General features: G+C 37.0%; 50 protein-coding genes and 1 riboswitch (2 of these 51 cut by a window edge). Of the genes, 34 read left to right on the plus strand and 16 right to left on the minus strand.

Annotated features, from left to right (window positions below; translation table 11 throughout):
* The 8 genes from topA to H6G25_RS01640 form a co-directional block, all read left to right on the plus strand.
* Positions 1-170, plus strand: the final stretch of a protein-coding gene (topA, locus tag H6G25_RS01605; protein ID WP_190391000.1) for a type I DNA topoisomerase. The gene continues 2443 nt to the left of window position 1, outside the view; 170 of the gene's 2613 nt are visible here — the last part of the coding sequence; its start codon lies beyond the left edge, outside the window; the stop codon is at positions 168-170.
* 261 nt (positions 171-431) lie between these two features.
* A complete protein-coding gene (locus H6G25_RS01610) occupies positions 432-572 on the plus strand; it encodes a hypothetical protein (RefSeq protein WP_028089486.1) in 141 nt (46 codons plus the stop codon).
* A 19-nt stretch (positions 573-591) separates the two neighbouring features.
* Complete coding sequence (aroQ, locus tag H6G25_RS01615; RefSeq protein ID WP_028083161.1) at positions 592-1041, plus strand: type II 3-dehydroquinate dehydratase; 450 nt, start codon at positions 592-594, stop codon at positions 1039-1041.
* A gap of 122 nt (positions 1042-1163) precedes the next feature.
* On the plus strand, positions 1164-2096 hold the full coding sequence (locus H6G25_RS01620; RefSeq protein ID WP_190391001.1) for an ADP-ribosylglycohydrolase family protein: 933 nt from the start codon (positions 1164-1166) through the stop codon (positions 2094-2096).
* A 300-nt stretch (positions 2097-2396) separates the two neighbouring features.
* Positions 2397-4952: an HDIG domain-containing metalloprotein gene (locus tag H6G25_RS01625; RefSeq protein ID WP_190391002.1), complete on the plus strand. Its 2556-nt coding sequence runs from the start codon at positions 2397-2399 to the stop codon at positions 4950-4952.
* A 69-nt stretch (positions 4953-5021) separates the two neighbouring features.
* Complete coding sequence (locus H6G25_RS01630; protein WP_028083158.1) at positions 5022-5627, plus strand: VWA domain-containing protein; 606 nt, start codon at positions 5022-5024, stop codon at positions 5625-5627.
* Positions 5628-5662: 35 nt separating this feature from the next.
* Positions 5663-6268: a VWA domain-containing protein gene (locus H6G25_RS01635; RefSeq protein ID WP_028089482.1), complete on the plus strand. Its 606-nt coding sequence runs from the start codon at positions 5663-5665 to the stop codon at positions 6266-6268.
* A 119-nt stretch (positions 6269-6387) separates the two neighbouring features.
* Complete coding sequence (locus H6G25_RS01640) at positions 6388-6816, plus strand: hypothetical protein (RefSeq protein WP_190391088.1); 429 nt, start codon at positions 6388-6390, stop codon at positions 6814-6816.
* Positions 6817-6844: 28 nt separating this feature from the next.
* Here H6G25_RS01640 and H6G25_RS01645 read toward each other — a convergent pair whose 3' ends face one another.
* From H6G25_RS01645 to H6G25_RS01660, 4 genes are all read right to left on the minus strand, one after another.
* A complete protein-coding gene (locus H6G25_RS01645) occupies positions 6845-8062 on the minus strand; it encodes a glycoside hydrolase family 10 protein (protein ID WP_190391003.1) in 1218 nt (405 codons plus the stop codon).
* 146 nt (positions 8063-8208) lie between these two features.
* The gene (gene acsF, locus H6G25_RS01650) at positions 8209-9285 is read right to left on the minus strand and encodes a magnesium-protoporphyrin IX monomethyl ester (oxidative) cyclase (RefSeq protein ID WP_190391004.1); all 1077 of its coding nucleotides are present in this window, start codon (positions 9283-9285) and stop codon (positions 8209-8211) included.
* Between the two features lie 386 nt (positions 9286-9671).
* Positions 9672-10139, minus strand: coding sequence for an MAE_28990/MAE_18760 family HEPN-like nuclease (locus tag H6G25_RS01655; RefSeq protein ID WP_190391005.1), 468 nt, complete (start codon positions 10137-10139; stop codon positions 9672-9674).
* Positions 10136-11224 carry a DUF262 domain-containing protein gene (locus tag H6G25_RS01660; protein ID WP_199319623.1) on the minus strand — a complete coding sequence of 363 codons (1089 nt, stop codon included), beginning with the start codon at positions 11222-11224 and terminating at the stop codon, positions 10136-10138. The genes H6G25_RS01655 and H6G25_RS01660 overlap by 4 nt, the downstream gene beginning before the upstream one ends.
* A gap of 106 nt (positions 11225-11330) precedes the next feature.
* A riboswitch (TPP riboswitch) is annotated at positions 11331-11427 on the plus strand.
* Between the two features lie 6 nt (positions 11428-11433).
* Here H6G25_RS01660 and thiC point away from each other — a divergent pair.
* Positions 11434-12807, plus strand: a complete 1374-nt coding sequence (gene thiC, locus H6G25_RS01665; protein ID WP_028089250.1) for a phosphomethylpyrimidine synthase — start codon at positions 11434-11436, stop codon at positions 12805-12807.
* A 108-nt stretch (positions 12808-12915) separates the two neighbouring features.
* The gene (locus tag H6G25_RS01670; RefSeq protein ID WP_190391006.1) at positions 12916-13566 is read left to right on the plus strand and encodes a hypothetical protein; all 651 of its coding nucleotides are present in this window, start codon (positions 12916-12918) and stop codon (positions 13564-13566) included.
* A gap of 59 nt (positions 13567-13625) precedes the next feature.
* Here the strand turns inward: H6G25_RS01670 and H6G25_RS01675 are convergent, their stop codons facing one another.
* Positions 13626-13976, minus strand: a complete 351-nt coding sequence (locus H6G25_RS01675; RefSeq protein WP_190391007.1) for a type II toxin-antitoxin system PemK/MazF family toxin — start codon at positions 13974-13976, stop codon at positions 13626-13628.
* On the minus strand, positions 13966-14196 hold the full coding sequence (locus tag H6G25_RS01680; protein WP_190391008.1) for a hypothetical protein: 231 nt from the start codon (positions 14194-14196) through the stop codon (positions 13966-13968). Before H6G25_RS01680 ends, H6G25_RS01675 begins: the two co-directional genes overlap by 11 nt.
* A 126-nt stretch (positions 14197-14322) precedes the next feature.
* Here H6G25_RS01680 and H6G25_RS01685 point away from each other — a divergent pair, with 126 nt between their 5' ends.
* Both H6G25_RS01685 and H6G25_RS01690 read left to right on the plus strand, forming a co-directional pair.
* Complete coding sequence (locus H6G25_RS01685; RefSeq protein ID WP_190391009.1) at positions 14323-15216, plus strand: hypothetical protein; 894 nt, start codon at positions 14323-14325, stop codon at positions 15214-15216.
* 39 nt (positions 15217-15255) lie between these two features.
* Complete coding sequence (locus tag H6G25_RS01690) at positions 15256-16083, plus strand: hypothetical protein (RefSeq protein ID WP_190391010.1); 828 nt, start codon at positions 15256-15258, stop codon at positions 16081-16083.
* A 71-nt stretch (positions 16084-16154) separates the two neighbouring features.
* Here the strand turns inward: H6G25_RS01690 and H6G25_RS01695 are convergent, their stop codons facing one another.
* Positions 16155-18158 carry a pentapeptide repeat-containing protein gene (locus H6G25_RS01695; protein ID WP_190391011.1) on the minus strand — a complete coding sequence of 668 codons (2004 nt, stop codon included), beginning with the start codon at positions 18156-18158 and terminating at the stop codon, positions 16155-16157.
* 291 nt (positions 18159-18449) lie between these two features.
* On the opposite strand from H6G25_RS01695, the gene H6G25_RS01700 reads away from it, so the two are divergent.
* Positions 18450-18710 (plus strand): hypothetical protein, encoded by a 261-nt coding sequence (locus tag H6G25_RS01700; RefSeq protein WP_190391012.1) that lies wholly within the window; start codon positions 18450-18452, stop codon positions 18708-18710.
* Between the two features lie 11 nt (positions 18711-18721).
* Positions 18722-19168: a type II toxin-antitoxin system VapC family toxin gene (locus H6G25_RS01705; RefSeq protein ID WP_190391013.1), complete on the plus strand. Its 447-nt coding sequence runs from the start codon at positions 18722-18724 to the stop codon at positions 19166-19168.
* Between the two features lie 15 nt (positions 19169-19183).
* Here the strand turns inward: H6G25_RS01705 and H6G25_RS01710 are convergent, their stop codons facing one another.
* A complete protein-coding gene (locus H6G25_RS01710; RefSeq protein ID WP_173401714.1) occupies positions 19184-19408 on the minus strand; it encodes a DUF433 domain-containing protein in 225 nt (74 codons plus the stop codon).
* 57 nt (positions 19409-19465) lie between these two features.
* On the opposite strand from H6G25_RS01710, the gene H6G25_RS01715 reads away from it, so the two are divergent.
* The gene (locus tag H6G25_RS01715) at positions 19466-20383 is read left to right on the plus strand and encodes a hypothetical protein (protein ID WP_190391014.1); all 918 of its coding nucleotides are present in this window, start codon (positions 19466-19468) and stop codon (positions 20381-20383) included.
* Positions 20384-20549: 166 nt separating this feature from the next.
* Here the strand turns inward: H6G25_RS01715 and H6G25_RS01720 are convergent, their stop codons facing one another.
* Positions 20550-21797: an OFA family MFS transporter gene (locus H6G25_RS01720; RefSeq protein ID WP_190391015.1), complete on the minus strand. Its 1248-nt coding sequence runs from the start codon at positions 21795-21797 to the stop codon at positions 20550-20552.
* Between the two features lie 293 nt (positions 21798-22090).
* Here H6G25_RS01720 and H6G25_RS01725 point away from each other — a divergent pair, with 293 nt between their 5' ends.
* Together H6G25_RS01725 and H6G25_RS20975 are read left to right on the plus strand one after the other, a co-directional pair.
* Positions 22091-23008, plus strand: coding sequence for a DNA methyltransferase (locus H6G25_RS01725; protein WP_271805387.1), 918 nt, complete (start codon positions 22091-22093; stop codon positions 23006-23008).
* A 344-nt stretch (positions 23009-23352) separates the two neighbouring features.
* Positions 23353-23496 (plus strand): hypothetical protein, encoded by a 144-nt coding sequence (locus tag H6G25_RS20975; RefSeq protein WP_242034855.1) that lies wholly within the window; start codon positions 23353-23355, stop codon positions 23494-23496.
* A gap of 888 nt (positions 23497-24384) precedes the next feature.
* On the opposite strand, the gene H6G25_RS01735 is transcribed toward H6G25_RS20975, so the two are convergent.
* The gene (locus H6G25_RS01735; RefSeq protein ID WP_190391017.1) at positions 24385-25218 is read right to left on the minus strand and encodes an FAD-binding domain-containing protein; all 834 of its coding nucleotides are present in this window, start codon (positions 25216-25218) and stop codon (positions 24385-24387) included.
* A gap of 119 nt (positions 25219-25337) precedes the next feature.
* Here H6G25_RS01735 and sipA point away from each other — a divergent pair, with 119 nt between their 5' ends.
* The 14 genes from sipA (at position 25338) to H6G25_RS01800 (ending at position 45443) form a co-directional block, all read left to right on the plus strand.
* On the plus strand, positions 25338-25586 hold the full coding sequence (sipA, locus tag H6G25_RS01740; RefSeq protein WP_028090443.1) for a regulatory protein SipA: 249 nt from the start codon (positions 25338-25340) through the stop codon (positions 25584-25586).
* Between the two features lie 50 nt (positions 25587-25636).
* Complete coding sequence (locus H6G25_RS01745) at positions 25637-26194, plus strand: peroxiredoxin (RefSeq protein ID WP_190391018.1); 558 nt, start codon at positions 25637-25639, stop codon at positions 26192-26194.
* Between the two features lie 172 nt (positions 26195-26366).
* On the plus strand, positions 26367-27236 hold the full coding sequence (locus H6G25_RS01750) for a polyphosphate kinase 2 family protein (protein WP_190391019.1): 870 nt from the start codon (positions 26367-26369) through the stop codon (positions 27234-27236).
* Between the two features lie 236 nt (positions 27237-27472).
* The gene (locus H6G25_RS01755; protein ID WP_190391020.1) at positions 27473-28060 is read left to right on the plus strand and encodes a chemotaxis protein CheB; all 588 of its coding nucleotides are present in this window, start codon (positions 27473-27475) and stop codon (positions 28058-28060) included.
* Between the two features lie 59 nt (positions 28061-28119).
* The gene (locus H6G25_RS01760; protein ID WP_190391021.1) at positions 28120-30018 is read left to right on the plus strand and encodes a CheR family methyltransferase; all 1899 of its coding nucleotides are present in this window, start codon (positions 28120-28122) and stop codon (positions 30016-30018) included.
* A gap of 226 nt (positions 30019-30244) precedes the next feature.
* Complete coding sequence (locus H6G25_RS01765) at positions 30245-31618, plus strand: cobyrinate a,c-diamide synthase (RefSeq protein ID WP_190391022.1); 1374 nt, start codon at positions 30245-30247, stop codon at positions 31616-31618.
* Between the two features lie 146 nt (positions 31619-31764).
* Complete coding sequence (locus tag H6G25_RS01770) at positions 31765-34761, plus strand: UPF0182 family protein (RefSeq protein ID WP_242034856.1); 2997 nt, start codon at positions 31765-31767, stop codon at positions 34759-34761.
* Positions 34762-34829: 68 nt separating this feature from the next.
* Complete coding sequence (locus H6G25_RS01775; protein ID WP_190391023.1) at positions 34830-35150, plus strand: muconolactone Delta-isomerase family protein; 321 nt, start codon at positions 34830-34832, stop codon at positions 35148-35150.
* A gap of 530 nt (positions 35151-35680) precedes the next feature.
* Positions 35681-36055 (plus strand): hypothetical protein, encoded by a 375-nt coding sequence (locus H6G25_RS01780; RefSeq protein ID WP_028090436.1) that lies wholly within the window; start codon positions 35681-35683, stop codon positions 36053-36055.
* A 453-nt stretch (positions 36056-36508) separates the two neighbouring features.
* Entirely contained in the window at positions 36509-43606 is a 7098-nt protein-coding gene (locus H6G25_RS20980) for a LamG domain-containing protein (RefSeq protein WP_190391024.1), read from the plus strand.
* Positions 43607-43789: 183 nt separating this feature from the next.
* Positions 43790-44443 carry a uracil phosphoribosyltransferase gene (upp, locus tag H6G25_RS01790; RefSeq protein ID WP_190391025.1) on the plus strand — a complete coding sequence of 218 codons (654 nt, stop codon included), beginning with the start codon at positions 43790-43792 and terminating at the stop codon, positions 44441-44443.
* Positions 44444-44518: 75 nt separating this feature from the next.
* Positions 44519-44842, plus strand: coding sequence for a hypothetical protein (locus tag H6G25_RS01795; RefSeq protein WP_168360351.1), 324 nt, complete (start codon positions 44519-44521; stop codon positions 44840-44842).
* Between the two features lie 59 nt (positions 44843-44901).
* Complete coding sequence (locus tag H6G25_RS21460) at positions 44902-45036, plus strand: hypothetical protein (protein ID WP_277881625.1); 135 nt, start codon at positions 44902-44904, stop codon at positions 45034-45036.
* 128 nt (positions 45037-45164) lie between these two features.
* Entirely contained in the window at positions 45165-45443 is a 279-nt protein-coding gene (locus H6G25_RS01800) for a YggT family protein (RefSeq protein ID WP_190391026.1), read from the plus strand.
* Between the two features lie 89 nt (positions 45444-45532).
* Here H6G25_RS01800 and H6G25_RS01805 read toward each other — a convergent pair whose 3' ends face one another.
* Both H6G25_RS01805 and argJ read right to left on the minus strand, forming a co-directional pair.
* Entirely contained in the window at positions 45533-45964 is a 432-nt protein-coding gene (locus H6G25_RS01805; protein ID WP_190391027.1) for a hypothetical protein, read from the minus strand.
* A 324-nt stretch (positions 45965-46288) separates the two neighbouring features.
* Positions 46289-47530 carry a bifunctional ornithine acetyltransferase/N-acetylglutamate synthase gene (gene argJ / locus H6G25_RS01810; protein ID WP_190391028.1) on the minus strand — a complete coding sequence of 414 codons (1242 nt, stop codon included), beginning with the start codon at positions 47528-47530 and terminating at the stop codon, positions 46289-46291.
* 381 nt (positions 47531-47911) lie between these two features.
* On the opposite strand from argJ, the gene proB reads away from it, so the two are divergent.
* Together proB and H6G25_RS01820 are read left to right on the plus strand one after the other, a co-directional pair.
* Entirely contained in the window at positions 47912-49021 is a 1110-nt protein-coding gene (proB, locus tag H6G25_RS01815; RefSeq protein ID WP_190391029.1) for a glutamate 5-kinase, read from the plus strand.
* A gap of 188 nt (positions 49022-49209) precedes the next feature.
* Positions 49210-50397, plus strand: a complete 1188-nt coding sequence (locus tag H6G25_RS01820; protein WP_190391030.1) for an FtsW/RodA/SpoVE family cell cycle protein — start codon at positions 49210-49212, stop codon at positions 50395-50397.
* Positions 50398-50677: 280 nt separating this feature from the next.
* Here the strand turns inward: H6G25_RS01820 and H6G25_RS01825 are convergent, their stop codons facing one another.
* Together H6G25_RS01825 and H6G25_RS01830 are read right to left on the minus strand one after the other, a co-directional pair.
* A complete protein-coding gene (locus H6G25_RS01825; protein ID WP_190391031.1) occupies positions 50678-52225 on the minus strand; it encodes a glycine betaine ABC transporter substrate-binding protein in 1548 nt (515 codons plus the stop codon).
* Positions 52226-52251: 26 nt separating this feature from the next.
* Positions 52252-53037, minus strand: coding sequence for an ATP-binding cassette domain-containing protein (locus tag H6G25_RS01830; protein ID WP_190391032.1), 786 nt, complete (start codon positions 53035-53037; stop codon positions 52252-52254).
* A gap of 687 nt (positions 53038-53724) precedes the next feature.
* Here H6G25_RS01830 and galE point away from each other — a divergent pair.
* Entirely contained in the window at positions 53725-54723 is a 999-nt protein-coding gene (galE, locus tag H6G25_RS01835; RefSeq protein ID WP_190391033.1) for a UDP-glucose 4-epimerase GalE, read from the plus strand.
* Positions 54724-55030: 307 nt separating this feature from the next.
* Here galE and H6G25_RS01840 read toward each other — a convergent pair whose 3' ends face one another.
* The gene (locus tag H6G25_RS01840) at positions 55031-55915 is read right to left on the minus strand and encodes a ParA family protein (protein WP_190391034.1); all 885 of its coding nucleotides are present in this window, start codon (positions 55913-55915) and stop codon (positions 55031-55033) included.
* A 335-nt stretch (positions 55916-56250) separates the two neighbouring features.
* Positions 56251-57671, minus strand: the 3' portion of a protein-coding gene (locus tag H6G25_RS01845) for a DNA translocase FtsK (protein ID WP_190391035.1). Its footprint extends 1126 nt past the window's final position; 1421 of the gene's 2547 nt are visible here — the last part of the coding sequence; its start codon lies off the right edge, out of view; its stop codon occupies positions 56251-56253.

The following is a 57671-nucleotide window of genomic DNA, read 5'->3' on the forward strand; positions in this document are numbered from 1 at the left end:
CTTATATTAAACATGGGAAAACTAATGCTAGTATTCCTGAAGGTGAATCAGTAGAAAATATAACGTTGTCTACGGCTGTTGAATTACTTTCAGCTAAAGCATCTACAAAATCTCCACGCAAAACCACTAAGTCAACTCCTAGAAGCAAAAAGAAAGACGCAGCAAGTTAGATTTAGCAGCAGTTAGGCGGAATAAATTCTTGATCATGACTAATGATCAATAACTATTCCTGATCACCAATTACCCCATTACTAATTAAGGATGTGATAATCTAATAAGTAAGGCAAAACACAAAATTGAAATCTCGTGGTAGTAAATACCATACTTATGGGAATTTGTCAACCATAAGCAAGGCTAAAGTGCGATCATACGCCGGTTTCTGCCACCCTGTTAAATAAAATTGAGGTAGTATCTCAGGAGCGGTCAGTTTAATGGATTATATAGAAAAGGTACTGGAAAAGCTGAAAGAATTAGCTCGGAAGTTAATTGATAGCCTGCTAGGTCCAGAGGCTGAACCGGAACCGGAACTAGTTCCGATTCCTGTCCATGAACGTTCTATGCGCCGTCGCTAAAGTCCTGAAGGTGTGAGAGTTGAATTTACCAGCTTTAAGTATTCTTGTACTGCACGGGCCAAACCTAAATTTGCTAGGACTTAGAGAACCCGGAATTTATGGTTCTTTGACTCTAGCAGAAATTAATCGTTTGTTAAATTCCAAAGCTATGGAGTTACAAGCACAAATATTACCCGTGCAGTCAAATCATGAAGGAGTTTTAGTAGATGCTATTCACGGGGCATTAGGATATCATCAGGGAATTGTCATTAACGCCGGAGCTTACACTCATACTAGTGTAGCTTTACGAGATGCGATCGCTGCTGTTAATTTACCTACTGTCGAAGTACATCTGAGTAATATTTATGGTCGGGAAGATTTCCGTCATCATTCTTATATCGCACCAGTGGTAATTGGTCAAATTAGTGGTTTTGGCGCTCAAAGCTATTTGTTAGGCTTACAAGCACTGGTGTCTTATTTAAGGAAGTAAGAGGTCATGGGGAATAGGTAATGGGGAATAGGTAATGGGGAATAGGTAATGGGGAATAGGTAATAGGTAATAGGAAACAACTGACCACTGACAACTGACCACTGACTAGCCTGATCAAAATTATGCGTTATTCTTTGGTAAATCGGGTTAAGGGTGCTTTTATGGGAGCTTTTTTAGGGGAGGGTTTAGCTAACCCGAACTGTTGTAACTTGGGTAAAATCGCCGTTTTGGGTACGGAAAGTTTAATCAGTTTGGGGAGGTTAGATGTAGATGATTGGTTAAAGCGTCAAGAACAAGCAGAAATTGAATTAGAAACAAATATTCACTCCTGGGGACAAATAATCTTCGCTATATTACCAGTGGTGATGTTTTTTCATGAAAATCTTATGAAAATGCGAGAAAATATCCTAGAAGTACAAAGAATATTCATATTGAACCAACAACATAGCCAACTGATCACAGATGCTAGTTTAATCATAGGATATGCGATCGCTAAATCCCTAAATGAAAAAATTGACCCTCTCAACCTGATTTCGGAAATAGTTAATTTTTTAGATCAAACATCAAGTTCCTTACCACAACAATTAATAAAAGTCAATGAATTGTTAAAAAAAGGAGTGGGACTAGAAACAGCAAGAAAGGAACTGAACAGTTCAGAAACATTAATTAACAATATTGGTTTAGCTTTTTACTGTTTTCTGAGTACCTTAGAAGATTTTTCCTTGACCGTATTCCGCGCTACGAAAAATCATGATTTTGCTCATGAGTATATTACGGGTGCAATGGCGGGAGCATTATCAGGGGCATATAACAGTATAGTTGGTATACCAGTAAATTGGCAAATTTCCCCCTCATTCACTAACTCCTCACCATGGGGACTTGATAATTTTTCCCAAATGTTAGAATTAGCCGATAGAATGATGGCGGTGTGGTCTGGAGTATATGACTTTGGTGGTGATTTTGGCGAATTTACAAACAAAGGATATACTATCTTTGCTGCTCCTAAGATTATACGTAGGCGTGGAAATGATATAGGATTACTATTTGATTTTTGAACAAAATTATGATTTAACCCCATTCAGGCCTTGGTTGAGAGACAATCTCAACTTATGTATTTGTTAGTATTAGTTAGCAAAAAAGTATCGGTTAAATGTAAACTGCTATCCCTCCCTAAGTTAAGCTGTTACGCAGCTAAACTGTATAATCAGAATATGGCTAGATATTGTGGTGCGGGCATACAACAGCCAAGCTCAGTACAAGTCCTGTCCGCTATAATTATACAAATTAAATGCAGTACAGCTGATGATCTAGCTTGGGAAAGGAGGATATATCTGGGGTATTTTGCGGAAGGAAAGATGAAAACGCAGCGATTTTTGCAGTCTTTGAGACAGCAATTAAGGCAATGGCAGGGACAGTATAAAGCGCTATTTCGTAAGGGAAAGTACCACCAGAAACTGCATAAGCATTTTTTCAAGAATATACTTCTGTATTTATCAGCAAATAATCATCAAGGAAAACAGGGAAAACACAGACAGACACAAAGATTAACTGCTAAATTAGTTACTAGAGAGAGTGGCATTGATACAGTTATTTTCAGGTGGGTACATCAAAAACGCTCCTCAATAATTTTGGTATTAGCAATATTCTTACTCACAAGTGTGATAGGAAGTGATTTTTATAACCAACCAAGAATGAAAGTTGGTAGTATTGCCTTACAAACATTTATTGCTCCCTATACGGATAATATTGAAGATAAAGAAGAAACCGAACTGCAACGGAAAGCAGCTATAGATAATTCTGTGCCAGTTTTAATGATTGATAATCAGATCAATCAGCAAATTCATGCACGGTTGGAAAAGATATTAAGCATAAGTAATGAAATTCGGTCAGTAGTTGGTATTTTCCCTTTTTTAAATAGTTCAATTTTATCGCCTTATGTTCAAAGTTATCTGAGGTCTTTTCCTGAATTAGAATGGCAAAAGTTAATAGGAATTTTGGATAGTAACAGACAACAAAACACAAAAAAACAAAACTCCAAGCCGCAATTATCATTGTCCAATGGCGTGGGTGATGAGGCTGCTTTCTTGCAAGCATTATCAGAACTAGAAGCTTATCAATTTATGACAACAGAAAGTAATTTTTCTGCCCTGATTACCCAAATATCGGAAGTTAGAAAAAGATATAATCAAGGGATTGAGAAAGCATTACAAATAGAAACTGGTGAGGAAGTAAAACAAGTTTATACAGCACCTGTGCTTTTAGCCTTATCTGATAATGATTGGGCAAAAACACAGGCGGGAATTCGTAAAAGTGCTGAACGAATTATTGCCCAAGGTATAGCCGCTGGCTTGCCCAAAAGTATTTTACATAATGCAGTTAGTTTACAGGTACAATTATCTGTGCCTAGTGAGGCTGAATCCTTGGCAAAAAAAGTATTATTGGCGGTACTGCAACCAAATCTTAAACAAGATATAGAGCAAACTAAACAACAAGCTCAAATCCTAGCCAGAGAAATACCATCTGTAATGTTTCCTGTAAAAAAAGGCGACATAATTGTTAGTAAAGGAGAGAAAATTACACAATTAAAATTTGAGATATTAGCACATTATCGTTTGATTGGTCATCAAGTGAATTGGCTGGGTTTAACAGTTTTAGTAGCGGTTGTCACCGTAGCTATTTGGGTTTTTGTCTGGTTAGAAAGAAAAAGTCATAACTATTTGCGACAACGGGATCATTTGTTAGTTTTATTACTTACTCTCACTGTCCCCGGAGTATTGGCTCTCGGTTTACCCTATACTAGCTGGAGCGCCATTGGTTTATTGTTAGGCAGTTTCTATGGACCAACTATAGGTGTAATGGTAGCAGGCTTACTGTCGTTAATATTACCAATTACAGTAGATACAAATATTCTAGTGCTGCTGGCGGGGGCTGTGGGCGGAATGTTAAGTGCTTATGTAGCTCATAGATTGCGATCGCGCGAAGAACTAGCATTATTAGGTGTTGTCACGGCATTAACTCAAGGAGGTATATATTTATTATTAAAAATCTTTACTGGTGGGGTATTTGGTTCAGGTTGGTATATCTTCCAAGAAGCAGGTTTATTTGCTTTATCAGGTTGGGCTTGGAGTATTGTGGCTTTGGGTTTAAGTCCCTATTTGGAAACACTCTTTGATGTAATTACCCCTATCCGTTTGGCAGAATTGGCTAACCCCAACCGTCCCTTATTAAAGCGTCTGGCTACGGAAGCCCCAGGGACTTTCCAGCATACTTTATTAGTGGCCACCCTGGCGGAAGCTGCTGCTAAACAATTGGGCTGTAATGTCGAATTGGTCAGAGCCGGGACATTATACCATGATATTGGGAAAATGCACGACCCCTTGGGATTTATTGAAAATCAAATTGATAGTCCCAATAAACATGAAACAGAAATAAAAGATCCTTGGAAAAGTGCAGAAATTATTAAAAAGCACGTCACAGAAGGGTTAGTAATGGCCAAGAAACACAGTTTACCAACCGCCATTCAGGCTTTTATTCCCGAACATCAAGGAACAATGGCCATTGCCTATTTTTATCACCAAGCCCAACAAATAGCCCAGGAAAATCCCCAGATTGTAGTCAATAAAGCCGATTTTTGTTACGATGGACCCATACCCCAATCACGGGAAACAGGCATCGTCATGTTAGCAGATTCTTGTGAAGCTGCATTACGTAGTCTGAAAAATGCCACTCCAGATAAAGCACTCAATATGCTAAATAATATTTTACGGGCAAAATGGCAAGATGAACAATTAATCGCTTCGGGATTAACTAGGGAAGAAATGCCAAAAATTGCCCAAATATTTGTGGATGTTTGGCAACAATTTCATCATAAACGCATTGCTTATCCTAAGTCAAAAGCTGCTGATTCGTAATTAAGATGAAACTGTCCGGGCTTGAAGTATCTGTTAAACTAAAGATCAGAAAATAACAAAAGGAAGATTATGATGAGCGATCGTGATTATACCTTGATTATTGACAAAAGTGGTAGTATGTCCACACCAGACCAAGTGGGCGGTAGAACTAGATGGGAAATAGCCCAAGAATCTACCATTGCTTTAGCTAGAAAGTGTGAACAGTTTGATCCTGATGGGATTACAGTTTACGTTTTTTCCGGCAAATTTAAACGTTATGATGACGTGACAACAGCCAAAGTCTCCCAGATATTTCAGGAAAATGATCCTGCCGGTACAACTAACTTAGCTGGTGTATTGCAAGATGCCCTGAATAACTATTTTCAACGCAAAGCAGCAGGTAACACTAAACCCAATGGAGAAACAATTTTAGTGATTACTGACGGTGAACCAGATGATCGCAAAGCTGTATTTGAGGTTATTATACAAGCTACCCGACAAATGGAAAAAGATGAAGAATTAGGAATTTCCATGATTCAAGTCGGCTCAGATGCTCAAGCCACCAAATTTCTCAAAGCCCTAGATGATCAATTACAAGGTGTGGGAGCTAAATTTGATATTTGTGATACAATAACCTTGGATGATTTAGAAGACATGAGTTTAACTGATGTTTTAATGAATGCTATCACAGATTAATTAACGAAAATTACTAATATCTGGAGAGTTCAGTCATGCTAGAAAACCGTGATTATACCTTGATTATTGATAAAAGCGGTAGCATGGCTACCCCAGATCAAAAAGGTGGAAGAAGTAGATGGGTCGCAGCCCAAGAATCAACTTTAGCATTAGCAAGTAAATGTGAACAACTAGATCCCGATGGTATTACCATTTACTTATTTTCTGGGAAATTTAAACGTTATGAAAATGTGACATCTGCCAAAGTTTCACAAATTTTCAAAGAAAATGATCCTTCGGGAACAACAGATTTAGCTGGGGTTCTCAAACACGCTACTGATGATTATTTGCAACGCAAAGCAGCCGGTCAAACTAAACTCAATGGGGAAACAATTTTAGTAGTTACTGACGGTGAACCAGATGATCGTAAAGCTGTAATGAAGGTAATTATTGAAGCTTCTCGTCGTTTGGATAAAGATGAAGAATTGGCTATTTCCTTTATTCAAGTTGGTAATGATCCTCAAGCTACTCGCTTTTTGAAAATCTTGGATGATGAACTGCAAAGTGCAGGTGCTAAATTTGATATTTGCGACACTGTCACCATGGATGATATGGAAGATATGAGTTTATCAGAAGTTTTACTAAATGCTATCACTGATTAACAATAGATTCTCCAGGAATGACAAATATGGATTCCATTGATAAGCTATTAGCTGAAGTCAAAACTGAACATACAGAACCCAAAAACACGCCGCCACAGGCTAATTTAAACCCTGTGAAAGTGGTTTTATCTACTAATAAATCAGATGTATTAATAGATAAATTATTATCAGACGTACAAGCTGATTTTTCGGAAGCTAAAACTGAATATACACAATCTAACTCTAGAAATAACTTACCGCAAATTCAATTAAATTCACCTCCTCCTAAGTCAGATGGATTTATAGATAACTTATTATCAGACGTACAAGCTGATTTTCTGGAAAAAGACGCAGCCGAAGCACTGCGAAAACAAGAAGAATTAATACAGGAGAAAATTCGTCAAGAAAAACTTAAAGCCAAACAAAGAGAAGCTTTAGAAAAACCCGCCCAAGAATGGTTAGCTAAATTAGATCCTTTATCATCAGAAGGATTATGGTTTGAAAGATTTGCTCAAGGTTATCCTGCTAAATTAGCAGCAGCAATTGATTATTTACAAACTAATTCCTGAGTAAGTAAGCCCAATAAAACCGAATTAATCATTCTACTTCTGATAGCTGGTCTGGTGTAGCCATACGCAATGCAGGATATGGAAATAAATTTTTAAATCCAGCCAAGCGTTCTCCTAATGATTCTGGTGCAATATTCCAAAGACTCTCATAATAGAAAAAAGTCACGCCAAGACCACGCCGTTGAACAGCGCGAACTTGAGATTGAATCTGTTGAATTGAAACGGGCTTAGTTCTTAAACCTGCCATAATTCCGATTCCAGTAGGAATTATTTGTTTAACTTCTTCTATTTCTGGACGGGAAAGCTTGGAGGTAAAACTATCTAAATTCTCCCGATAAACTTGCATGACTAACTCATCTACTATGTTTAATCTTGCCCAATTCAACCAATCTTGCAGTTGAAATTTGTAAGCATAATCATAGTAATTAGGAGAGATAGAGAAAATCATTTTCGGTTTTATTTGCTTAACTGTATTGTTAAGTCTCACCATAAATTCTGTAATCTTATTTGCTCGCCAATTTACCCATTCTGGATCTTTATAATCTTTTGGTGGAGTTTTTTTAGTTTCTTTAGTATACAAGTCAACTGTATATTTATCATAGCCAAATTCATGGGGTAAACTGGTATGATCATCAAATTGAATACCATCAATATCATATTTATTAGTAAGCTCTACCAGTAAATCAATAATAAACTGTTGTACCTCTGGGTGAAATGGATTTAACCATGAAACCTCACCAGCTGCGGTAACAGATGTTGTACCACCATCTTGTTTTTGTGTTAACCATCCTGGTTTATTTAATGCCAATTCAGAAGTATTAGGAGTCATAAATCCAAATTCAAACCAAGGGATTACCAGTAAATTTTGACGGTGAGATCTATCAATTAAATCCGCGAGAATATCATGTCCATCTAATCCTTTAAATACAAAAGGTTGAATTTCTAAATCCTTGGCTACTTTACTAGGATACATCACATATCCAGCATTCCAAACCACAGGATAGACAGTATTAAAATTGAGTTCTCGTAGCTGGGTTACAGCTTCTTGAACCTTAGTCCGGTCTTTGAGAATGTTTAAATCATTATTTGTGATCCACACACCACGAATTTCTTGACTTGGTACTTGGGCGTTAACAGATGTCAAAGTATTTACCCAAAAAACTGTGATTAAGGAAATTAAAAGCCAAGACCGAAATAACGGTTTAAGTAATTTATGGGCAAAAAAATTGTGGTAATTGACTTTCATTTTAATTTGAGAATATTCCAATATGGTAACGATTTTATTGGGTTTGAGACCTATTTTCGGAAAATTGGCATGGGTATTGATAATCAAAAATCAAAAAAGTGGCTCTGTTAAAAACAAAACCACATTTAAAGAAAATTAAGCTCAAATTAACGAGCTTGACCGTGAGCAGAAGCCGCATCAATGGGCTTCATCAGATATAATTGTAATAACTGCCAACCATGGGACAAATAAATTGGAAGCTTTTGGAAGAATTGCAGGAATTTAGGAGTATTAGAGTTAGAAATTGCTGCCAATTTTTCATTATTCTGGACGCAAACATCTAAACGTTCATAAAAAGCTGGGTTATCAACATCCAACATCACAGGGAAGACCCTACCGGCGGTTTCATTGGTCTTCTTAATTACATGAATATCATACTCTCGCGCATCTAAGCCCAAAGAAGCATAAAAATCCTTGCGTTGGATATCATTGAGATACATAGTTGCAAATACCGACAAAAGGAAAAAGCGACTCCATAGTTTCGCTCTCCAGTCATTCAACATTTGCGGCTGCGCTCTCATGATCGCATCAAAGAAATCCCCATGACGGTTTTCATCTTGACACCAGTTTTCAAAGAAACGGAAAATTGGATAGATCCGATCTTCAGGATGGGATTCTAAATGACGATAAATGGTGATATAACGCCAATAACCGATCTTTTCAGAAAGATAGGTAGCATAGAAGATGAATTTGGGCTTAAAGAACGTATAACTGCGGCTCTTAGTCAAAAACCCTAAATCTAGAGAAAGATTAAAGTCCGACATAGCTTTGTTCAAAAACCCAGCGTGACGGGCTTCATCCCGTGACATTAGGTTAAAGCACTCAGCCAAAAGAGGGCTTTTATCCTTTAAGCGACGGCCGAGTTCCTTATATAACAGGAATCCAGAAAACTCCGCTGTACAAGAACGTTCCAGAAACTCAATGAACAATTGACGAGTTTCACCGTCAATGTGATCCCATGATTGTTCAAACTGAGCATCTCTAACAAAGTGATGACGGTTGTAGTCAACGCGAAATTCTGCCAAAATAGCTTGTAATTCGTCTTCATTGACAGAAATATCCATCCGCGCCATTTCATCGAAATCAGTCGTGTAAAACCTTGGTGTTAAAAGGGTTTCCTTCGCAGGGGATTTAACTCCGGGACGGATTTCGTCAAAGCTTGGTTTTTTGAGAGAGTCTACCATGTTTTGATTTGCTCTTTTATCTTTCTTTTCTTGATTACACCAGAAAGCTGATTCTTATGCTCTCACAAGGTGCAGACGACAACAATTATGATTTTGTATGAGATTCAGTGTAGCAATATCTAGCCCAAAAATGGGTGGATAAATGATTAAGAGTTGCAAAAATCCACAAAAAACGGTTTATAAGTTTTCAGGACTTACGCAACTGGCACATTGGTAAGGTGCATGACTACCGCAAAAGTCAGGTAAATAAATGGATTGTTGATATCTGATGCACCCTACAATACATTTGTGGTGTGACACTTGCGTAAGTCCTAAATATAATAATTGCCTCCGTGGAGTGTTAATCCTGATGAAGCTTGAGGTGAGTATAAAAAATTATAATTATACTAAGGGTTACACTGATTTTCAATCATGTTAATGACCTTAATAGCTTTTTCATAGTATTCTTTTATTCTTGTATAGGTTATACCCGAATCTTCACCATGGGCGATATTATTTCTATTAGCAACAATACTATTAATTGCATCTTTTAATTCACCTTCCGTAGCTTTTTCCAGATTAGATTGCCATTCTCGACTAAATGATCCCGTTAACTGAAGTATTTTTTCCATTTTAGGGTTTTGTAAATCCTTCAATTTACTTTCTACAAAGTTAGTAACTTTAGTATTAGAAACCTTTTTTGCATATTCACTATATATTGCTCGCACAGAATTTTCTAAAAATCCTGAAACTAATATACATAAATATTTTGCCCAATGAGCTTGTAATTCAATATCCTCTTTTGGTAGTTGATCAATTTTGGCAAATACTTTGTCAAGTTTTTGTTTAGCCCGTATCACCTCATTATTCTTCATTTTATTTCAGTAAAAGCCTCAGTCGCCAATTTAATTCTTTCTTTGACAATTCCTACTTCAGAAGTACGAGCCGTATTCGTTGTTACTGCTTGAAAATCATGATCATTAAGCAGTGCTTCATACTTTAATGATAGTGAATCAATGTCTTTAATCTCACCATTTTCTAAACGACGGGCAATACCTATCATTACTGCATCAAATACAGCAGCATTTAAGTTTCTTTTTGGTTTAAATGCCTTACCGCCAATGCAATCATAGATAGTTTTAATAGTGGTTTCAAATTTCTGTTTAATTTCTTGACCAGAATAAATTTTAAGATGGCGATTTTTACCCATAAATTCATTAAGAAATTCTGTCATTGGTTTCTTGTATTCATCAGATTTAAAATAAAGTGCAAGAAACCGGAGAATCATTTCTTCATCGCGCATATTTTTATCAGTTCTGCCATATATACCTCGCCATGCGGGATGATTATTCATATCTTTTAATAAATCATTAAATTCACCATGATAAATAGAAGAACGAATCTCTTGAGCTTTTAAGACAGTACCGCCTGTATTCAGTCTTTTAAAAATATGATAAATACTGCTATCATCCTCAGATGGTTCATCTTGAGTGACAATTGTGGCGTGTATAATTGAGTCATCTAATCGCCGACGATCTTCCTCTTCCAAAGAATCATAAGTGCATCCTTCAAATTGCTTTTGTACATCTTTAAGAGCAAATTTTTTTTCACTTGGTTGAAAAATGCCATGATAAAAATATTGAAGTGTCCTTAATCTTTGCTGTCCATCAATTACTAATAGTTTTCCCGTTTCTTTCTCTTTTGAAAAAAAGATTCCTGGAACAGGTAATCCAATTAAAAGAGATTCTATAAAACGTGAAGCTTGATCTAATTTCCAGACATAATGACGTTGTAATGAGGGAATATATATACTTCCATTTTCCAGTCGTTTCACCAGACTATCAACAGGGTAATCTGCTCCATAACTAGTTATAGAGTATTTAAATGGAATATTTTCTTCCTCGTCCTCTTTAAAATTTTCGATAATATCTGTATCACTACTTATTTCAGTCATATTCATGTTTTAGCGTACCTTGTGATATTTCACTACAAAGCCATTATAACGGACAAACATCCTCACGATTTATCATCACCCTCCCCCAAAGATCACGAAAATGCTACAATCTACATCATGCTAGGGGTGCTTGGGAAACTAAGCTGAGATCAAACCCTTAACACCTGAGTCTGGATAATACCAGCGGAGGGAAGCTGTTTATTGAGGAATTGGATATGCGTACAGAATGGGTAGCTAAGAGACGTGGACAAGACAACGTATCGCAAATGCACTACGCTCGTCAGGGTGTAATCACTGAAGAAATGCAATACGTAGCCAAGCGGGAAAATCTGCCGGCTGAACTTATCCGCGCTGAAGTAGCACGGGGGCGGATGATTATCCCTGCAAATATTAATCACACAAATTTAGAACCGATGGCTATTGGTATCGCTTCTAAGTGTAAAGTTAACGCTAATATCGGTGCTTCTCCCAATTCTTCTAATTTGCAGGAAGAGGTTGATAAACTTAATTTGGCGGTAAAATATGGCGCTGATACGGTGATGGATTTGTCTACAGGTGGTGGTAATTTAGACGAAATTCGTACCGCAATTATCCAGGCTTCTCCTGTTCCCATTGGGACTGTTCCAGTTTACCAAGCTTTAGAGAGTGTTCACGGAACAATTGAAAATCTCACTGCTGATGACTTTCTCCACATTATCGAAAAACACGCCCAGCAAGGGGTAGACTATCAAACTATCCACGCGGGGATTTTAATTGAACATTTACCTTTAGTGAGAAACCGAATTACTGGTATTGTTTCTCGCGGTGGTGGAATTTTGGCGCGGTGGATGTTGCATCACCATAAACAAAACCCGCTGTATACCCATTTTAACGACATCATTGAGATTTTTAAGAAATATGATGTTTCTTTCAGTTTAGGCGACTCCCTGCGCCCAGGATGTACCCATGATGCGTCCGATGAAGCCCAGTTGGCAGAACTGAAAACTCTGGGAAATCTCACCCGTAAAGCTTGGGAACATGATGTGCAAGTGATGGTAGAAGGTCCGGGTCACGTACCTATGGATCAAATTGAATTCAATGTCCGCAAACAAATGGAAGAGTGTTCGGAAGCACCTTTCTATGTTCTTGGTCCTTTGGTTACAGATATTGCTCCTGGTTATGACCATATTACCTCAGCTATTGGGGCAGCTATGGCGGGCTGGTATGGGACGGCGATGTTGTGTTATGTGACACCTAAAGAACATTTAGGTTTACCTGATGCTGAAGATGTACGGAATGGCTTAATTGCGTATAAAATTGCGGCTCATGCGGCGGATATTGCGAGACATCGGCCAGGTGCTAGAGATAGGGATGATGAACTTTCTAAAGCTCGCTATAATTTCGACTGGAATCGTCAATTTGAGTTGTCTTTAGACCCGGAAAGAGCGAAGGAATATCACGATGAAACTTTACCAGCAGATATCTATAAAACTGCTGAGTTTTGTTCCATGTGTGGACCTAAATTCTGTCCAATGCAGACTAAGGTTGATGCTGATGCTTTGACTGAGTTGGAGAAGTTTTTGGCAAAAGAACCTGTAGCACAAGGTTAATTAGTGAACAACGAGATCCCCGACTTCTCTAAGAAGTCGGGGATCTAAAACCTTAGTTTGGGGAATCAAAATAAATCTAAAAGCCTTATCAAAATGGAGAAGAGATTAATGAAAATTCATCAATTGATATTCCAAGGATGTGCGCTAGTTATTCTGACTGCATTACCTTCTTTTGCAGAAACAAATAATAAGGTCATTTTAGTTCCGGGTGAAAATATTTTCCCTCTTAAATGTGAGACCATTAAGGGTAGTATTGATGCAAATGATAAGCTTGCTCCGCCGGAAAGTCTGAATGATTCTGCATCAAGATATGATTCATATAGCGTCAAAACTGATCCTGGAAATATTGTCTTTTTTGAACTTAGTAATACTAACCAGAACGATTCTAATTTTAATCCAAGACTTGAAACAATAGTGTTCAATAATGCGTCGAATTATTATAAATCAGGAGTTATATTAGGTCTACATCCAAATAAAATACAGAAAGAAGCATGGTATTTTAGTCGGAAAGATACTAAAACCACAAATCGTAATTTGTATATTTATTCTGCAACCCCTGGGAATTATAATTTAAGAATTGTATACGCTAGACCAAGCTCCAAGATTTCTGAATCACAGATAGAGAAGGCTGTTGAAGATTCCTCAATTCTAGGTCAGGGCAAATTGTTTTTAACGACATTAAAAACAAGAATGGGTCAAACACTAAATGATGATGAAAAAATACATCCCGTTGATATGAACGCCTTATGTAAAAATTAATATTTATAGCATTCTTCCTTTGTATCTTTGCTCCTTTGCGTCTTTGCGCGAAACACAATTCATAAAATTTCTAATGTATGTCTGAGTGCTGCATCTACTAAGGACATTTCTGACCAAAAACCAATAACTTTATCAATTTCTGTATCTAAAACAGTTGCTAGATTATCTGTCATAATCACAGAATCAGTAATTAATCCCGTTTGTTTTCCTTCTGGTGTTGCTATATTCACAAATACTCTGCTAGGGTGTCCAGCACGGGAAACATTACTAGTAATCATAGCTATAATAGTTTGCGATAAACCAGTACCAATATTGTGAGATTGAACAACTAAAGCAGGACGACGTTTAGCAGTTTTTAAGTTTGAGTCTGGGAACAAAACTAGCACTACTGAACCACGATTATAAGGCATCGTAAACTTCCATCTCTGGTTGATCCCAATCTTGTGAAAAACATTGTAATCTAGCTCTTAAATTTGCGGCTTGTTCTTCATTAATTCCGCGAGATGACAAATCTACGGAAGCATTGGTATCGAGAAAAGTTACAATTACTCGCGCTGTATTTATGCCTGTTGGAGTTTCGGTTAGCTCAATTTTCCCGTCTTTGTAAATGCCTTCGATTGACTGTAACATTAGTTTAATTTTTGGGGTAAACTACTTTTAAAAGTATGCTTTTGGTAGTAACATAATTATTATATAATATTTTTGATGTTTAGTGTGATTTTTGTACAAAACAAATGTGATTTTTAATAAAATAAAATGACTCGACAATCCCATGATCAATTCGCTAAAGAATATCTAGAGGAATTATTAACACCTCTAGGAACAATTAAAAAAAGTGAAAAGGTTAAACGTGAAATTCAAGAAATTGATGTTTGGTTTGAACCATTTTCTGATCAAAATCAGGAAAATCTCCCTTTAGGTTTATTAGGGAAGATGGCAAAAACTCAATGTTTATTTGAGCCTTTTCGCAATCCACCATCGGAAATAGAAATTCGCAGTTGTTTACTTAAATTATATGCTGTTCATGGCGATGTAGTTAGGAAAGCAAAACGCGAAAGCAGAAATATTGCTGAATCAGAATTACCGATTTTATGGATTTTAACACCAACTTTTTCATCTCGGATGATTGCGGGTTTAGGTGCAACTGAAATTGCAGAAGATTGGGTTAAAGGTGTTTATTTTCTGCCGAATATTCTGAAAACAGCAATAGTTGTAATTCATCAATTACCAGTAAATGAGGATACGTTATGGTTGAGAGTTTTGGGAAAAGGAGGAACACAGAAAAGAGCAGTTGAGGAGTTAACTGAATTACCAGAAAATAACCCTTTTCGAGAGAATTTGTTAGAAATTTTAGCGGACTGGCGCAAGAATTTAGAATTGAGAGATAATTTAAGTAGAGAAGAGGAGGAAGTAATTATGAACTTATCACCGGCTTATTTACAACAAATAGAAGATTGGAAGCAAGAGGAACGATTTTCTTTGATAACTTCTCTTATGGAAGGGCGTTTTGGTAGTTTGGATGCTGAGTTATCTGGTTTGGTGGAAAAGATTGCTAAATTTCCTATTTCTGAACGTACTCAGTTACTTCTTGCTTTGGGTAATTTATCCCGTGAAGAATTGTTACAAAGATTAAGAAATGAGGAAGGTTAGGGTAATATATTTTTTGGCAGTTTGAGGATATTGTTTGATATGTCGGAAACAAGTAAAGAAGCAAAAGGTGGAGAGGAGCAAAAGAGAGGTATTCCTCTATATGCTGACTGGAGTGAACCAGAAATTAATGACCCTGCATTAATACAAGATACTACAGTTTGGCGCGGCTCGAATGAACTCTCTTTTAAGTTACTCAGATGTCTTGAAGCAATACGGGATATTTCAAAAATTATGGAAGGTCTTGCTAAACTTGAAGATCCTATTTCAGATAAACGATTAGTAAAGCAACTTGCATCTCCACTCTATACTTTGGGTTCTGGCATTCTAGATATGTTTAACGAATTAGAAAGTAATGCTAAAAGCTATGCACTGATAGCATCACCTCAGCATAAAGAAATTATCAATAGAAAAAAACAATTTATAATAGATGTACCTACAGACAAAACAAGTGCTTTACGTCTTGTTAGAGACAAAATTGATTCACACATAGATAAAATTGCTGTAATCAGACCAGAAGATTTTTGGATTTATGTAGATATGCCATCTTTCTTACAGTGGCTGAAAAGTTGCTTAGAACAAATCTTGTATCTTCTTTCACTGAATGGTTACGGCTGGACAAGAGATAGTGGACATCCTGATGTATGGAGTTTAATGAGTGTTGATGGCAAAGTATTGGATTTTTATATGGAAAATGGTGAACCTTCTCACATTATAGGTGTAACATCGGTAAAGTCACCAAAGCATGGTGTACTCAGTGAAATTAAAGCGTTTGTAGCTCTATACAACGAAGTAGCAAGTAAATGTCAAGGTATAAAGTTGATAGAAATTTCAGAATCAGATGAGTCAGAATCTGAGCAGGAAACATAATATACAAGTATTGCAAAATGTAGACTAAATTTTATAGCTAATTTTTTCTACATAAGATAATTCTTATCAGATTAATCTTTAAAATATCTGGCTTTAATTTCTGGATGTTCTGCTAAAAAGCGTTCTATTTCTAAATATGACCATTTTTCTACTTCAATACCGTTTCTATCTCTTAAAGCATCTAATTTATCATGTAAAGTTGCGTCAATTATTCCGCTAGTCATAATACAAAAACCTTTAGCTTCTTGTGCTACTAGCATATCACTTATATCAGTGACTTGTGAACTTCCAAGAGATCGTTTATCACTTTTTAATTTACATTGAGCTATCCATTTAATACGTTTATTGTTAATATCTGTACCTTTATAAAATACAATATCTCGACCACCATCACGAGATCGAGAGTTACCAATTTTATCTATATCAGTTAGTTCTAAATTATGTTGTTTTATCAGAATATCATAACAAAGCTCTTCAAATTTTTCATCATCTAATTGATTCCAAGAACATGATATATCAGAAAATATTGCTCCATCTCTTTTAGTATTATTTAGTTTTGCTCCAGATATATTTGCACGTCGTAAATCCGCATTACTTAAATCTGCTCCTTGAAGATTCGCTTCTATTAATGTAGCTTCTTGTAGGTTTACTCCAGTTAGATTTGCACCAGTTAAATTTGCACGACGCAAATCAGCTGAATGTAAATTTGAATTGCTAAAATCAGCATTAGTTAAATTAAATCGAACCAACTTTGCATCTTTGAGAAAACTATTACTTAAATCAATACATTTTAAATTAAGATGAGGGATATCAAATAAGCTAATTTGATTTTCGTGATCTTCACTTATTTGATCTAATCTTTCTTTATTAAGAATTTTCCAAACTATAATCCACTTATGATCTATTTTTGTTCTTTTATCAATTATAGTTCCAGTTAAGTTTGCCAAATTCAAATCAGCACGACTCAAATCAGCACGACTCAAATCAGCACCACTCAAATCAGCATCACTCAAATTAGCATCTCTCAAATCAGCACCACTCAAATCAGCATCACTCAAATTAGCACCACTCAAATCAGAACTTCTCAAATCAGCACCACTCAAAGTGCTGGGTAAATAAGCGTTTTTCAGAATAGCAAAACTTAAATTAACATAGCTCAAATCAGTATCACTCAAATCAGCATTGGTTAAATTAGCTTTATTTAGACAAGATTCCTCTAATTGAGCATTGTTTAAACAAGCATTACTTAAATCACAATTGTTGAGATTGGATCTTTCAAGATTACAATCACGTAGTTTAGCCCAACTTAAATTAGCACCACTCAGATTAGAATTTCTTAAATCTGTACCATTACGGTAGTGAATCGAGAATTTTATACCACAGTTAGTATAACTAAGATTTGCATCCTCAAGATTAGTGTGACTTAAATTAGCACTTCTTAAATCAGCACGACTTAAATTAGCACCACTTAAATCAGCAGTTCTTAAATCAGCATCACTTAAATCTGCACCATTAAGATTGAGGTTACTGAAGTCAATACCACATAACTTAGTTCCAATTAATTTCGCATGACTGAGATTTACATTACTTAAAATTGCAACTGTCAAACTATCAACATCATAACAATGATAACCATAATACAATATCGAATCAATAACATTTTCTATATACATCCAGTCTTCATCAGCACGTCTGGCATCGTAAAAACATAAATTAGAATAACTCAAATTTGCATAACTCAAATCACTATCAGTAAAGTCAACACCTGCTAAATCAGTATTACTTAAATCTGCACCTTTTAAATTCAAGCCTTTTAAAGTTGTTTCACGTAGACAAGCATATTGCAAATTACTATAGCTTAAATTAGAATTAGTTAATTTAGTGTTAGTTAAATTAGCATTAGTTAAGTCAGCACGAACTAAGTTAGCATCAGTTAAGTTAGCATTAGTTAAATCAGCGTCAGTTAAATCAGCACCACTTAAATTAGCACCACTTAAATCTATATTTTCCAAATCTAAACCCTGAAAATCTCTTTCTCCTTCTTCATAAAGTTCTAAAAGTTCCTCAGCATCCATAGTATTTTATCCTTTTATGAGGTATAGTTTTTTCCAATTACCTTGATATTCTAACAAATTTATAACGTTAAAAGAGGTTTATGGTGATTTTTATACATAGGTTTTATATTTTAAGTCAGCTTGAATTAAGATGAGGGATCTGATAAATCAGTGTTTGTGCAATTTTGGGGAGTGCGATCGCTTGTGGTGCGATTTTTGGGAGAGCGATAGCGAAGCGCTCCGTAGGAATCGCTGTAAAATAAAGAGATAAAATAGAATCATCCCCATTCTTCCTATCAAAACGAGGTACAGATGACTTATTTAGAACTACATCAAAAGATTGAACAACAGATATCCCAACTACCACCAGAACAGCTTTCCTTAGTTAGTGATTTTCTCGACTCTATCCAGGAAAAAAACACTGTAAATCAACGCCCATTACGTCGTATTTCCCCCATCAAGCGAGGTAAAAAAGCAGGTGATTTACTACATTATGCTGGAACTTGGCATGGTGATGATCTTGAAGATTGTCTGCGTTTAGTTGAAGAAACCCGTTCCCAAACGCAGTTTTAATTTCTGTTACTATGTCTTATTTGCTCGATACTAATCACTGTAGCTACATTATTAATGGTAATCCTCAAGTTACCAATACCTTAAAATCTTACTCATCTGTTATCATTGGCGTTAGCATTATCACTTATGCAGAACTACTATATATGACAGAAAAATCAGCACTAAAATCTCAAAATTTAGGTGCAGTTCGAGTTTTTTTGTCTGACGTTGATTTGTATTTTATTGATGAAGAAACTGCCATTATTTACAGTCGTCTAAAATCATCAGTTTTTAATTATTTTGCTCCCAAAGACAAAAGCAAACGTCGTAATTTCAGCATTGAAAACTTGGGCTTTAGTGACCATGATCTTTGGATAGCAGCGACAGCTATTCAACACAATCTCACTCTCGTTTCTGCTGATAGCGATTTTCAACGTATTCATCAAGTACAGCCTTTTTCCCTGGAATCATGGGTATAGATTCACTCCAAATTTTCATGCTGTCAACCGCACAAAATCAGTCCGTCGTGCAGCAAACACAAGACAAGCTTGAATATCTTCCGGTTCTAAATCAGGAAAGTCTTCTAAAATTTCGCTAATGCTGACATTTTCTGCTAACATTTCTAAAATGTCGCTAACTCTAATTCTCATGCCGCGAATGCAAGGACGACCCCCACATTGACCAGGTATTTGTGTAATACGAGTTAATAATTCGTTCATTGAGTTAATTAGTGATTTTCATAAAGAATATTGTACCATTATTTTTGATATAATGAAATGACTCGACAATCCCATGATCAATTCGCTAAAGAATATCTAGAGGAATTATTAACACCTTTAGGAACAATTAAAAAAAGCGAAAAGGTTAAAAGTGAAATTCAAGAAATTGATGTTTGGTTTGAACCCTTTTCTGATCAAAATCAGGAAAATCTACCTTTAGGTTTATTAGGGAAGATGGCTAAAACTCAATGTTTATTTGAGCCTTTTCGCAATCCACCATCGGAAATAGAAATTCGCAGTTGTTTACTTAAATTATATGCCGTTCATGGTGATGTAGTTAGGAAAGCAAAACGCGAAAACAGAAATATTGCTGAATCAGAATTACCGATTTTATGGATTTTAACACCAACTTTTTCAAATCGGATGATTGCAGGTTTAGGTGCAAATGAAATTGTAGAAGATTGGGTTAAAGGTGTTTATTTTCTGCCGAATATTCTGAAAACAGCAATAGTTGTGATTCATCAATTACCAGAAAATGAGGATACATTATGGTTGAGAGTTTTGGGGAAAGGAGGAACACAAAAAAGAGCAGTAGAGGAGTTAACTGAGTTACCTGAAAATAACCCTTTTCGAGAGAATTTGTTAGAAATTTTAGCGGACTGGCGCAAGAATTTAGAATTGAGAGATAATTTAAGTAGAGAAGAGGAGGAAGTAATTATGAACTTATCACCGGCTTATTTACAACAAATAGAAGATTGGAAGCAAGAAGGAAAGCAAGAAGGAAAAGAGGAAGAACGATTTTCTTTAATAACTTCTCTGCTAGAAGGGCGGTTTGGTAGTTTAGATGCTGAGTTATCTGGTGTGGTGGAAAAGATTGCTAATATTCCTATTTCTGAACGTACTCAGTTACTTCTTGCTTTGGGTAATTTATCCCGTGAGGAGTTGTTGCAAAGATTGAGTAGTGAGGAAGTTTGAGGGGATTTATGAAACAACAAGACCCCCGATTTCTTGAAGAAGTCGGGGATCTAAAATCTAATTATGGGTTATTTGTAATAAACTGATATAGGGAGTTGAAGTGGCTACTTTCCCAATATAAATTGTGGAAAACACAAGCCAAGAGGGGATATCGAAAACGAACAAATTATGTTACTAAATCGGCATTGGTAGAGGTGCGTTTCAGCGTGAATACAGCCAAGATAATTCCCACAATTGCTAATCCCGCAGTTGGGTAAAAGAAATTAGTGTAACTACCGAAAATGTCCCTAATTTTGCCAGCTAATAAAGTTCCACCCAAAGCCCCCATACCGTAAGCAGTGAAGACAATACCGTAATTTTTGGCGTAGTCTTGGGGTTGAAATATGATTAAAGTGGAAGTAGGAGCGATCGCTAACCAACCCCCCAAAGCCAAGTAAAATAGCGAAAAAGCGACTATATAAGTGAGTACACTTCCCTTTTCAGCACTCAGCATCATAATCGAGGCAATCAAAATGAAAACAAAGGAAACAATTGCCGCTAATTTTGGCGTAAATTTGTCCGTGAACCACCCAAAAAATAACCGCCCTGCACCATTAAAGACAGCGAACAGGGAGACTGTATTTGCGGCTGTTGCTGCATCCAATTTAATAATTTCCTGTGCTAGAGGACTAGAAATACCAATAGCTGCCAGTCCGGCAAAAGAACCAATGGTATAACAAAACCACAAGCCATAAAAACTGGAAGTCTGAAGAATTGATCCTGAAGTTTTAGTATGAGAATTTGCTTGAATAGCTACAGGTGGAGTCCATCCTTCCGGTTGCCAACCTTGGGGAGGAGTTGTGAGAATAGTAGAAATAGCGGTAATAATAGCTGCAAAAGCAATACCTAAAATTACAAAAGTTTGCCGAACTCCAAAAGCATCTATGAGAAACTTTGCCAAAGGTGCAGTAATTAAAGGTGACAAACCAAACCCAATCACAGTAGCACCAACAGCCAAACCTTTTTTATCGGGAAACCACTTAGCTACCACAGCCAACGGTACACCGTAAGTGATACCCACACCCATACCAGCAATTACACCATAGGTAATAGTTAGTGTGGGAATATTGCCACCCAAACTAGAGAGAATATAACCTAATGCCGTAATTAATCCACCAACACCTGTAATCAGACGAGTATCAAAACGATTGATATAAAAGCCAGTGATTGGCATTAAAATTGCGAAGACAACCAACAGCACAGTAAATGGCAACAGGCTATCAGTTGCACCCACATTGAGAAGTTTTTCTAAAGGTTTTCTAAAAATACTCCAAGAATAAACTGTACCCAAGCACAGCAGGATAGTTATACTTAGAGGTATGAGTAGCCATCGCCCTTTCTCAGCAGGCATACCAAATAATTGTACTTTTTCCATTTGTTGTTATGTGAATAAGGGAAATAATTTTTTCCAGTATCTCACTTTTTAGCTAAATTAACACCAACTCAGTTACTTCTGTCTTTGGGTAATTTATCCCGTGAAGAGTTGTTACAAAAATTGAGTAGTGAGGAAAGTTAGTATAATATATTTTTTGGCAGTTTGACGGAATTTCCCAAACTGCTGATGCGTTGAGTAATTTTTAACACTGTTTATTAAACTTGTGAGGATAGATGAGATTGAGCAGTTATAATAATGCATTAAACGTAATACAACAGTCTCTAAATCTTGGAGTGGTAGAAGCACAAAGTAGTGAACAAAAATTACTACCATTACCATTAACAAAAGGATTCCAACTACAATATACCCATCCTCACGGACAAATTTATCAAGGTAATTCCCTAGATTGGCTGGCATCTCTTGATTCAGAAAGCGTTGATCTAGTGTTTGCTGACCCACCTTATAATATTAAAAAAGCTGAATGGGATAATTTTGAGAACCAAGAAAAATATATCGCCTGGTCAATTCAATGGATTAGCCAAGCTTCGCGTATTCTCAAATCTAATGGATCTCTTTACGTTTGTGGTTTTTCTGAAATATTAGCTGATTTAAAATATTCAGTATCCAAATATTTCAAAAATTGTCGTTGGTTAATTTGGCACTATAAAAACAAGGCTAATTTAGGTAGTGATTGGGGACGATCGCATGAAAGTATTATTCATTTTCGTAAATCAGATCAAGTGAAAATTAATATTGACGATGTGCGAATTCCTTATGGCGCACATACATTAAAGTATCCTTCCCATCCCCAAGCAGAAACAAGTGCTTATGGAAAAGGTAAAACAAAAAAAAATAATAACTGGACACCTAACCCAAAAGGTGCAAAACCTAAAGACGTAATAGAAATTCCTACTACTTGTAACGGTATGGGTGAAACAACACCTCATCCAACTCAAAAGCCAGAAGAATTATTAAGAAAATTTATCCTTGCATCATCACAGGAAGGAGATTTGATTATTGATCCATTTTCAGGATCTGGAACAACTATTGTAGTTGCAGAACAACTTAACCGTCGTTGGATGGGATGTGATCTAAATATTGAGTATAATAATTGGGCAATTCAAAGATTAGAAAATGTCCATCCCATGACAAAGGAAGAATGGATAGCCTTTGATCGCAAAAATTCAGAACGCAGGGAGTCTATTCGATGAGGTTAGAAGATTTAGTAAATCATGCAGTGGACAAAGAAAATTTTCAGACTATTCAAAACTACATTTCCTTATTTTTACCAGGACACTTTAAAGCCTACACTATTAAACTAAATTCACTGGACGGTGTATATTACTGCGATATTCGCCCAAATATGATGAGGGATACACTTTTAAAAACAGCTTGAAGAAAATGAGCGATCGCTTTACTGAAAGTATTGCTATGAGATAAAATATAATCAAGTATTATTAAAATAACCTCCATGTCCCTATAAAAACTGAAAGAGCAAGCCTTTCAACTACCAAAGAGCGATCGCTTAGAACCCGTCCGTGCAATCATTGAATAATTGCAAAATCAAACCAGTCAACAATCAGAACGGACTAGCATTATTAAACAAATGAAAGGTTTATTAAAAACCAATCAACCAGCACCAACCGATGAACAGGTAAAAGCAATGTTAGAAGAACATCGAGTGGAGAAGTATCTTTAATGAAAATTATCATTGATACTACAGCAAATTGTCATCAAACCTGGAAAAAGAACCCCACACCCAACCCCCTCCAATATCAAAAGTTTATCCTTTTCTTTCCCCCGCAGCGGGGGGATTGAGGGGGGTTCGATGAGGGGGCTAGGATATACCTTATATGATTGGAAATCGCTGTAAATTTTTCTGGCGTTGCTGAATTGAGGAGAAAAATTCCCAAATTTAACCTTTAAAACTCTTACCTTTGCGTCTTTGCGCCTTTGCGTGAGACTAAAATTCATACCCTTAATCAGCAACGCCCATTTTCTCATCCAAACAAGGTATAAACATCTAAAAACCCGATCAAGCTTGACCGGGTTATAGTGAATTTGCAGGTTTCAAATGATTAAAGTAAAGTAAGTGAATCTAAGTTACTAAAGGTGGACTCGTGGGAACACAAACACAGCATCTCTACGTCTTTCCGCTCTGGGATTTGGCCTCGCCACTTACAATTGGCTACTTGCCACTTGATCATCAATAATGCTGTAATTTGCTGGGCTGATGACAGGGGACACTAGATCATTCGCCCTTTTTGGTTGGTTTCTTATTTGTTTGGTGTCCTATGGATTTAATATATCATTTGATTTTGCTGGTGGAATCTGTTCTTTACATTTATTAACATTATTAACAAATAAGTAGATTAGCGTTAAAAATTGTCGTTATGAAAAGGGAACAGGGAACAGGGAACAGGGAACAGCGAATAGGGAATAGGGAATAGGGAACAGGGAACAGGGAACAGGGAACAGGGAACAGCGAATAGGGAATAGGGAATAGGGAACTTTACTTTTCGTTACTTATGTCGGTTTTTTTCCGTTTATCTACTTAGGTAAAAATCAACAGAGGTAAGGAAAGTGCTTATTTGCGTTTAGTTCCTTTTTGCCAGGTTTGACTATGATGTTGTTTACTAAATTCCGCTTTGGGAAAAAGTCGCTGTTCTATTTGTTCATAACTTCCTTCAAAGTCACATTTACCTAAATAAGGACACTGATGACAATAAACTCCCTTTGTGTAACGTTCTAAATTCTCGCGGTTGAAAAAATAGGGTTTGTGACTAAATGTACTTGCTACCCATTGCCATGACATATTGTTACTTGCTGGATCACCGTCGAGTAAATGTTGCAAAAACCACTTTGCGCCGGCTTGCCATTCCACCCGTCGCCAATGAATAATATAAGCTGCTAACCACATTCTGATATGATTATGGAGATAGCCAGTGGTTCGCAATTCCTGACTAAAGCTGTCAATGCAAACTAACCCTGTAGTTCCAGTGGTGATATCTTCTGGTAATTTAGCTGTATAATCTGCGGGTAGATAACCGGTTTTATATTCTTCCTGATTTTGCCAAATCCCGTTTTCTAGTTTAACATATAATCTTTGCCAGTAGTCACGCCAAGCTAATTCCTGAATCAATTTATTAGCATCATTTGGGTTTTTAACTCGTTTGAGTACATATTCTCGAATTTCTCCCAAACTTAAAACACCATGACGAATATAAGCTGACAATTTAGTAACATTACCATCTAAAAAATTGCGTGTTTTTCCATAAGCTACCGGATCAATTTTTCTGAGTGCTTTCTCCGCTGCTTTCCTTCCCCCTGGAATATGGCTAACATGATCATCTGCTGCTTGGGGAAACTGTTCCCGCAGGTATGTAACTAATTCACTTCTGTTTTTAAAATCACGTAACATAATTTTCTAGATATGTTTTCTTGAGTGTTGTATAATTGAAGTATGATTTAGTCTCACGCCAAAGCGCAAAGACCCAATGCTAACCGCTTGTAAAATTATGGAATACAAATTATTACAAAATGTCCCCACAATTCCCAATTGGTAGTAAAGTTCGTGTGGTATCCTTACCACCATACCTGAAAACTGCTGAACCTATGCCTATGTTACGTCCTGCTGATGTCATTCACATTGGGGAAGAAGGTATAGTTATTGACTGTCGCCCCGGTGGTTATTGGGGTGTACGCTTTACTAGAGGGGCTTTTCTCATAGATAGCCAATACATTGAAAGTATCGAAAAACCACCGGAATCTGATTCAGATGCAAAATAGGAGACGAGAAGAATGTAAACTTATATTAAGTTATTTTTCTGGTTTAAACCATGATTTCCCGTCGCACTTTTCTGAGCATTTTATTTGCTACTTGTTTAGCTGTGATTAGTTGGTTGAATTTTACACCCAACGCTCAAGCTTTAGGCGGTAAATTACCGACAATTAATCAACTAGCGCCAGAATTTACTTTACCAACTAATACAGGCAATGGTAAAATTTCTTTGGCTGATTTTCGCGGTCAGTGGGTAGTTCTCTATTTCTACCCTAAAGATTTTACTTCTGGTTGTACTATTGAAGCTCGACGTTTTCAGCAAGACCTATCTAAATACATTGAGAAAAATACTCAAGTTATTGGTATCAGTGCTGACGATGTTGATTCTCATGCGGAATTTTGTGATTCCGAAGGGTTAAAATTTCCTTTGTTAGCTGATACTACGGGAACAGTTAGTAAGGCTTATGGTTCTTGGATGAGTTTTTTCTCTATGCGCCATAGTTTTATTATTGATCCTCAAGGTATTTTACGCGCAACTTTTGTCAAGGTCAATCCTAGTATTCACAGTACGGAAGTTTTAGCGGAGTTAACCAAATTACAATCTTCTGTTTCTTAGAAGTCAGGAAATAAAATATTATTTTTTTGACTCCCTCTCTCTGCGGTTTTAGGGTTTTTTCTCTAACCGCAGAGGCGCGGAGGACGCGGAGGAGGAAGGTTATATTTAGAATGTCTGGTTTTTGTCTCTAGAATTAAGTTTAAAGGTTTTATAGGAGTGCTAATTTTTTTCAATGAATCATGATCCTTATATTGTTAAACCAGGTTCTCAAATTTCTTTGGTCAAGGATTATAACCCAGGTTATAAGTGTGAATTTCATCAAAAAGGTGATGCTGTCAGAAAATTAAAGGCTGGTATTTTCCAGTTAGCTAAGTATCAAGATATTCTCTATGCTCAAAATACTTATTCTTTGTTGATTATTTTTCAGGCTATGGATGCTGCTGGTAAAGATAGTACCATTAAACACGTTATGTCTGGTATCAATCCCCAAGGATGTCAGGTATTTAGTTTTAAAGCACCCAGTGAAGAAGAGTTAGATCATGATTATTTATGGCGCTCAATGAGGGCTTTACCGGAAAGGGGAAGAATTGGTATTTTTAATCGTTCCTATTATGAGGAATTACTCATAGTGCGTGTACATCCAGAAATTCTTAAAAAACAACAATTACCCTTTTTTCCTAAAGGTGATCAAATATGGAAACAGCGTTTTGAGGAAATTAATAATTTTGAAAAATATTTGGTTAATAATGGTGTGATTGTTCTCAAGTTTTTTCTCAATGTCTCTAAGTCCGTCCAAAGAAAACGGTTTTTGGAACGCATTGAATCACCAGAAAAAAATTGGAAATTTTCCGCTAGTGATTTACAAGAACGCCGTTTCTGGGATGATTATATGAATGCTTATGAAGAAGTCTTTAACCACACTAGCACGGAATTTGCTCCTTGGTATATTGTCCCGGCCGATCGCAAGTGGTTTACACGATTAATAGTAGCAGATATTATTTGCCAAAAGTTACAAGAATTAAATTTACAATACCCAAAAATCAGTGAAGAATATAAACGAAAATTATCGGAAGCAAAAAAGGCTTTAGAAGCAGAAAGTTAGGCTCTTCGATTTACCCATTACCAATTACCCATTACCAATTACCCATTACCAATTACCCATTACCAATTACCCATTACCAATTACCCATTACCAATTACCCATTACCAATTACCAATTACCCATTACTAAGTTCAATTCACACAACGCCAAAAATTTTATCTATCAATAGATAGATAAAATGAATGAGAAATTTTGATACTTTACAATAGGGGTTAAATCATCTATTCAAAATAAATATGTCAAATCTTCCTAATTTTGAGATTGTAGCTTTTGCGGCTTCTGCTGGGGGGTTGACGGCGCTAATTGAGGTCTTGACTGGTTTACCAGCAGATTTTAAAGCAGCTATTGTTGTCGTTCAACACTTAGATCCTCGTCACCCTTCCCTCATGGCGGAAATTCTCAGTCGTCGCACTGTGTTAAAGGTAATACAGGCTAATGAAGGAGATAAACTGACTCCTGGAACTGTTTATATTGCTCCTCCTAATAATCATTTGTTGATTAATGGTGACGGTAAAGTTTCTTTATCTCAGTCGGAAATGGTGCATTTTCTCCGTCCTTCCGCTGATTTATTGTTTGAGTCTGTGGCCGCAAGTTATCAAGCAAGGGCTATTGCAGTTGTATTAACTGGGACTGGTACGGATGGAGCGATGGGCGTGGAAGCAATTAAAAAAATGGGTGGTACGGTGATTGTTCAAGATGCGAAAACTGCTGAATTTCCGGGAATGCCTACTGCTGCTATTAAAACCGGTAATGTAGATTTTATCCTACCTTTGGCAGAAATTTCCCTGGCTTTACGAACTTTAATCATGTCTGACGCTAGTTGATAAATTCAGGTTATTATCAATAACTTACCATCCAAAATAGCTACATCTCTATTGATTCTATGAACCTTCCACATAAAGACGTTGATTTTGAAAATCTTCTCCAATATTTAAGAACTAACCGAGGCTTTGATTTCACAGGTTATAAGCGTTCAACTTTAATGCGTCGTGTTAGTAAACAGATGCAGTATTTAAACATAGAAAATTTTGCTAATTATCAAGATTATTTAGAAGTTCATCCCGATGAATTTAAAACTTTGTTTAATACTATTTTAATTAATGTAACTGCTTTTTTTCGTGACCCTTTAGCTTGGGAATATTTAGCTAAGGAAATTATTCCCAATATTCTTAAAAATAAACAAAAAAATGAACAAGTTAGAATCTGGAGTGCTGGTTGTGCTTCTGGAGAAGAAGCTTATACTTTAGCCATAATCTTAGCAGAAATATTAGGAATTGACGATTTTCGTTATCGCGTAAAAATCTACGCTACAGATATAGATGAGGAAGCTTTAAACCAAGCACGTCAAGCTAGTTATTCGGCCAAAAATATTCACGCTGTCCCATTAGAACTGCGGGATAAATACTTTGATTTAAGCAATGAAAAATATATTTTTCAGCAAGATCTACGTCGTGCTGTGATTTTTGGTCGTCATGATTTACTTCAGGATGCACCAATTTCTCGTTTAGATTTATTGGTTTGTCGTAATACTTTAATGTATTTCAACTCAGAAACCCAAGGACGCATTATCAATCGTTTTCATTTTGCTCTTAATGATCATGGTTATCTGTTTTTAGGAAAAGCAGAAATGTTAATCACTCATACTAATTTATTTACACCTATAAATTTAAAAGATCGTATTTTTGCGAAAGTATCTTTGGGAAATATCCGCAATCGTCAATTAGTAATGGCTAATTTACAAAATCAAGAATCAGCTAATGTGTCTCAAGAAATTCGAGTTAGAGAATTAGCTTTTGATACAGCATCTAACGCTCAGATTGTGATTAATAATCAGGGAATTTTAATCATAATTAATGAACAAGCTCGAAATTTATTTAATTTAACACTTAAAGATATCAATCGCCCTTTTCAAGATTTAGAATTATCTTATAGACCTCTAGAATTGCGATCGCTCATTGAGCAAGTATATAGTGAACGTCATCCAATTACATTAACTAATATTGAGCGTTATCAGCCTAATTCAGAAACTCAGTATTTAGATGTGCGGATTATTCCTTTGCAAGATACTGATCAAACCATTATCGGTGTGACAGTTACCTTTAATGATGTTAGCCGTTACATAAAACTGCAATCAGCATTGCAACGCTCTCGACAAGAATTGGAAACCACTAACGAAGAATTGCAATCCACAAATGAAGAATTGGAGACTACCAATGAAGAATTGCAATCCACAAATGAAGAATTGGAGACTACCAATGAAGAATTGCAATCTACCAATCAAGAAATGGAGACTATAAACGAAGAATTGCAATCAACTAATGAACAACTGCGAGCAATTAACCATGAACTGAGTAATCGTACTTATGAACTAGATCAAACTAATACCTTTATGTCTTCTATTTTGAGTTCTCTGCAAATAGGAATGGTTGTAATAGATACTAATTTTAATATTTTAATTTGGAATCATGCGGTTGAAGATATGTGGGGTTTACGTCAAGAGGAAGTAATGAACAAATCTTGGTTTAGTTTAGATATTGGTTTACCTGTAGAACAACTACAAATCCCAATTCGTGATATACTCTCTAGTAAAAAGAAATTTCAGGAAATACTAATTAATGGTACTAATCGTCGCGGTAAACAAATTCGATGTTATATTGCTTTTAGTCCTTTGATCGGCGATAATGTAGAAGGTATTATCATGATGATGACAGATACTGAAAAAATTAATAGTATGATTTCTCCTGCGGACATTGAACAAAGACAACAAAAAGAAAAAGAATAAAAATGTTTTCTCATTTTTCCTTTCTCGTTCCCAGTCTCCAGACGGAGAATGTCTTGTTAGAGGTTCTACCTCTTGTATTTTAAAATCAGAATATCTAAATCTGCATTCTCACACGGAGCATAAAAAAGAGAATATTCATATTGAATAAATTAATTTTTATCAGTTGTCTGAATTTGATTTAGAATTTGATTTTAAACTTTGAAATTGAACTTTAAATTTGTCATCTATGTCTATAATTATTGCTGGAGAAAGAAGCGGAGTCGGAAAAACAACAGTTACACTTACCCTTTTAGCATCTTTACGTCGTCGTGGTCTGAATATACAATCTTTTAAAGTAGGACCCGATTATATTGATCCTATGTTTCATAAATATGTTACTGGTCTTCCTTGTCGAAATTTAGATCCTGTATTAACTTCAGAAAGTTATGTTCAACAATGCTTTAATCATCATTCTTGCCAAAGTGAGTATAATTTAATTGAAGGAGTAATGGGTTTATTTGATGGTATTGGAAATTTATCAGACTTTGCTAGTACCGCACATATTGCTAGATTATTAGACATACCGATAATATTAGTAATTGATTGTAGTCGTTTATCCGGTTCTGTAGCTGCAATTGCTCATGGTTATTCTTCCTTAGATCCAAGAATTAAAATTGCTGGTTTAATCTTAAATAGAGTAGGAAGTGAACGACATTTATCATTATTAAAAGCATCTCTTGAATCTCTAAAATTACCAATTTTGGGTGTATTAAGAAGACAAGACAATATTACCATTCCTGACCGTCATCTGGGCTTAATTCCCACCGCAGAATTACCAGAATTAGATCAAATAATTGATAGTTTAGCTGATTTAGGAGATATTTATTTTGATTGGGAGCAACTTTTACCGCTTTTAAAATCACCTTTAATAAAAGAAGATATAAAGAAGAATGTAATTGATATTCCTAAATCTAAAATACTCTGTAAAATTGCTGTAGCACGAGATCAAGCCTTTAATTTTTACTATCAAGATAACTTAGATTTATTAGAAAAATTAGGTGCAGAATTAGTATTTTGGAGTCCATTAAATGATGATCAATTACCAAAAGATATCCAAGGAATGTATTTTGGTGGAGGTTTTCCCGAAGTATTTGCATCACAATTAGCTGCAAATGTTAACCTAATTCAAGAAGTGAAAAATGCGATTTTAGGAGGAATACCGACAATTGCAGAATGTGGAGGATTAATGTATTTATGTGAGCAGATTATTGATTTTGATGGTAAAACTTGGCCAATGGTAGGAATATTACCAACTTTAGCGCAAATGGATAAAAAATTAACTTTGGGATATCGTCGCGCAGTAGTTTTAGAAAACACCTTTTTAATTGATATGAACACAAGTATTTTTGGTCATGAATTTCATCGTTCTCATTTAATAACTAATAACTCAAAACCATTGTTTAATACCTATCGTTATGACTGTGATGAAAATACAGGTTTTGAAGGTTGGAGTTTACCTAATGTCCATGCTTCTTATATTCATCAACATTGGGGAGAAAGTCAAGAGATTCCTAAAAGATTTATTCAACAATGTTTAAAAAATAAACATTTTCCCATTTAAGTGAGGTACAAGCAGTAATAATTGTAGCTTGCTTCCCGAAGGGTACGCAGATAAACGCAGATAAACGCAGATAATTTTGTACTTCATGAGACTGGGAAACGCTATAGTAGAATAAAAATTAGTTTAGTAATCACATTTAATAACCAATGATTAATACTAAGATAATGTTTGGGTTTGGGAAATGGTGGGTTAAAGTTTTTATATTCTGCTTGGGGTTGTGCTTATTTTTGAAAATAGCTGCTGATTTAGGTGCGGAATTTTTTTGGTTTCAGGAAGTTGGTTATATAGAAGTATTTTCTCTAAAATTGTTAACTCAAGGTAGTTTATGGCTGTTTATTGTCAGTTTAAGTGTTGTTTATTTATGGGGAAATCTAATTTTAGCTGAAAAATTACAATCTAGTCCAAATCATAATTATATTCCAGAGACAGAAATCAAAATTAGTCGAGAATTAACCACTTTTCTCAGTCCCCATTATAACAAAAATGAGCAAAATTTGCCATTAACTAATAATAGCCATCAAATCAAATTGCGGTGGTTGTTACCGCTGACATTAGGATTAAGTTTGTTAGTTTGTTTAATATTAGCATATTATGGAGAAATTGCTCTAGCTTATGGAACTGAAAAAATCAGTGAATCAAATTTATCAAATTTATCAGCACCAATTGTATTTAAAATAGAGATGATTTGGGAGTTGGGAAAAAAGATCATTTCTCAAAATTGGTATTTAGGAATAGTTGGGGGATTATCTATTGCTTTATTAATTTATAGCAAATTTCTGTTACGAGCGATCGCAGTGATTTTAAGTTTGAGTTTTGGGGAGATAATTACTGAAAATTGGGCAAAATTTCTGTTATTTTTTCACCCTGTTTCCTTCAACCGTTCTGAACCATTATTCAATCAAGATATAAGTTTTTATATTTTTTCTCTTCCGATTTGGGAAATCTTAGAACTTTGGTTAATGGGATTATCTTTATATGGATTGATTAGCGTTATTCTCACTTATTTATTGTCAGCAAATAGCCTCAGCCAAGGTATTTTTAGAGGATTTTCTGCACCACAAAAACGCCATTTATTAGGCTTATCTGGCTGTTTAATGTTAGTAGCTGGTTTAAATTATTGGCTGAATCGTTATCAACTGCTTTATTCTGATAATGGAGTCAGCTATGGTGCTAGTTATACCGATATTAAAGCCCAATTACCAGCAGATACAATATTATATTTTTTATCAATAGCTATAGCTTTTTATTTATTATACTTAACTGGATTTTCGAGAAAAAAATCTTCACATCATCCCTGGATAAACTATAGTATATATATTTATCTAACCTTGATAATTACAGGTAACTTCATTTTACCTATGGCCGTGCAAAATTTCATTGTTGAACCGAATGAATTACAAAGAGAAAAACCTTATATAGAGCGAAATATCGCGCTGACTCGTCAAGCTTTTAATTTAGATATCGTTGATTCTCAAATATTTAACCCCATAGGAAAACTGACAATAAACGATATTAAAGCCAATGATTTAACAATTAGAAATATTCGTCTTTGGGACCAAGAACCATTATTAAAAACTAACCGTCAACTACAACAAATTCGACCTTATTATCAATTTCCTGATGCTGATATTGATAGATATTTAATCAAAAGTAACCCCAAAAAAGACAATCTAGAAAAACAACAGGTATTAATTGCGGCCAGAGAATTGAATTATGAAAATGTCCCTCCCCAAGCGCAAACATGGGTAAATAAAAATATGATTTATACCCATGGTTATGGTTTTACCATGAGTCCTGTAAATACCGTTGCTGCGGGTGGACTACCAGAGTATTTTGTCAAAGATATTAGTCAGGAAGGGAGCGCGTTAAATACTTCTAGCATAGATATTCGTCAAAGTATTCCCATTGATAAACCCAGAATTTATTATGGAGAAATTACTAATACTCACGTCATGACTGGGACAAAAGTTAAAGAATTAGATTATCCCAGCGGTAGTGATAATGTTTATAATACCTACGATGGATTAGGAGGAATAAATATCAATTCTCTATGGAAAAAATGGCTATTTTCTATATATTTAAAAGATTGGAGAATGATATTTACACAAGACTTTTTACCAGAAACTAAAGTATTATTCCGACGAAATATTAATCAAAGAATTCACACCATTGCTCCTTTTTTAAAGTTCGATAGTGATCCTTATTTAGTTGCGACTGATGCTTATACAGACAATAAAAATCAACAGTTTCCTGGAAGAGAAAACTATCTTTATTGGATAGTTGATGCTTACACAATCAGCGATCATTATCCCTATTCTGACACAGGTAAAGAGGGGATCAACTATATTCGTAATTCCGTCAAAGTCGTAATTGATGCTTACAATGGTACAGTGAGATTTTACATTGCTGATTCCTTAGATCCAATCATTACCGCTTGGTCAAAAATATTTCCTCAAATGTTCCAAAATATTCACAATTTACCTGTTAATCTCCATAATCATTTGCGTTATCCAGTAGATTATTTTAAAATTCAATCAGAACGCTTAATGATCTATCACATGACAGATATTCAAGTGTTTTATAATAGAGAAGATCAATGGCAAATTCCCAATGAAATCTATGGAAGTGAAACCCGTCCAGTTGAACCTTATTATTTAATTACCAGTCTCCCCAATCTTCCCTTTGAAGAATTTATTTTATTACTTCCTTACACACCTAAACAACGGACAAATTTAATTGCTTGGTTAGCAGCACGTTCCGACGGTGAAAATTACGGTAAACTATTATTATATAACTTTCCCAAAGAACGCTTAATTTATGGACAGGAACAAATTGAAGCGAGAATTAATCAAGATCCGGTTATTTCCCAACAAATTTCCCTCTGGAATCAACAAGGTTCTAGGGTAATTCAAGGTAATCTTTTAGTAATTCCCATTGAACAATCTTTATTATATGTTGAACCAATTTATTTAGAAGCTACACAGAATAGTTTACCCACTTTAGTCAGAGTCATTGTAGCCTATGAAAACCGCATCGTTATGGCACAAACTTTAGAACAAGCACTATCAGGAATCTTTCAACCAGAACTACCACCTCCACCCCCTATTATTCGTCCCGTTCAAGAAGAAATTACCCCAGGTTAAACTCAGAATTACATCCATTTTAGTTTAAACTATTAAAGTCCCCACAAAAAAGGGTTGAAACGGTAAATATGCTCTACCATTTGGATTTTCAGGTTGAATACCCCGATAACATGAGCCAACAAGAATTGTTTGCTATATGGAGTGAAGCAGCAGAAACAGCACTCCAAGCTAAACAAGCTGGAGTAATAGTTGATTTATGGAAATGTGTTGGTACTCGTCGTGTAATTGCCATTGTTGATGTTCCTAGTCCAGATACATTAGATCAAATTCTTCTAGATTTACCTATCATCAAAAAAAATGGACAAAAAGTGCAAGTAGAAGTCGCTCCTTTGAGGAAATATGAAGACTTTGCTGCTGATATTAAAGCTAGATTAGATCACAGGGAATAGGTAAATATTGCTGACCTTAGACATGATCTAAAAATTAAATATGCGTTTTCTAGTAGAGATGTTCCATGAAATGTCTCTACTATTCTCTACTATTCTCTACTATTTTTACTGGAGATGTCTAATAATTGTATCCAGGGGTTAATTAATCTGGAAATCTATACAATTCTATCAAAAAAAATCCGGTTTGAAACTCGACAGTGTTAACAACTACAACTCCGGGTATATATTGAAATTATAAAAATCAAAACTATTGACAGAGATAACTAAACTTTTCTTTTGCTAAACCTATAATTGAAGGTTAAGTTTCACTCATGTCTAGATAAATCACATCACTGACTCACTCGGTTAGAATCAGAACTCAGTTGATCATTAATTATTAATTATTGACAAATATGTTGGAAATCAGAGGTTTCACAATCAAAAATTAGTCACAATTAAAACACAATTGAAACAGACTTGATCTTGGGGAGGTTACAAAACTGGTTCTGTGATTTTTGTCAAAGCCATTATAGTTCAATGGGGGAAATAAGATGTATATAAAGCAGGTATTGGAAAATAAACTTGCTCCAAATGCAGTTGAACAAGAAAAAATACAAGTTCAAGTACAATATCACAATATCCAAATACCAGATTTAGCACTATCTTTAGCTCCTCTGGGATTTATTTTTATTTGGGCTATTTTTCTCCTAATTTTTCATAAATTACGTAACAATACTGATGATAAGATATACCTAAATGGTAAAATTTTACAAAAACTTCCCTGTAAAAAATGTCAATTTTTTGCCAATAACCACTATTTAAAATGTGCTGTCAAACCTGATACTGTTCTCACGGAAAAAGCCATGAATTGTGCTGAATACGCACCTAAAAAGGTCAGCTTCCCTCCTAAAAACTTATTTCACTAATATTTCACTAAAATTACCAGAATTACCCTCCTTTTCCTGCTCAAGAGTCAGGGGAGGGTGGGGTATTTTTGTATCTGAAGAACTTGAAATTTACTGTGAAAGTTATTTTGATTAATTGCTAAAAAATTAACTCATATTTAAGGAATAAAAATATAAACAATACACATAAATAACAATTCACGAGGATCTTTACATAGGGATTATAGCGGAAAAAAACGAGGAAAAGCTTGCTATTGCTTACTTTTCCCGTCTGCCGATCCTTTATAGAGAGAACACCTGATCACAATATAGCCTTAATTAAGAATATTTGTCAAGTAGTAATAAAAATATTTCTCAATAAATCTTTTTTGAGAAATTTATGTAAACTTATGTAAACTTATTGACCACTTGATCTTGACACCAGTAGATAGTTGATTATAAGATTACTGTCGTAATTCGTTTTTTAGATACAATATGCTACTACTAGCGGATCAAAAACCTCAACACATTAATACCATTGCCCATGAAGGTAAAGTAGTCGTCCTCACTACTGAGACTGACGGGAAAATTCGGTACACAGTCAAGCAAGATGGCTTTGAAGATAGTTACCTCAACACTAAAGAAGCTGAAAGAACTGGGTGGGAAAAGTGGCAAGAACTGGAATTTCCCAAGGAAGAAAAAGATGATCAGTCCGTCATTGACAAGGAAAGGGCCGAACTTACCGACCAAAAGGGCGCATTTATTCTCAAGTCACGTTACCGAACCGACACGGAGACTGCTGTTGCTCCAGTACAAGCAATTTCGGCATTGGGACACATTTATATTTTCCGTCAGTCCAAGTCTAATACCCTTTTGGTAGACAGGTTTGTATTAGACGGGATGACTAATAAGCTAAACCGTAAATTAGAAGTGCGGTTTAAGCGCAGTAAGCAGAAACACACCCCCACAAAGAACATGAATAAGGGGTCTAATGGAGTCCTCAATAATATTGACACCTTAGACTTTCGTGATGCTAACGGGAACTTTTTCTACGAACCCACCACCGAATTATGTTTGGTAAATAACCTACATCAAGGTTGGTTTTCTGTGGTGTTAGTGCCGACAATTGAAGATGATGTTCATCGCTGGCATATTTTCGCTTACAACAGCCAAACCCAGAAAGTCGAACTAACCACCATTCGGACATCAGAAGAAGGGTTATTTGAAGTCAAAGATTATACTATTTTTGAAGAAATCAATGAAACCCTAGTTCCTCGTCAAATTCCTGGAATCATTAAACGCACCCTAGACATATCCAAAACAACCATTACAAACGGCTTAACCGCTACCAAATATGACTTACAACAGGAACAGCAAACCCAATCCGGGGAAATGCAACTGTTAAAAACAGCCACACGATTAATGTTAGCCATTCCCACTGACAAAGGAGCAGCTACACTTAACTTTGCCATTGCTGGAGACGGAACTCTCGCAGAGATTAATGAAAACCCCGACAAAACCATCCTTCGCAGTAAAACCAGAGAAATCCTCCTGCCCTTAAACACCCTTGATGAAATCAAAGCCTTAGCCGACAGAACTCCCCCTCCCCAAGGGATGATCACAGGATTAGCCCAAGGAACAGACGAAGATGATGCGGAAGATTTAGTCAAAATTGCTACCGAAGGTCAAGCCAGTCAATTGACGAATGGCGACTTGGTGAAAATCATGGGGACCAGTGATTATCAAGGGCTTTATCAAGCCGAAACCGTTGATGAAAACACCTTTGATATTAACTTAGGATTAACCCAAGGATTAGGTTACTGGGAAAAAGAAGAGGAAGAAGAAGGCGGCTTAATTTTTGATGGCATGATTACCGCCTACGAAAAGATGGCTGATGGTAAATTACGAGTAACCTGTCCTTATCATGGCTTAGACAATGGCGATGAAGTTCAAATTGCCGGAACAGAAAACTATAACGATAGTTATCCCATCAAAAAACTCGATGATACCCATTTTGTCATTGAACGCAAATGGGCAACCGGATCGGCGATTAATATTAAACTCGTCTCTCGCAGACGGCGGGGCATCGTTTTTGATGGCGTGGATGATTATATTCAACTATCTCAGCCTCTTTCAATTTTCTCTGGTTCATTCACCGTTTCAATGTGGGTGAAAGTACCTCAAAATTCTGTTAGAGGCATATTGTTAGGAGACTATCAACTACCAGATTCAATCAATGTGAATTTTGAAGTTTTCAATGGCAAACTGAGATTTTTCTGGAATAGGGAACCTGACCTGTTAGGCTCTAAAGATTTAAGAGACAATCAATGGCATTTCATCAGCTTTGTCAGAGATAAGGAAAATAAGAAAATCTACGGTTATATTGATGGCGTTCTTGATTTTGAACATTCTGGAGAAGTTTCGGATAAGCGTGCCGTAATTGCTCACAGAATTGGGCGTGATAGTCGGGAAGGAGACACGCATTTTGAAGGGCAAATTTCTGATCTCCGCATCTGGAAAGTAGCCCGTACTGCTGAAGACATCAAAAATAATATGTACCTGCAACTGAGGGGTCAAGAAGTCGGTTTAGTTGGTTATTGGCGGTTGGGAGCAATTGGAGAAGGACAAGTCGTTGACTTTTCCATTAATGGACAGAATGGTACTGTCTATGGCGATGCTTATGTCAGCGCTGCTACCCTCAATCGTCAACTGGCAGGCGGGTTAGATGCGGTTAAATATACCAATGATGACTTGTTTGCGGTCAGTGAACGAGCAACTTATGAGGAAAGCTTTGAATTTAAGGTTGTTTCCTCCTCTGCTGTTAATCTTGACTATTTGGATAATGCAGACGGGAAGAATTTAGGCACGAAGATTTTTAAGCTCTCCTATTGGGGAAAAGCCAGTCGTAGCGCTGAAGCAAAACAGATTATTGCTCCTGAACAAATTAAACAAAACAAATTTGAAGATTTAGGAAAAGGTTGGTATCGAGTCTCTGGGAATGTCACGATTCCTGATGGAATTAGTATGTTACGTTCTTTTGAGATTGCTAATGTTCAAGGTAACTGGCAATCTTTAGAAATTCGTAAACATCGCATCCGTTTAATGTCTGAAAGTATTACTGAGTTTAAATACATTGATGTCGTAAATTTGACAACCTTAGCAGACCAGCAAGCAAGCTTACCGTCACAATTGTCGGAGTTGGAACTCAAAGAGAAAGAAGAAGCATCTTTGGAATTAGAAAAACGGAAATTAAACCAGCAACTAGCAGCATTAGATAATCTGGAAAAGACAAAAACCAGAATCACTGAAATCAACAACGAGATTAGTGATCTTGAAAATGCGCAAAGGAAATATCAAGCTGAAATTGATCATCCCTTCAATTACTGGTGCTTAATTACCAATGTAGAGACTAAGAATTTTATGGAAGTGGATGGAACTTCAGTTGTAGCAAGACAGACTACTACATCAGAAGCCATTTGGAAGAGTTCTGCTTGGTATGATGCTCACTGGCGCATTGATTGCATTGAAGGCAAGTTCTATCGACTGCAAAATAGACAGACAAACAATCACTTACAGGTAGATCGTAGTAAAGCTATAGCGAAAAACAACTATCAAGGAACCGAAGAAGCATGGCGTAAAGACAAATGGTATTACGATACCGAATGGCTCATCGAAAAAGTTGGCGATTACTACCGTTTTGAAAACAGGGAAAATAGACATTGCTTGCAAACATCTTCGATTGCGACTGGTGTCTATACTACAATACCTTATAATAATATGGGGCTATTTCGTCATCAACAGTGGCAAATTATTTCTACGGGACAAGCTGTAAATCAGGTTGCTATCGATAATAAGAAAATTTCTTTAGCGAGAATACAGGACACCATCAAACTAAAACAATCGGAATTGCAGACTTTGCAAGAAGTTGTAAGAGATGGTACAACAAAGAAATCGAGTTGGAACGATCGTCTTGAAGAAATCAAAAATCAACTGAATCTAGTTCAAACAGCCTTAAACAAATTAAACGAAAAAATCCTCAATGTATTATCTACCACTAAACAAACTCCCCAAACGATGCCCCAAATTCCCAAAAATAGCAAGGGTTTAGTCACTCAAGGAGCAATCCTTGGTTTTGTTAATTCTGTAACTCGTCTTAATGCGATCGAAACTAGCGAAGGCAATGTCCAACTGAGTTACTTTGATAACCAAGGACGGATGCGACAAACCAACTATGATGCCACTGCGGATGGGAAAAATGCTACTTTTGAACAGTGGATTCCCGATGCTCAACGTAGTTGTTTAAACTTTAAAAACAGCAATAGTGTTGTTAAGTTGGATAAAGCCCTCTATCTTCCCCCAGATTATTGGAGTATTGAAGCATGGTTTGTCTATCCTTTACCAGAAGAGGGACAATGGAATACGCTCACCCAAGGGAAAGATGCAAATCATCATATTTTGGTGAGAAATGGCAAACAATTAGGGATTTATCTGAGTAATGATCCTTCACAACAAAAGTTCTATGAATGTGGCTTCAATATAGAGTTATTGTCTGAAGGATGGCATCATCTGACCGCAGTTGGAAAAGGCGACACCACTTTGTTCTACATTGATGGCAAGAAAGTTGGCGATACCAAAGCTAAAGCCTTAGCGGATGCGGAAGAAAATCTCAAGAAAACCCCCAATGATGCTACCGTCAAGCAAAAAGTTGAGGATATCAAAACAGCTACGTTGAAAGTTTCTAGTGATGTTTCTTCTATTGGTAATAGACATCTGGGAGGCATGGAAGAGAATTTTGGTAAAGTGGCAGAAGTTCGTATCTGGGGAGTAGCTTTGACAGATGATGAGATCGCTGTTAATGCTAAAACCTTGCTCAGTGGTAATGAACCCGGTTTATTAGCCTATTATCCCTTTAATGAGGCTACAGGGACGGTCGTTCGGGATCAGTCTGGACAGGGGAATAATGGTACGGTATCCGGTGAAATTTGGTGGGGATGTACCGCTCCGATTGGGAAGCCGGGGAATACGGTGATGCAGTTTGATGGGGTAAATGATTGTATTACTGTTGAGGATAATGCTAATTTATGGATTACTAACTATACCCTAGAACTGTGGATTAAGCCTAATGGCGCTCCTAATCAAGAGTGGAGCGGGATTGTTGGTAAACCTGGACGCAGTTTTCATATCTGGTTACATAGTAATGCCCGTATTCATCATCGTTTCCATACTGTTGTTAACAACGATGCTGGTATACCTGATACTCCTGATGGTTCGATCCAATGGAATCAATGGAGTCATGTTGTAATTACTAACGATGGTAAAACTGCCAGAACCTATATTAATGGACAACTCTCCGCAGAAGGGCTAACCGAAGGCAGTTTGAAGATTGATAAAACACCGTTATACATCGGGTGTAATTTAGATAAGGGTCAAGGTAATTATTTCAAAGGTTCTATAGCTGAAGTCCGTATCTGGAAGGTCGCCCGCACTCAAGCCGAAATTCAAGGGGATATGTACCAGCGTCTCACTGGCAAAGAAGCCAATTTAGTTGCTTACTATCCTCTCAATGAAATCAGGATTGAAGGTTCTGAGCAAACAGTCTTAGACTTAGCAGGAAATAATCACGGTAAGGTGACTAAAGCGATTACTGTAGATGATCAGACTTTACCCATTGTCCCTAATGCCCTGCTGTGTAATGAGTATAGTAGCGTTTCCTTAGATTCCAATACGAAGCGGAAAGTAGCGATGATGCGCCGTTTCTTTGCTCATCTTTCACCCAATGGAGTTACATTGCTCCCTGACAAGCGAGTTGAGGCTTTGGAATTGAAATGGATTGGTAACGGCCAGTTTGCGCCGACGTTGTTGGGCTACATCGAAGGACCACCTCCCGTTCCCAGTGAAAACTTGACCTTAGAAGAAGATTACAACGGTGCGACATCTGTGGAATTAACCATGTCGGAAGATGTGGAATTTAATTGGACGCGATCGCAGGATTCTGGTTTGGGAGGAACTTTGGACACTTTTATCGGTGGAGGAGGTAAAATGTCGGTTCTAAGTGCGCCAATGGGTATCGGTACGTCAATCGAAACCAGTACCAAGGTTGGTTTCAAAGGTAATTTTGACTTCAGCTACCAATTCCAAAATGAGAGCAGCATTACCTCTAGTTCGTCTTTAAGCATGACGGATAAACTAGAACTACGAGGAACACCAGAAGTTACCCCTAAATTCCCTCATTTAGGGACTCGTTTTGTTCCTAAAAACATTGGTTATGCCTTAGTCGTTTCGGCTCTGGCGGATGTTTTTGTGACTCGTCTTGCTCGCAGTGGTAAAATGATCGGCTATCAAGTGCTGCCTGTGGATGGCATTCCTCCCGATGTCAATACCATCACCTTTTTAATGAATCCTGCCTACACCATGAATGGCAGCTTAGATGGGATGACAGGTAGCAGTGCTACGAGCGATCGCTTCTTTAAGCACGTTCCTGAAATGCGCTCTCAGTATGGCTCTCTCTATCCAGCTAGTTACTACCGTCTGCAAGAAGCCTACGATCTGAAACGACAAATTGAAGCGGAAGATAAACGCCGAGAATCCTATTTCTCTAACTTTAATGTGCGTTTAGTGGATCAACTCTCCTTAAACCGCAATATTGACAGTGGGGATGCCCCCTCAACGGTGGGAGTACAACGGGAAGAAGACAAACCGGGTACTCAGATGACAGATGAGGAAAAGAAAAAAGCCCAAGACGACAAAGCACAAAATTTTCAAGATAGTGCGGCTCAGTCTGCTGACAAGACGAGTGCAGCTACTAAACAGAAACAGGCCGAAATTAAAAGCAAAATCGACGACCAAGAGAAACGGGTACAAGCTACTGACAGTTTTGCGGGTTGGCAGAAGCGCATGGAAAGTATCCAAATTCGCTCCGGTAAGCGTAATATTGTCAATACCTACGTTTGGGATGCCGATGGCGGACTACACACAGAAGCTCAAAGTTTTGCTAATACGGTAGAGCATACCATTGGTGGGTCTTTTAGCATGAATGCAGGGTTAGGGGTTCAAAGTGATTATTCACCGTTTGCTGCTGTGGTAGAACTCACAGCCCAAGCTACGGTCAATTTAACTCAAACCATGACTAAAACGGAACTGCGGAGTAAGGGTTTTCAGTTGAATGTAGACCTGAGTGGGTTGGAATATAAAGACATCACCGACTACAAAGACCGACCCATTTTACCTGGGGAAAAAGTAGACCGCTATCGGTTTATGAGTTTCTACCTCGAAGGTAGCACCAATCACTTCCAAGACTTCTTTAACTATGTGGTTGACCCAGAATGGTTAGCAAGTAATGATGAGGAAGCACGAGCGTTACGTGAAGCTCAAGCCGGAAAACCCAATAAAGCCTGGCGGGTTTTACACCGTGTGACTTATGTGGAACGTCCAGCTTTGATGGGTTTTGGTCATGATGTTCGCAAGTTACGGGCGGCTGCTGAGAGTTCCGAAAATCAAAGACTCATGGATAAAATTGGCGATTTGGAGAAGAAAAACCAAGAATTAGAGAAGAAACTTGATCAAATTCTTGACTACCTAAAATCAAAGCCATAGTTGATTATTCTAGAAGAGGGTTTTATCAGAAAACGCCGTAATACCCCATCCCTCTACAGGCAAGTTTGAGCAAGGTTGCTCATTGAAACAAGAATCCCCGTCCCTCTATAGGGCGGGGAGCGTCAAATGGCAGTATGATAGTTTTTTAGTTCTTAATATAATAACGGGCTGCCTTTTTTCTTTATGACGCAACAACAACTGCGTATTTATGTCCCACCTCACCCCTTAATTCAGCACTGGTTGGGAGTTGCCCGTGATGTAGCTACGCCATCGGTATTATTTCGTTCTGCTATCACTGAGTTGGGCAGGTGGCTAACTTATGAAGCTACTAGGGAATGGTTGCCCACCCAAGAAACAATAGTCCAGAGTCCCCTAGCTGCCTGTCCAGCGACTTTTATTGACTCTCGCATACCTGTGGCTGTTGTGCCGATTTTGCGGGCTGGTTTGGGCTTATTAGAGGGATCTGCTGGTGTACTACCTTTGGCTTCAATTTATCATGTTGGTTTAGTACGCAATGAAGAAACCCTAGAACCTACTTGTTATTTGAATAAACTCCCCGAAAAATTTGACCCGGAAACCAGGGTATTAATTACCGAACCAATGTTAGCTACAGGAGGTTCTATAATGGCAGTAATGGCGGAATTAACCCAAAGAGGTGTTGATTCCTCTTTAACTCGGATTGTTTCTGTGGTTGCTGCACCTGTGGCTTTACAAAAGTTGGCTGCTGTCTATCCCGGTTTAACCATTTACACCGCTACTATTGACGAAACGGTTAATGATCAGGGGTATATTGTACCAGGATTGGGAGATGCGGGCGATCGCATTTTTGGGACTTAAGCTAGGGTGCAGCTAAGGCTGGAAAATAGCTAAGGTATTTTCAAAGTTGCTTATTTTCTAAAAGGCGGTAAAAATATGAGTCAGCAAGATGGTTTTGGTAGTGGTTTTCTCCTGGGAACATTAATTGGTGGTGTGGTTGGGGGTGTTTTGGGTGCGGTGATTACCTCTAGATTAGACTTAACAGCAAACCCAGAAGAAGATAATGGCCTAACTATTGGCGACAATAATGAACCAGGGGCAAATAGAAAAAGACGAATGCGGGCTTCAGCTAATGAAAATTTAGAAATAGAAGCCACCAGGCGATCGCTCGAAGATAAAATCGCCCAACTTAATGCCACAATTGATGATGTGCGGCAGCAATTGGGAAATGTCAAGAGTATTAATATTGGTAATGAATAACCCAGTGTCAGAATCAGGTGGTTATCTAGGGAAGTCGAGATAATGTCCGAGACTAAAGGATGAACAGGCTGAAGACACAGATTATTTATATCACAAATTACCCATTACCAATTACCAATTACTCATTACCAATTACCAATTACCCATTACCCATTACCCATTACCCATTACCCATTACCCATTACCAGTCTTAACTAGATAACTAGCAACTTAAATTAGTAGTTATATTGTATATTGATTACAAGCCACACAATATGACTTGCACTAAATTAAAATCAATCATGAATCTATGTTTGACATTTAACAGGAAAGTCACCCGGCCATGAATTTACTCATTACAACCCTAGCCACTTTTGTCACCTTTTACAGCTATTTGCTGATTATTCGGGTCTTACTAACTTGGTTTCCCACTGTTGACTGGTCTAGTCAACCATTTGCGGCTTTAAGTCAAATTAGTGACCCCTATTTAAATCTATTTCGTTCCATCATTCCTCCTTTGGGTGGTATGGATTTTTCCCCTATCCTAGCATTTCTGGCCTTGAACATAGTTGGTGATCTTCTGAATAATTTAGCCCGTTTTACCTTAGTCACAGGGTTTTAAGTCACAGTTCACTTACTCAAGATAGTGAGGGTAATTCATAAATTACCTTCACACAGTATATATAAAGTATATCCAAATGTATCCAAAGATTACCTTCTTACTTTACCGCTGAAGCCAGCCGCTTTGAACTGTTTCAATTTCAATGGTAAAGGTTGATTACTAGGTACAGAAATTCTCAATTCAAAATCACTGACTCCTGGGGGAACTTCAGCTATGCCACCGAGACGAGTACGATTTTGTAAGATAGGATCATTATTTCTATCATAAATGCGCCCAAAAATATCCGCATCATAGACGGTTTTATTTGTGCTGTTGTTAGCTTTACCTGTGACGATAAAACAAGTAGCAGAATTTGAACCGCTGCTAGTTACCACTCCAGTCGCTAGTTCTAAAGGACAATCATGGTAGGAAATATCAGATAATTTAATCTGTGTTAAAGCTAAAGCGGTGGGAGTCCCTATCCAGAAAAGTAAACCAATAAAACCAGCAATAACAATGAAGCGAATTGAGTTTAAACGCATAAAATACACCAGTGAAAATTTCTTAAATAGGGCTTGCTGAATAAGTTGTTTGTGAGGGAAGGGAACAGGGAACAGGGAACAGGGAATAGGGAACAGTTTTAACTGTTTTAACTGTTTGGATATCCTCAATTACCTTACAGAACTAACTACAAGCCGCACCCTAACGGTTTCTATGATCAGTATATTTTTGTTATTTAAACCTAATTCTAGACTAATTTCAGGTGCGAGCAATGGCAGGACTTAAGCAACTGATATAATATTCTAACTGGTATTGAGGACTTTAGTCCTGTGTTCGAGATACTAGGAGCTAAAGCCACGATTTTTCTAAGTTGTATACTCAGCGTTAATCCTCACATAATCATAACTCAAATCACAACCCCAGGCTTTACCTGTACCATGACCATTTCCCACACCAACGGAAATTAACACCGTATCTGACTGTAAATACTCACCATGAACCGCTGCTTTTAAATATGCACTAGCTGCGGCCTTATCAAAAGCTAAAGGTTGACCATTTTCAAAGAGTAAAATATCCCCTAATTTAATAGAGAGGTTGTCTTGTTCAAAAGGTACACCAGACCGCCCCGCAGCCGCCGCTATCCGTCCCCAATTCGGATCATGACCAAAAATGGCCGCTTTCACTAAAGACGAGCCAACAATGGTTTTGGCGATTTGTCGGGCTGATAATTCATCATAAGCACCCGAAACCTGTACCTCTATTAAACAAGTTGCACCTTCTCCATCACGGGCGATCGCTTTAGCTAAATGTTGACAGACATAAGTTAACATAGCTTCTAACTTCTCCGCTTCTGCACCCATTTCCGTAATTGCGGGAGTGCGAGATTCACCGTTTGCTAAAGCGATTAAACAATCATTTGTACTCGTATCACCATCCACTGTGATCGAATTAAAACTTCTATCTGCTGCTCTAGTTAACATTTGTTGCCAAAGTGTAGAGGATACAGCAGCATCACAGGTAACAAAAGCTAACATTGTCGCCATATTAGGGTGAATCATTCCCGAACCCTTAGCAATACCACCGATACGCACGGGACGATCATGTATAATAGTTTCTAAAGCAATAGATTTTGTCACTAAATCTGTGGTAATAATTGCCCCTGCGGCTGCATCCGAACCTGTGTCCGAAAGCGCTGCGACTACCTTGGGTATACCATCCCGCAGGATATCCATTTTAATTCTTTGACCAATTACACCTGTAGAAGCTAATAAAATAGATTCCGGGTTAATATTTAATTCCTTCCCTAATAAATCAGCACTTTCTTGAGCGTCCTTAACGCCTTGTTCACCGGTTGCAGCGTTAGCTTGTCCCGCATTACAAAGGATAGCTCTAGCACTATGTTTCCCTTGTAACACTTGCCGACAATAATCTACACAAGCTGCTTTGACATGGCTAGTAGTAAATACACCTGCGGCGATCGCTTCCACATCTGATACAATCAAAGCTAAATCTGGTAATCCCGAAGCCTTTAGTCCTGCTGTAATTCCCGCTGCTTTATATCCTCGTGCTGCTGTCACACCACCTGGAATTATTTGCCAATTTGCCATAATTTTGTCCACAATTATTATATTGCCTTTGTTATTAAAATACATTCTGCTGCTAGTTTGATATCAGCGTCGAGTATTTATGTCTACAGGTAATTTTATCCGTTGATGACAATTTTTTTCTCAAAAAAATTTCGCCTTAAATAAACCGACCCCACCGTAAAGACCATAGGTAATCACAAATTAGGAAATAAATCAAATCATTCCTCTTTATCTGCGTTTGTCTGCGTTTATCTGCGGTTAATTATCCCATAAAATAAAAGAGAGCCACCTGGATAGCTCTCTAAAACCATCAGGGTGCATCTGAACAGCACATTATGTAATTCTAGCGCCAAGGGGTTAAACCCCTTATTTTTAATTTTTGTCAAATAAATCAAATAAATAATGAGTCAAACAATTGTTGTCAAAATCGGTACTTCTAGTCTCACTCAAGCAGAAACAGGACAATTAGCCCTTTCTACCATTGCTACTTTAGCGGAAACTCTCTGTGATTTGAGACAACAGGGACACCGGGTAATTTTAGTTTCCTCTGGTGCTGTGGGAGTGGGTTGTGGACGCTTAGGTTTAACGGAGCGTCCCAAAACTATAGCTTTAAAACAGGCTGTAGCGGCGGTTGGACAGGGGAGATTAATGCGTATATATGATGATTTATTTAGCATAATAAAACAACCGATTGCTCAAGTATTATTAACTAGGGCAGATTTGGTACATCGTAGCCGCTATCTTAACGCCAATAATACTTTTCAAGAATTACTAAATTTGGGAGTAATTCCTATAGTTAATGAAAATGATACAGTAGCGGTAGAAGAATTAAAATTTGGCGATAATGATACCCTGTCTGCATTAGTAGCTAGTTTAGTAGAAGCGGATTGGTTATTTTTATTAACTGATGTTGATAAATTATATTCAGCAAATCCTCGTTGTGTACCCGACGCTAAACCTATTAGCTTAGTTAATAGTATGCAAGAACTAACAGATTTGCAGATTCAAACTGGTGGACAGGGGTCTGGGTGGGGAACTGGAGGTATGATGACTAAAATTTCTGCGGCTAGAATTGCAATCGCGGCGGGTATCCGCACAGTCATTACTCAGGGTCGATTTCCCCGGAACATTGAAAAAATTATTCACGGAGAACTCATCGGGACGCATTTTACACCTCAACCCGAACCAACTTCAGCCCGAAAACGTTGGATAGCCTACGGATTGGTTACTACTGGAAAATTATACTTAGATCAAGGTGCGATCGCCGCTATTACTAAAGGGGGAAAATCTCTGTTAGCAGCAGGAATTAAAGCCCTAGAAGGGGAATTTGACAATCAAGCAGCGGTGCAATTATGTGATAGTAATGGCTATGAAATTGCTAGAGGACTGGTGAATTATAATAGTGAGGAATTACAGCAAATTTGCGGCCGACATTCACGGGAAATTCCCACAATTTTAGGTTACGAGGGGGCTGATACTGTGATTCACCGAGATAATTTAGTTTTGATTTAAATACATCATTTCTAAAAAATACCTCATCGCTTTAAAAGTAATTTATCGAACCACGCCAAGCACGGAGGTAAAAGAGGAATGACGTTGAACTCTGTTCCCTCTTCCCTCTTCCCTCTTCCCTGTTATATGATTATCTTTTGACTTGTTGCTATCTAAAATAGCAGATGTTCCTATGTCTGTAATATATTGTGAATCTACTCCGTTTAATCCCAATTTTTGATAATTCCGTTTCTAGCTGGGGTTTAGAAGCCCGATTATTACGCCAGCTAACATTGATATGGATGTTTATTGGCTTAATTATCCTTTTTTCTGCATCTTATCCTGTTGCTGATGATCGTCAAGGTGACGGTTTATATTATTTCAAGCGTCAAATTCTTTGGGCTATAGCTGGTTTAATTATTTTCAATATCATTGTCAATCTACCATTACGAAAAATTTTGGGGGTTTCTCACTGGTTTTTGATATTTTTCTTGCTGTTGATTTTTGTTACATTAATTCCAGGATTAGGAAAAAAAGCCTTTGACGCGGCTAGGTGGATAGCTATTGGACCAATTCCTATCCAACCATCAGAATTAATTAAACCATTTTTAGTTTTACAAAGTGCAACACTTTTTGGTCAGTGGGAAAAACTTACCTGGGGAATTCGTTTGTCTTGGTTGGGTGTTTTTTGTCTTGTGCTTTTAGGGATTTTAGCCCAACCTAATTTAAGTACAACGGCACTTTGTGGGATGACAATTTGGTTTATTGCCTTAGCGTCAGGAATACCATATAAGTATCTGGGAGGAACGGCTTTTGGTGGTGTGCTTTTAGCATTACTGAGCATTAGCATTAAGGAATATCAACGCAAACGCATTATGTCTTTTATGAATCCTTGGGCTGATGCTACCGGAGATGGTTATCAATTAGTACAAAGTTTATTGGCTGTAGGTTCGGGTCAAACTTGGGGTTCTGGATTTGGACTTTCTCAACAAAAGTTATTCTATTTACCAATTCAAGATACTGATTTTATCTTCGCAATTTTTTCGGAAGAATTTGGTTTTGTTGGGGGTATTTTACTATTACTAATGTTAGCTATATTTGCTACTTTAGGATTAATTATCGCCCTCAAATCCAAAAATCTGACATCCCAATTAGTCGCAATTGGTGTAGTAGTTGTCATGGTTGGACAATCATTATTACATATTGGTGTAACTACAGGTGCGTTACCAACTACAGGTTTACCCCTACCCATGTTTAGCTATGGTGGTAATTCCATGATTGCCAGTTTACTATGTTCTGCTTTATTAATTCGAGTAGCGAGGGAGGGTAGTGAAGCAGAGGTAGTCCCTTTACAAAAAACGCTGTCTGAAAATCGAAGAAGAAGACGAACATTTTAGTTTGACAGGACTTACAGCGATTTCCAATCATATAAGGTACATCTTAGCCCCCTCCTCGCACCCCCCTCAATCCCCCCGCAGCGGGGGGAAGAAAAGGATAAACTTTTGATATTGGAGGGGGTTGGGGGCGGGGTTCTTGTTCCGGGTTTGATGACAATTTGCTGTAGGAACAAGAGAAGTAGGGGTAATTCATGAATTACCCCTACACAAAAATTTAGTTGAGATTTATTAATGTTGGATTGAGGAAGGAAACCCAAGCTACAGGCTGATGGTGATAGGATTAATCCAGTTTAGGTTTGGTTTTGATAAATTCCTTAACAACTTCTTCAACAGGACGAGATTGATTATCCACTTGATAATTCATCTTTTGCATTTCTTCTTCGGAAATTAAACCAGCTAAACGATTAATAACTTCTTTTAATTCTGGATATTTTTGCAGAATTTCCTGATTAAAAATAGGTACAGCTTCATAAGGAGGGAAATATTTTTTATCATCTTCCAAAATTACCAATTTTAAAACTGGAATTAATCCATCTGTTGAATTTGCAGCTATCAAATCTACTTTTTTTTCGGCTAAAGCTTGATACATTAATCCTAATTCCATCGCTTGAGGAGGTTTAGTCAACTTGAAGCCGTAAGTTTTAGCTAAACCTCGATAACCATCTTGACGTTCTAAAAATTCATAGCCAAATCCTGCTTGCCATTGGGGACTGTATTTAGCCGCTTGGGAAAGAGTTTTAATTTGTAACCGTTTAGCATCTTCAGCCCGGATAATCATAGCAAAGGTATTATTAAATCCCAAGGGCTGCATGGCTGCTAATTTAAATTTATGTTCATATTCTTGCTTGACTTTCTCATAAACAAATTGAGGATTACTGTTAGGTTTATCTTTCAATATTGCTGTTAATGCTGTTCCTGTATATTCTACATAGCCAGCAATTTGCCCTGATTGTACAGCTTTATGGGCAATAAAAGTTCCCCCTAAATTAAAACTTCTATTAACTTTTAATTTGGTTTGGGATTCAATTTGTTGCGCTAGTAATTCTCCTAAAATAAATTGTTCTGTGAAATTTTTTGAACCAATGGTGATTGTTGCAGGTTTTTGTTGATAGTTAAAAGCGATTAATCCCGAAATTAGTAATATTAATATTCCCGATATAACTGCAATTCTGCGATTAATTTTAATATTAAATTTAAACTTTTTTTCTGCTTGTGTTATCAGTCTTTTTTCTAACCATCCTAAACCTAAATCTGCACTTAAGGCAATTATAGTAGCAGGTATTGCTCCAGCGAGAATCAATTCATTGTTAACTATAGAAATTCCCCGAAAAATAAATACTCCTAACCCACCTCCTCCAATAGCCGCCCCAATGGTAGCAATACCTACACATATCACTGTGGCTACTCTAATTCCTGCTATAATTACCCCAGAAGCCAGGGGAATTTCTACTTGAAATAGCAATTGCCAATCTGTCATTCCCATGCCTTTTCCGGCTTCTCGAATCGCTGGATCAACCCCATTAATGCCAATATAAGTATTACGAATTAACGGCAGCAAAGCATAGAGAGTTAAGGCGAAAATCGCGGGATTTTTACCAATTCCCCCTACAAATGGCACGGAAATTAGAAAACCAAAAATAGCTAAACTAGGAATAGTTTGAATAGCGCTAGATAAACCTAAAACTAGTCCAGCCAGTTTTGGTTTACGAGTAATGAGAATACCTAAAGGAATACCAATAGAGATAGATATTGCCATGGCGATCGCCACTAATACCAAATGTTCACCACTGCGGAGGAGGATTTCTGGAAAATATTGATTAAAAAGCAAAATTAGCTCCTAAAATTTAGTAAAATTTAAATTGTTTCCCCATTTTCCCAAGCATTCAAACAAGCAATAAAAGCTCTTGCTTCTGGATGTTCAGATTGGAGTAATTCCTCTTTCGTTCCTAAAAAAACTAAATTTCCTGCACACATTAACCCAATGCGATTTGCTAGAAAAAAAGCTTCTTGAATGTCGTGGGTGACAAAAATTACGGTTTTTCCTAACTGCTTTTGTAAATGCTGGAATTGTTGTTGTAATTCTAAACGAGTAATGGGATCAAGTGCGCCAAAAGGCTCATCCATTAATAATATAGGCGGATCTGCGGCTAATGCTCTGGCTACCCCGACGCGCTGACGTTGTCCACCAGAGAGTTGATGAGGATAGCGGTGAGCGAATATTTCCGGCTCCAAATCAACTAATTTTAACATTTGATAGACTCGTTCCTCAATTCGTTGTGGTGTCCACTTTTCTAAAGAGGGGACAAGTCCGATATTTTCTCTAACACTAAAATGGGGAAATAAACCAATATCTTGAATGACATAACCGATACGTCGTCGCAATTTAATTGCATCCCATTTAATTGTAGAATAATACATATCTTCGCCACTAGGATCTCTGACAAAAATCTGTCCTTGGGTGGGAACAAGCAGATGATTAATTAATTTTAACGTGGTGGTTTTTCCGCTACCACTACGCCCTAATAAAACTAGAGCTTCCCCTTGATAAATAGTAAGATTCAAGTGAGATAATAGGTAACGGCCATTTATTTGAAAACTGACATCTTGAAAGTCAACTGCAATTTCTGATGTTGGAGGCATAAGGTTTAGAAAAAAAAGAATTTAATTTAGATAATGTTTTGAATTGTGAAGAACTCGGAGAATTTTTACTGAATCTTCTTGGATTCGGTAAATTAAATAATAATATATCCTGAATTGGAAATTATTAGTTATTTTGTACTTTTCACTCTTCCAGATCGACCCATAAATGGATAATTTTCTAAGAGGATGTCTGAGAAGTATTATATGAAACCCATAATCTCCAAAAACCTAACCCCCCTCCCCCCATTCCCTTGTAGGGAATGGGGTTTTTAAAGCCTCTCCCCTACCAGGGGAGAGGTTTGGAGAGGGGTCTGTTTACACATTAAAAACTTTTAAAACATCCTCTAAGAGGATGTCTGAGAAGTTAAATTTTATTCTCTCCTGGTGCTTATAAACCGCGTCTACACAGGTAAAACCCTTGATTTTTCCTTAGTCCACCTGGGTGGACTTTGTTTGTGTGGTAGCGATTTATAATTGCTGTAAACATTTATTAATAAACTTCTTTGCGTCTTTGCTTTTTACATCTTGGCGCGAAACAAAAAAGCGATCAGTTTGAGTGTTAGACATTGCTTATGATTTTAACCCGGCTTGCGTCTGGCTTCAACTAATATTGCGGATTGTTTAGGATTTATTTTCAATAAACTGACGCTAAATTAGATTAAGAAAATAAATCATCAAGGAGAAACTATGTCAACGAGAAAACCTAGTATTTTGGTGACAGGGGGAGCAGGATATATTGGTTCTCATACGGTGTTAGCCCTCAAGCGAGCCGGTTATGAGGTGGTAATACTTGATAATCTGGTCTATGGACATCGGGATTTGGTGGAACAGGTGTTACAAGTAGAATTGATAGAAGGAGATACAAGCGATCGCACTTTGTTAGATAATCTTTTTCAGAGTCATAATTTTGCCGCAGTTATGCACTTTTCCGCCTATGCTTATGTAGGTGAATCCGTAACAGATCCAGCTAAATATTACCGTAATAATGTTTTAGGAACATTGACATTATTAGAGTCAATGTTAGCAGCTTCTATGAAGAATTTTGTCTTTTCTTCCACTTGTGCCACCTATGGTATACCGAATTTTATTCCCCTGACGGAAGATCATCCCCAAAATCCCATTAATCCCTATGGTACAACTAAATTAATAGTAGAAAAGATATTAACTGATTTTGATGTCGCATATAATTTTAAATCAGTGTGTTTCCGCTATTTTAATGCTGCTGGTGCAAACCCCGAGGGCTTATTAGGAGAAGATCATAATCCCGAAACTCATTTAATACCTTTAGTGTTGCAAACAGCATTAGGTAAACGAGAAGCCATTAGCATTTTTGGTACTAATTATCCTACTCCTGATGGTACTTGTATTCGGGATTATATTCATGTAAATGATTTGGCAGATGCTCATATTTTGGGCTTGGAATATTTATTAAATGGCGGTGAAAGCGAAGTTTTTAACTTAGGGAATGGTAACGGTTTCTCAGTCCGAGAAGTAATTTCTGCGGCGGAAGATGTTACAGGTATGCTAATATCAGTCAAGGAATGCGATCGCCGTGCCGGAGATCCTCCAGCATTAATTGGTACAAGTGAAAAAGCGCGAAAAATCTTGAATTGGCAACCTCAATATCCAGACATTAAAGATATTGTCTCTCACGCTTGGCAATGGCATCAAAAAAGGCATAAATAATGCCATAAATAACGCAACAAGCCCTTGCTTGTTAAGGGTAAATTAGGGTCAAAATCCCCTTTATAAAAGGGGATTTAAGAGGATCTGAAAATATTTGATTGAAAATATTTGATACACCATGAGGCACTTTTAAAACATCCTCTGAGATCGTTTCAAAGATTAGTTTCGTAGTTGCAATTTTATGATATTAGGACTTACGCACAAGTCACGGAATAATGAACCACGAAGGAACGAAGAGAACGAAGAAAAGAGGGTTTGAGAGATATTTTGCGTAAGTCCTGGATATAAAGCAACTATGAACTTTAATTTAAAACTTCTGCAATAATTCCCGAGTTAATTGCATAAATGCCTTAGAACCGGCTGTATTGGGATTGAGTAAACAAACTGGCATGAAACTATCAACGGCTTTGGCAACATTGACATCAACTGGTATTTGGGCTTTACAGATTTTATCTACTCCAAAATCTTCGATGACTCGGTGCATTACCTGTTTATAATATTTGCTATTCAGGATATTTACACTGGACATACTAAAGACTATTCCCAATATCTTAATATCTATTTTTGCTTCCTGTTCATGACTATCTTTTAATTGAGAAATGCGTCTTTCTAAAAGTTGGATTCCTACTACAGATAAGGGTTCTGGTCTAGCTGGGAGAATGTAGAAATCACTTGTAGCTAAAGCACTACGAGTCATGAGATTATAACCGGGAGCGCAATCTAAAAGAATAAAATCATATTCATCGCGCACAGGTTTTAAGATATCTCTAATTAAGACTCTTTCAAAGCGATTCCAGATAGTTTCAAAGTCCTGTTCACCCAATGCTACAGATTGATTATGCAGCATTTCTGAAACCACAAATTCATCATATAAATCTATATCTCCCGGTAATAAATTTAATCCAGGAAGATTACAAACTTGCGGTTGAATAATGTCATGAATGGTAAATTTTGCCTCTGGTTCGGGGTTGATAATTTGATCTAGCAAATATCTCAATGTCTTTCTTTGTTTACGACGTTTGGCAAATTCTACTGGTGACATTAAACTCAGTGTGGCACTAATTTGACTATCTAAATCTAAAACTAGGACTTTTTTTCCGTAATTTTTCGCTAAACAAGTAGCTATATTGACTGTAATAGTGGTTTTACCGACTCCACCTTTCATATTTGCTGTTGCGATTATATGTCCCATTTTATTTCCTCTACTGACGCTTTCCCATTTAGATAGCGTTCATATTATCTAATAGATTTTAACTTTGGTTAGTTTACTCTTTTAGGGGAATGTGGAAAAGTATCAAATGATTTCTAATAGACATCTCCGACAAAAATAGTAGAGACGTTCCATGGAACGTCTCTACTAGGTTATTTACAGCACTTCCCGATGTTATGAGGTACAAGAACCCCACCCCCAACCCCCTCCAATATCAAAAGTTTATCCTTTTCTTCCCCCCGCTGCGGGGGGATTGAGGGGGGTGCGAGGAGGGGGCTTAGGATGTACCTCATAAGAGCGGAAACCCCTGTATTTGGCTAAACTAATGGTAGCTGAATACTTTGTGCTAATAAACTCTGAAGACGTTGCAAGTGCGAACCAACTTGGTAAACTAAATCACCTTTGCCTATCAGATAAGCTGCTACGGTTGATGTTCCACCTAAGATGATTTTTGAATCAGCTTCACTTTTAGTGCTGAGTGCGACCCTTCCAGGTAGGTTAGAACGGATAATTGGGGTGACAATACTCGCTTCTGGACGTTGGGTAGAAATAATTAGATGAATACCTGCGGCTCTTGCCATTGCGCCTAAACGTTTGATACTTTGTTCTAATATGGTGCGAACCTCTTTTTCTGCCATAAAATCAGCATATTCATCAAAAATACAAACAATGCGCGGTAAAATTTGGGAGGAACGTTGATTATAAACTGTTAAATCTGCACATTTAGCTTTTTCAAATTTTTGATAACGAGATTCCATTTCTGCAACTAGTTCTTCCATTAATTCTACAGCGCGATCGCTATCTTTGACAACTGGTGCATATAACCATGACATTTGTTCAAATTCGGGAAATGTTACCCGCTTAGGATCAACTAAAGCAATTTTTAAATGTTGGGGAGAATGACGATAGATTAAACTGAGAAGAAGCGATCGCAAAAATTCACTTTTTCCGCTTCCTGTTGTTCCTCCCACCAAAAAATGACAGGTATTTGGATCTGATAAATCAGCCTCTAACAATTTACCATCAATACTCACCCCAATGGCAATTTTTACGGGTGCTGTTGGGGGTAAAAATTGCTTTTGAATAAAATCTTCAAACTTAGCAATTTGTCTATCTTGACGCGGTAAATCAACACTAACATAACCAGCTTGAGGTGCAATTAAAGGCGGATAATTTAAGCCTAATTGTACTTGTAAATCAGCGGATAATTTGAGAATTGAATTTACTTTTACACCCGAATTTGGTTTAAGTTTGACTCTGATAAATGCTGGACTTACCGCAGCACCATGATACTCAACACCAATACCAAAAGATTGCAAAGTATTAACTAGATCTTCGCCTATTTTATCAGCATTAATAGATGGATCTGGCTTAGGAGGTTCTGTATCTGAATTTTGATCATGATTAGATTCAACATCAAAAAAAGTTTGACATTTTTGTTGTTGGGGACAAATTTCACATAAATGAGGTTGAGTTGTCGCCGGTGGTGGGTTAGGATTGGGAGATTCCCAACTTAACCAGTTTTGCATTTGTAATAGTTTATAGGGAATTAATTGATGAACCGTATTTTCTAACTGTTCCCAAGAATATTTGTACTCTTTAAATTCTGGTAAAACACAATAAACAGCAGAATCAACAGGTGTTTTTTTCTGCTTCGATAACATATAACTATAGAGAGAAACTTGCGCTAATTGTGCTGCTGAATCTACAGGTTGATAGGTTTTAAATTCTACCATAC

This window comes from Dolichospermum sp. FACHB-1091 (assembly GCF_014697585.1).
GTDB lineage: Bacteria > Cyanobacteriota > Cyanobacteriia > Cyanobacteriales > Nostocaceae > Dolichospermum.

What these genes read in the sequence shown, in the direction of transcription:
- H6G25_RS01610 (WP_028089486.1), top strand. Translation starts at nt 432, where the DNA reads ATGGATTATATAGAAAAGGTACTGGAAAAGCTGAAAGAATTAGCTCGG.
- H6G25_RS01620 (WP_190391001.1), top strand. Translation starts at nt 1,164, where the DNA reads ATGCGTTATTCTTTGGTAAATCGGGTTAAGGGTGCTTTTATGGGAGCT.
- H6G25_RS01625 (WP_190391002.1), top strand. Translation starts at nt 2,397, where the DNA reads ATGAAAACGCAGCGATTTTTGCAGTCTTTGAGACAGCAATTAAGGCAA.
- H6G25_RS01630 (WP_028083158.1), top strand. Translation starts at nt 5,022, where the DNA reads ATGATGAGCGATCGTGATTATACCTTGATTATTGACAAAAGTGGTAGT.
- H6G25_RS01635 (WP_028089482.1), top strand. Translation starts at nt 5,663, where the DNA reads ATGCTAGAAAACCGTGATTATACCTTGATTATTGATAAAAGCGGTAGC.
- H6G25_RS01645 (WP_190391003.1), bottom strand. Translation starts at nt 8,062, where the DNA reads ATGAAAGTCAATTACCACAATTTTTTTGCCCATAAATTACTTAAACCG.
- acsF (WP_190391004.1), bottom strand. Translation starts at nt 9,285, where the DNA reads ATGGTAGACTCTCTCAAAAAACCAAGCTTTGACGAAATCCGTCCCGGA.
- H6G25_RS01655 (WP_190391005.1), bottom strand. Translation starts at nt 10,139, where the DNA reads ATGAAGAATAATGAGGTGATACGGGCTAAACAAAAACTTGACAAAGTA.
- H6G25_RS01660 (WP_199319623.1), bottom strand. Translation starts at nt 11,224, where the DNA reads ATGAATATGACTGAAATAAGTAGTGATACAGATATTATCGAAAATTTT.
- thiC (WP_028089250.1), top strand. Translation starts at nt 11,434, where the DNA reads ATGCGTACAGAATGGGTAGCTAAGAGACGTGGACAAGACAACGTATCG.
- H6G25_RS01670 (WP_190391006.1), top strand. Translation starts at nt 12,916, where the DNA reads ATGAAAATTCATCAATTGATATTCCAAGGATGTGCGCTAGTTATTCTG.
- H6G25_RS01675 (WP_190391007.1), bottom strand. Translation starts at nt 13,976, where the DNA reads ATGCCTTATAATCGTGGTTCAGTAGTGCTAGTTTTGTTCCCAGACTCA.
- H6G25_RS01680 (WP_190391008.1), bottom strand. Translation starts at nt 14,196, where the DNA reads ATGTTACAGTCAATCGAAGGCATTTACAAAGACGGGAAAATTGAGCTA.
- H6G25_RS01685 (WP_190391009.1), top strand. Translation starts at nt 14,323, where the DNA reads ATGACTCGACAATCCCATGATCAATTCGCTAAAGAATATCTAGAGGAA.
- H6G25_RS01690 (WP_190391010.1), top strand. Translation starts at nt 15,256, where the DNA reads ATGTCGGAAACAAGTAAAGAAGCAAAAGGTGGAGAGGAGCAAAAGAGA.
- H6G25_RS01695 (WP_190391011.1), bottom strand. Translation starts at nt 18,158, where the DNA reads ATGGATGCTGAGGAACTTTTAGAACTTTATGAAGAAGGAGAAAGAGAT.
- H6G25_RS01700 (WP_190391012.1), top strand. Translation starts at nt 18,450, where the DNA reads ATGACTTATTTAGAACTACATCAAAAGATTGAACAACAGATATCCCAA.
- H6G25_RS01705 (WP_190391013.1), top strand. Translation starts at nt 18,722, where the DNA reads ATGTCTTATTTGCTCGATACTAATCACTGTAGCTACATTATTAATGGT.
- H6G25_RS01710 (WP_173401714.1), bottom strand. Translation starts at nt 19,408, where the DNA reads ATGAACGAATTATTAACTCGTATTACACAAATACCTGGTCAATGTGGG.
- H6G25_RS01715 (WP_190391014.1), top strand. Translation starts at nt 19,466, where the DNA reads ATGACTCGACAATCCCATGATCAATTCGCTAAAGAATATCTAGAGGAA.
- H6G25_RS01720 (WP_190391015.1), bottom strand. Translation starts at nt 21,797, where the DNA reads ATGGAAAAAGTACAATTATTTGGTATGCCTGCTGAGAAAGGGCGATGG.
- H6G25_RS01735 (WP_190391017.1), bottom strand. Translation starts at nt 25,218, where the DNA reads ATGTTACGTGATTTTAAAAACAGAAGTGAATTAGTTACATACCTGCGG.
- sipA (WP_028090443.1), top strand. Translation starts at nt 25,338, where the DNA reads ATGTCCCCACAATTCCCAATTGGTAGTAAAGTTCGTGTGGTATCCTTA.
- H6G25_RS01745 (WP_190391018.1), top strand. Translation starts at nt 25,637, where the DNA reads ATGATTTCCCGTCGCACTTTTCTGAGCATTTTATTTGCTACTTGTTTA.
- H6G25_RS01750 (WP_190391019.1), top strand. Translation starts at nt 26,367, where the DNA reads ATGAATCATGATCCTTATATTGTTAAACCAGGTTCTCAAATTTCTTTG.
- H6G25_RS01755 (WP_190391020.1), top strand. Translation starts at nt 27,473, where the DNA reads ATGTCAAATCTTCCTAATTTTGAGATTGTAGCTTTTGCGGCTTCTGCT.
- H6G25_RS01760 (WP_190391021.1), top strand. Translation starts at nt 28,120, where the DNA reads ATGAACCTTCCACATAAAGACGTTGATTTTGAAAATCTTCTCCAATAT.
- H6G25_RS01765 (WP_190391022.1), top strand. Translation starts at nt 30,245, where the DNA reads ATGTCTATAATTATTGCTGGAGAAAGAAGCGGAGTCGGAAAAACAACA.
- H6G25_RS01770 (WP_242034856.1), top strand. Translation starts at nt 31,765, where the DNA reads ATGATTAATACTAAGATAATGTTTGGGTTTGGGAAATGGTGGGTTAAA.
- H6G25_RS01775 (WP_190391023.1), top strand. Translation starts at nt 34,830, where the DNA reads ATGCTCTACCATTTGGATTTTCAGGTTGAATACCCCGATAACATGAGC.
- H6G25_RS01780 (WP_028090436.1), top strand. Translation starts at nt 35,681, where the DNA reads ATGTATATAAAGCAGGTATTGGAAAATAAACTTGCTCCAAATGCAGTT.
- H6G25_RS20980 (WP_190391024.1), top strand. Translation starts at nt 36,509, where the DNA reads ATGCTACTACTAGCGGATCAAAAACCTCAACACATTAATACCATTGCC.
- upp (WP_190391025.1), top strand. Translation starts at nt 43,790, where the DNA reads ATGACGCAACAACAACTGCGTATTTATGTCCCACCTCACCCCTTAATT.
- H6G25_RS01795 (WP_168360351.1), top strand. Translation starts at nt 44,519, where the DNA reads ATGAGTCAGCAAGATGGTTTTGGTAGTGGTTTTCTCCTGGGAACATTA.
- H6G25_RS21460 (WP_277881625.1), top strand. Translation starts at nt 44,902, where the DNA reads ATGAACAGGCTGAAGACACAGATTATTTATATCACAAATTACCCATTA.
- H6G25_RS01800 (WP_190391026.1), top strand. Translation starts at nt 45,165, where the DNA reads ATGAATTTACTCATTACAACCCTAGCCACTTTTGTCACCTTTTACAGC.
- H6G25_RS01805 (WP_190391027.1), bottom strand. Translation starts at nt 45,964, where the DNA reads ATGCGTTTAAACTCAATTCGCTTCATTGTTATTGCTGGTTTTATTGGT.
- argJ (WP_190391028.1), bottom strand. Translation starts at nt 47,530, where the DNA reads ATGGCAAATTGGCAAATAATTCCAGGTGGTGTGACAGCAGCACGAGGA.
- proB (WP_190391029.1), top strand. Translation starts at nt 47,912, where the DNA reads ATGAGTCAAACAATTGTTGTCAAAATCGGTACTTCTAGTCTCACTCAA.
- H6G25_RS01830 (WP_190391032.1), bottom strand. Translation starts at nt 53,037, where the DNA reads ATGCCTCCAACATCAGAAATTGCAGTTGACTTTCAAGATGTCAGTTTT.
- galE (WP_190391033.1), top strand. Translation starts at nt 53,725, where the DNA reads ATGTCAACGAGAAAACCTAGTATTTTGGTGACAGGGGGAGCAGGATAT.
- H6G25_RS01840 (WP_190391034.1), bottom strand. Translation starts at nt 55,915, where the DNA reads ATGGGACATATAATCGCAACAGCAAATATGAAAGGTGGAGTCGGTAAA.